The organism is Diaphorobacter sp. LI3 (assembly GCF_022807955.1).
Classification (GTDB): domain Bacteria; phylum Pseudomonadota; class Gammaproteobacteria; order Burkholderiales; family Burkholderiaceae_C; genus Diaphorobacter; species Diaphorobacter nitroreducens.
Window position 1 is genome coordinate 1 of the sequence record NZ_CP094347.1, and the last position, 54,055, is coordinate 54,055.

The 54,055-nt window shown below is 62.6% G+C and carries 64 protein-coding genes and 1 pseudogene (1 of these 65 cut by a window edge); 60 read left to right on the forward strand and 5 right to left on the reverse strand.

What is annotated here, in order from left to right:
- The first annotated feature begins 194 nt into the window (after window positions 1-194).
- The 7 genes from trbC to MRB47_RS19520 are packed head-to-tail and all read left to right on the forward strand — an operon-like array spanning window position 195 to window position 8,760.
- The gene (gene trbC, locus MRB47_RS20045; protein WP_411275762.1) at window positions 195-572 is read left to right on the forward strand and encodes a type-F conjugative transfer system pilin assembly protein TrbC; all 378 of its coding nucleotides are present in this window, start codon (window positions 195-197) and stop codon (window positions 570-572) included.
- The gene (locus tag MRB47_RS19495) at window positions 569-1,867 is read left to right on the forward strand and encodes a hypothetical protein (protein WP_105779247.1); all 1,299 of its coding nucleotides are present in this window, start codon (window positions 569-571) and stop codon (window positions 1,865-1,867) included. The genes trbC and MRB47_RS19495 overlap by 4 nt, the downstream gene beginning before the upstream one ends.
- On the forward strand, window positions 1,864-3,108 hold the full coding sequence (locus MRB47_RS19500; RefSeq protein ID WP_105779246.1) for a conjugal transfer protein TraN: 1,245 nt from the start codon (window positions 1,864-1,866) through the stop codon (window positions 3,106-3,108). Before MRB47_RS19495 ends, MRB47_RS19500 begins: the two co-directional genes overlap by 4 nt.
- Window positions 3,105-3,467, forward strand: a complete 363-nt coding sequence (locus MRB47_RS19505; protein WP_105779245.1) for a hypothetical protein — start codon at window positions 3,105-3,107, stop codon at window positions 3,465-3,467. The genes MRB47_RS19500 and MRB47_RS19505 overlap by 4 nt, the downstream gene beginning before the upstream one ends.
- A 4-nt stretch (window positions 3,468-3,471) precedes the next feature.
- Window positions 3,472-4,284 (forward strand): conjugal transfer protein TraF, encoded by an 813-nt coding sequence (locus MRB47_RS19510; protein WP_017510490.1) that lies wholly within the window; start codon window positions 3,472-3,474, stop codon window positions 4,282-4,284.
- A 10-nt stretch (window positions 4,285-4,294) separates the two neighbouring features.
- Window positions 4,295-5,701 carry a conjugal transfer protein TraH gene (locus MRB47_RS19515; protein WP_017510489.1) on the forward strand — a complete coding sequence of 469 codons (1,407 nt, stop codon included), beginning with the start codon at window positions 4,295-4,297 and terminating at the stop codon, window positions 5,699-5,701.
- An 11-nt stretch (window positions 5,702-5,712) separates the two neighbouring features.
- A complete protein-coding gene (locus MRB47_RS19520; protein WP_252102674.1) occupies window positions 5,713-8,760 on the forward strand; it encodes a conjugal transfer protein TraG N-terminal domain-containing protein in 3,048 nt (1,015 codons plus the stop codon).
- 24 nt (window positions 8,761-8,784) lie between these two features.
- Here the strand turns inward: MRB47_RS19520 and MRB47_RS19525 are convergent, their stop codons facing one another.
- The gene (locus tag MRB47_RS19525) at window positions 8,785-9,096 is read right to left on the reverse strand and encodes a hypothetical protein (protein WP_229726455.1); all 312 of its coding nucleotides are present in this window, start codon (window positions 9,094-9,096) and stop codon (window positions 8,785-8,787) included.
- Window positions 9,096-9,350, reverse strand: coding sequence for a hypothetical protein (locus MRB47_RS19530; protein ID WP_252102675.1), 255 nt, complete (start codon window positions 9,348-9,350; stop codon window positions 9,096-9,098). Before MRB47_RS19530 ends, MRB47_RS19525 begins: the two co-directional genes overlap by 1 nt.
- Window positions 9,351-9,433: 83 nt before the next feature.
- Here MRB47_RS19530 and MRB47_RS19535 point away from each other — a divergent pair, with 83 nt between their 5' ends.
- The 27 genes from MRB47_RS19535 (at window position 9,434) to MRB47_RS19665 (ending at window position 27,868) form a co-directional block, all read left to right on the forward strand.
- A complete protein-coding gene (locus MRB47_RS19535) occupies window positions 9,434-9,763 on the forward strand; it encodes a TrfB-related DNA-binding protein (protein ID WP_082355033.1) in 330 nt (109 codons plus the stop codon).
- Window positions 9,764-9,838: 75 nt separating this feature from the next.
- A complete protein-coding gene (locus MRB47_RS19540) occupies window positions 9,839-10,564 on the forward strand; it encodes a M48 family metallopeptidase (protein ID WP_105779243.1) in 726 nt (241 codons plus the stop codon).
- Window positions 10,565-10,571: 7 nt separating this feature from the next.
- Complete coding sequence (locus tag MRB47_RS19545) at window positions 10,572-10,832, forward strand: hypothetical protein (RefSeq protein ID WP_252102676.1); 261 nt, start codon at window positions 10,572-10,574, stop codon at window positions 10,830-10,832.
- Window positions 10,832-11,251 carry a CFI-box-CTERM domain-containing protein gene (locus tag MRB47_RS19550; RefSeq protein WP_252102677.1) on the forward strand — a complete coding sequence of 140 codons (420 nt, stop codon included), beginning with the start codon at window positions 10,832-10,834 and terminating at the stop codon, window positions 11,249-11,251. The genes MRB47_RS19545 and MRB47_RS19550 overlap by 1 nt, the downstream gene beginning before the upstream one ends.
- The gene (locus MRB47_RS19555) at window positions 11,248-11,772 is read left to right on the forward strand and encodes a Dna2/Cas4 domain-containing protein (RefSeq protein ID WP_252102678.1); all 525 of its coding nucleotides are present in this window, start codon (window positions 11,248-11,250) and stop codon (window positions 11,770-11,772) included. The genes MRB47_RS19550 and MRB47_RS19555 overlap by 4 nt, the downstream gene beginning before the upstream one ends.
- A gap of 23 nt (window positions 11,773-11,795) precedes the next feature.
- Window positions 11,796-12,164: a hypothetical protein gene (locus tag MRB47_RS19560; protein WP_009242134.1), complete on the forward strand. Its 369-nt coding sequence runs from the start codon at window positions 11,796-11,798 to the stop codon at window positions 12,162-12,164.
- A 140-nt stretch (window positions 12,165-12,304) separates the two neighbouring features.
- Entirely contained in the window at window positions 12,305-12,535 is a 231-nt protein-coding gene (locus MRB47_RS19565) for a hypothetical protein (protein ID WP_234710895.1), read from the forward strand.
- Between the two features lie 12 nt (window positions 12,536-12,547).
- The gene (locus MRB47_RS19570; protein ID WP_017510482.1) at window positions 12,548-12,775 is read left to right on the forward strand and encodes an antitoxin VbhA family protein; all 228 of its coding nucleotides are present in this window, start codon (window positions 12,548-12,550) and stop codon (window positions 12,773-12,775) included.
- Window positions 12,772-13,860: a Fic/DOC family protein gene (locus tag MRB47_RS19575; RefSeq protein ID WP_011798681.1), complete on the forward strand. Its 1,089-nt coding sequence runs from the start codon at window positions 12,772-12,774 to the stop codon at window positions 13,858-13,860. The genes MRB47_RS19570 and MRB47_RS19575 overlap by 4 nt, the downstream gene beginning before the upstream one ends.
- Window positions 13,861-13,892: 32 nt before the next feature.
- On the forward strand, window positions 13,893-14,354 hold the full coding sequence (locus tag MRB47_RS19580; RefSeq protein ID WP_017510481.1) for a hypothetical protein: 462 nt from the start codon (window positions 13,893-13,895) through the stop codon (window positions 14,352-14,354).
- Between the two features lie 13 nt (window positions 14,355-14,367).
- Complete coding sequence (locus tag MRB47_RS19585) at window positions 14,368-14,628, forward strand: hypothetical protein (protein WP_009242129.1); 261 nt, start codon at window positions 14,368-14,370, stop codon at window positions 14,626-14,628.
- Between the two features lie 17 nt (window positions 14,629-14,645).
- Complete coding sequence (locus MRB47_RS19590; RefSeq protein WP_252102679.1) at window positions 14,646-16,328, forward strand: zeta toxin family protein; 1,683 nt, start codon at window positions 14,646-14,648, stop codon at window positions 16,326-16,328.
- A 15-nt stretch (window positions 16,329-16,343) separates the two neighbouring features.
- A complete protein-coding gene (locus MRB47_RS19595; protein WP_252102680.1) occupies window positions 16,344-17,552 on the forward strand; it encodes a DUF1173 domain-containing protein in 1,209 nt (402 codons plus the stop codon).
- A gap of 131 nt (window positions 17,553-17,683) precedes the next feature.
- The gene (locus tag MRB47_RS19600) at window positions 17,684-18,076 is read left to right on the forward strand and encodes an HAD domain-containing protein (protein WP_245615359.1); all 393 of its coding nucleotides are present in this window, start codon (window positions 17,684-17,686) and stop codon (window positions 18,074-18,076) included.
- A gap of 158 nt (window positions 18,077-18,234) precedes the next feature.
- Window positions 18,235-18,510: an HU family DNA-binding protein gene (locus tag MRB47_RS19605; RefSeq protein WP_009242125.1), complete on the forward strand. Its 276-nt coding sequence runs from the start codon at window positions 18,235-18,237 to the stop codon at window positions 18,508-18,510.
- 3 nt (window positions 18,511-18,513) lie between these two features.
- Complete coding sequence (locus tag MRB47_RS19610; protein ID WP_252102681.1) at window positions 18,514-19,569, forward strand: OmpA family protein; 1,056 nt, start codon at window positions 18,514-18,516, stop codon at window positions 19,567-19,569.
- Window positions 19,570-19,578: 9 nt separating this feature from the next.
- A complete protein-coding gene (locus tag MRB47_RS19615) occupies window positions 19,579-20,397 on the forward strand; it encodes a TIGR02281 family clan AA aspartic protease (protein WP_252102682.1) in 819 nt (272 codons plus the stop codon).
- Window positions 20,398-20,423: 26 nt separating this feature from the next.
- Complete coding sequence (locus MRB47_RS19620; protein ID WP_252102683.1) at window positions 20,424-21,164, forward strand: hypothetical protein; 741 nt, start codon at window positions 20,424-20,426, stop codon at window positions 21,162-21,164.
- The gene (locus tag MRB47_RS19625) at window positions 21,161-21,688 is read left to right on the forward strand and encodes a TIGR02281 family clan AA aspartic protease (RefSeq protein ID WP_252102684.1); all 528 of its coding nucleotides are present in this window, start codon (window positions 21,161-21,163) and stop codon (window positions 21,686-21,688) included. The genes MRB47_RS19620 and MRB47_RS19625 overlap by 4 nt, the downstream gene beginning before the upstream one ends.
- On the forward strand, window positions 21,685-22,332 hold the full coding sequence (locus tag MRB47_RS19630; RefSeq protein ID WP_252102685.1) for a phosphohydrolase: 648 nt from the start codon (window positions 21,685-21,687) through the stop codon (window positions 22,330-22,332). The genes MRB47_RS19625 and MRB47_RS19630 overlap by 4 nt, the downstream gene beginning before the upstream one ends.
- Window positions 22,333-23,046: 714 nt before the next feature.
- Window positions 23,047-23,319 (forward strand): hypothetical protein, encoded by a 273-nt coding sequence (locus MRB47_RS19635; protein ID WP_188382287.1) that lies wholly within the window; start codon window positions 23,047-23,049, stop codon window positions 23,317-23,319.
- A gap of 10 nt (window positions 23,320-23,329) precedes the next feature.
- Window positions 23,330-23,707, forward strand: a complete 378-nt coding sequence (locus MRB47_RS19640) for a hypothetical protein (RefSeq protein ID WP_252102686.1) — start codon at window positions 23,330-23,332, stop codon at window positions 23,705-23,707.
- Between the two features lie 3 nt (window positions 23,708-23,710).
- Complete coding sequence (locus MRB47_RS19645; RefSeq protein WP_188382289.1) at window positions 23,711-24,694, forward strand: DNA primase; 984 nt, start codon at window positions 23,711-23,713, stop codon at window positions 24,692-24,694.
- 155 nt (window positions 24,695-24,849) lie between these two features.
- Complete coding sequence (locus MRB47_RS19650; RefSeq protein ID WP_011798667.1) at window positions 24,850-25,269, forward strand: hypothetical protein; 420 nt, start codon at window positions 24,850-24,852, stop codon at window positions 25,267-25,269.
- Between the two features lie 28 nt (window positions 25,270-25,297).
- Window positions 25,298-26,080: a ParA family protein gene (locus MRB47_RS19655; protein ID WP_009242144.1), complete on the forward strand. Its 783-nt coding sequence runs from the start codon at window positions 25,298-25,300 to the stop codon at window positions 26,078-26,080.
- Window positions 26,081-26,092: 12 nt separating this feature from the next.
- Window positions 26,093-27,385 carry a ParB/RepB/Spo0J family partition protein gene (locus MRB47_RS19660; RefSeq protein WP_188382290.1) on the forward strand — a complete coding sequence of 431 codons (1,293 nt, stop codon included), beginning with the start codon at window positions 26,093-26,095 and terminating at the stop codon, window positions 27,383-27,385.
- 78 nt (window positions 27,386-27,463) lie between these two features.
- Complete coding sequence (locus MRB47_RS19665) at window positions 27,464-27,868, forward strand: TrfB-related DNA-binding protein (RefSeq protein ID WP_252102687.1); 405 nt, start codon at window positions 27,464-27,466, stop codon at window positions 27,866-27,868.
- Here MRB47_RS19665 and MRB47_RS19670 read toward each other — a convergent pair.
- Window positions 27,865-28,497, reverse strand: a pseudogene (locus MRB47_RS19670) (Tn3 family transposase); the annotation flags it as partial. The gene MRB47_RS19665 and the pseudogene MRB47_RS19670 overlap by 4 nt on opposite strands.
- A gap of 908 nt (window positions 28,498-29,405) precedes the next feature.
- Here MRB47_RS19670 and MRB47_RS19675 point away from each other — a divergent pair.
- The 22 genes from MRB47_RS19675 to MRB47_RS19780 all read left to right on the forward strand — a co-directional run bounded on the left by MRB47_RS19675 (window position 29,406) and on the right by MRB47_RS19780 (window position 46,814).
- A complete protein-coding gene (locus tag MRB47_RS19675) occupies window positions 29,406-29,729 on the forward strand; it encodes a type II toxin-antitoxin system RelE/ParE family toxin (protein ID WP_188382292.1) in 324 nt (107 codons plus the stop codon).
- On the forward strand, window positions 29,726-30,037 hold the full coding sequence (locus MRB47_RS19680) for an addiction module antidote protein (RefSeq protein ID WP_011811068.1): 312 nt from the start codon (window positions 29,726-29,728) through the stop codon (window positions 30,035-30,037). The genes MRB47_RS19675 and MRB47_RS19680 overlap by 4 nt, the downstream gene beginning before the upstream one ends.
- Before the next feature lie 205 nt (window positions 30,038-30,242).
- Window positions 30,243-31,112, forward strand: coding sequence for a replication initiator protein A (locus MRB47_RS19685; RefSeq protein WP_252102688.1), 870 nt, complete (start codon window positions 30,243-30,245; stop codon window positions 31,110-31,112).
- 1,505 nt (window positions 31,113-32,617) lie between these two features.
- Window positions 32,618-33,655, forward strand: a complete 1,038-nt coding sequence (locus tag MRB47_RS19690; protein ID WP_150990075.1) for a DNA-binding protein — start codon at window positions 32,618-32,620, stop codon at window positions 33,653-33,655.
- On the forward strand, window positions 33,652-34,152 hold the full coding sequence (locus MRB47_RS19695) for a hypothetical protein (RefSeq protein WP_105779265.1): 501 nt from the start codon (window positions 33,652-33,654) through the stop codon (window positions 34,150-34,152). Before MRB47_RS19690 ends, MRB47_RS19695 begins: the two co-directional genes overlap by 4 nt.
- A gap of 210 nt (window positions 34,153-34,362) precedes the next feature.
- Window positions 34,363-34,575 carry a hypothetical protein gene (locus MRB47_RS19700; RefSeq protein ID WP_017510841.1) on the forward strand — a complete coding sequence of 71 codons (213 nt, stop codon included), beginning with the start codon at window positions 34,363-34,365 and terminating at the stop codon, window positions 34,573-34,575.
- 3 nt (window positions 34,576-34,578) lie between these two features.
- Window positions 34,579-35,493 carry a DNA cytosine methyltransferase gene (locus MRB47_RS19705; RefSeq protein WP_011798656.1) on the forward strand — a complete coding sequence of 305 codons (915 nt, stop codon included), beginning with the start codon at window positions 34,579-34,581 and terminating at the stop codon, window positions 35,491-35,493.
- A 21-nt stretch (window positions 35,494-35,514) separates the two neighbouring features.
- Window positions 35,515-36,132, forward strand: coding sequence for a phospholipase D family protein (locus tag MRB47_RS19710; protein ID WP_017510840.1), 618 nt, complete (start codon window positions 35,515-35,517; stop codon window positions 36,130-36,132).
- 19 nt (window positions 36,133-36,151) lie between these two features.
- On the forward strand, window positions 36,152-36,883 hold the full coding sequence (locus MRB47_RS19715; RefSeq protein ID WP_252102662.1) for a hypothetical protein: 732 nt from the start codon (window positions 36,152-36,154) through the stop codon (window positions 36,881-36,883).
- Between the two features lie 768 nt (window positions 36,884-37,651).
- Window positions 37,652-38,092, forward strand: coding sequence for a single-stranded DNA-binding protein (locus tag MRB47_RS19720; protein ID WP_009242153.1), 441 nt, complete (start codon window positions 37,652-37,654; stop codon window positions 38,090-38,092).
- Window positions 38,093-38,178: 86 nt separating this feature from the next.
- Window positions 38,179-39,006, forward strand: coding sequence for a DUF932 domain-containing protein (locus tag MRB47_RS19725; protein WP_252102663.1), 828 nt, complete (start codon window positions 38,179-38,181; stop codon window positions 39,004-39,006).
- Window positions 39,007-39,075: 69 nt separating this feature from the next.
- Complete coding sequence (locus tag MRB47_RS19730) at window positions 39,076-39,384, forward strand: hypothetical protein (protein ID WP_009242150.1); 309 nt, start codon at window positions 39,076-39,078, stop codon at window positions 39,382-39,384.
- Window positions 39,385-39,492: 108 nt separating this feature from the next.
- Complete coding sequence (locus MRB47_RS19735) at window positions 39,493-39,723, forward strand: hypothetical protein (protein WP_252102664.1); 231 nt, start codon at window positions 39,493-39,495, stop codon at window positions 39,721-39,723.
- Window positions 39,724-40,824: 1,101 nt separating this feature from the next.
- On the forward strand, window positions 40,825-42,801 hold the full coding sequence (locus MRB47_RS19740) for a DUF3560 domain-containing protein (RefSeq protein ID WP_051443603.1): 1,977 nt from the start codon (window positions 40,825-40,827) through the stop codon (window positions 42,799-42,801).
- A gap of 53 nt (window positions 42,802-42,854) precedes the next feature.
- Window positions 42,855-43,322, forward strand: coding sequence for a stable inheritance protein KleA (gene kleA / locus MRB47_RS19745; protein WP_027477989.1), 468 nt, complete (start codon window positions 42,855-42,857; stop codon window positions 43,320-43,322).
- A gap of 13 nt (window positions 43,323-43,335) precedes the next feature.
- Window positions 43,336-43,785 (forward strand): hypothetical protein, encoded by a 450-nt coding sequence (locus MRB47_RS19750; protein ID WP_017510524.1) that lies wholly within the window; start codon window positions 43,336-43,338, stop codon window positions 43,783-43,785.
- Window positions 43,786-43,891: 106 nt separating this feature from the next.
- Window positions 43,892-44,047 carry a hypothetical protein gene (locus MRB47_RS19755; RefSeq protein WP_252102665.1) on the forward strand — a complete coding sequence of 52 codons (156 nt, stop codon included), beginning with the start codon at window positions 43,892-43,894 and terminating at the stop codon, window positions 44,045-44,047.
- A gap of 555 nt (window positions 44,048-44,602) precedes the next feature.
- The gene (gene radC, locus MRB47_RS19760) at window positions 44,603-45,097 is read left to right on the forward strand and encodes a RadC family protein (protein ID WP_011798644.1); all 495 of its coding nucleotides are present in this window, start codon (window positions 44,603-44,605) and stop codon (window positions 45,095-45,097) included.
- Between the two features lie 172 nt (window positions 45,098-45,269).
- A complete protein-coding gene (locus tag MRB47_RS19765; RefSeq protein ID WP_017510519.1) occupies window positions 45,270-45,599 on the forward strand; it encodes a hypothetical protein in 330 nt (109 codons plus the stop codon).
- 14 nt (window positions 45,600-45,613) lie between these two features.
- Window positions 45,614-45,940 (forward strand): hypothetical protein, encoded by a 327-nt coding sequence (locus MRB47_RS19770; RefSeq protein ID WP_017510518.1) that lies wholly within the window; start codon window positions 45,614-45,616, stop codon window positions 45,938-45,940.
- 12 nt (window positions 45,941-45,952) lie between these two features.
- Window positions 45,953-46,189 (forward strand): hypothetical protein, encoded by a 237-nt coding sequence (locus MRB47_RS19775; RefSeq protein ID WP_017510517.1) that lies wholly within the window; start codon window positions 45,953-45,955, stop codon window positions 46,187-46,189.
- 7 nt (window positions 46,190-46,196) lie between these two features.
- Window positions 46,197-46,814 carry a recombinase family protein gene (locus MRB47_RS19780; protein WP_038314819.1) on the forward strand — a complete coding sequence of 206 codons (618 nt, stop codon included), beginning with the start codon at window positions 46,197-46,199 and terminating at the stop codon, window positions 46,812-46,814.
- Window positions 46,815-47,451: 637 nt separating this feature from the next.
- Here MRB47_RS19780 and MRB47_RS19785 read toward each other — a convergent pair.
- Together MRB47_RS19785 and MRB47_RS19790 are read right to left on the reverse strand one after the other, a co-directional pair.
- Window positions 47,452-47,673: a hypothetical protein gene (locus MRB47_RS19785; RefSeq protein ID WP_038314825.1), complete on the reverse strand. Its 222-nt coding sequence runs from the start codon at window positions 47,671-47,673 to the stop codon at window positions 47,452-47,454.
- Window positions 47,674-48,265: 592 nt separating this feature from the next.
- Window positions 48,266-48,586, reverse strand: a complete 321-nt coding sequence (locus MRB47_RS19790; RefSeq protein WP_252102666.1) for an oxysterol-binding protein — start codon at window positions 48,584-48,586, stop codon at window positions 48,266-48,268.
- Window positions 48,587-48,898: 312 nt separating this feature from the next.
- Here MRB47_RS19790 and MRB47_RS19795 point away from each other — a divergent pair, with 312 nt between their 5' ends.
- The 4 genes in view from MRB47_RS19795 to mobF are tightly spaced (at most 11 nt apart) and all read left to right on the forward strand, a layout consistent with a single transcriptional unit that may run on beyond the window.
- Window positions 48,899-49,276: a plasmid mobilization protein gene (locus tag MRB47_RS19795; RefSeq protein ID WP_009242070.1), complete on the forward strand. Its 378-nt coding sequence runs from the start codon at window positions 48,899-48,901 to the stop codon at window positions 49,274-49,276.
- Window position 49,277: 1 nt separating this feature from the next.
- On the forward strand, window positions 49,278-51,275 hold the full coding sequence (locus MRB47_RS19800) for a type IV secretion system DNA-binding domain-containing protein (protein WP_252102667.1): 1,998 nt from the start codon (window positions 49,278-49,280) through the stop codon (window positions 51,273-51,275).
- A gap of 11 nt (window positions 51,276-51,286) precedes the next feature.
- Window positions 51,287-51,742 carry a protein-disulfide reductase DsbD N-terminal domain-containing protein gene (locus tag MRB47_RS19805; RefSeq protein WP_252102668.1) on the forward strand — a complete coding sequence of 152 codons (456 nt, stop codon included), beginning with the start codon at window positions 51,287-51,289 and terminating at the stop codon, window positions 51,740-51,742.
- On the forward strand, window positions 51,739-54,055 hold the 5' portion of the coding sequence (gene mobF, locus MRB47_RS19810) for a MobF family relaxase (RefSeq protein ID WP_411275761.1). The gene runs 569 nt beyond the window's last position; 2,317 of the gene's 2,886 nt are visible here — the first part of the coding sequence; the start codon lies at window positions 51,739-51,741; its stop codon lies beyond the right edge, outside the window. Before MRB47_RS19805 ends, mobF begins: the two co-directional genes overlap by 4 nt.

The window sequence follows — 54,055 nt, forward strand, 5'->3', positions numbered from 1 at the left end:
TGCGCCGCGTGGATCGTGAGCGCAAGCAGATGTTTGATCCGAACAATCCCGCGACCAAGAACGCCGCCAACGTATTCCCCAACGTGCCGACGCCGGAGCGCGCCGGGATCGACATCGAGGCGCTGGCCAAGCAATACGAGCAAAAGGCCCAGGCCCGCAAGATGGATGACTTGATGATTTTCGCCAGCTTCACGATGCCGGCCGAATCGCTCAAGCGGATCGTCAGCCAAGCCAACCGGGTGGGGGCTTCCGTGGTGCTGCGCGGTTTTAAGAACAACTCGCTGAAGGATACGGCGCTGGCCATCAAGGAGCTGGGAGAGCAGGGCGGCAACGTCCTGGTGAACCCCAACGCCTTCACCAAGTACAAGGTCAAGGCCGTTCCCACGATGGTGCTGGCCAAGGCCGCAACCATCGACCAAGTGGACAACGAGGGCTGCGCCCTCCCTGACAACTTTGTGGCGGTGGCCGGTGACGTTTCGCTGGACTACGCGCTGGACGAGATTGTGCGCCGCGCTCCGCAATTTGAAGCCGTGGCGTCTCGCTACCTTCGCCAGATCAGGGGGAACCAATGAAGCGCGTCCTTTCCATCGCCGCGATGCTGGCCGCTGTGGGTGTAGCCAGCGCACAAACCATCACGACGCCGGCCGATGCCTTCAACGCCGGCAAGGACTTCGCCAACACGGGCAAGGGTGTGGCGGGGGGCAAGATCAATGGCGCAACTGGCTCCAACGTGCTGCCGTACTACAGCACCACGGCACCGGAGACGGCCAACTTCCAGGAAGGGCGCAACCTCATCGGCGGGGCAGGTACGAACAAGCAAATTCAGTGCGAGACGTACAAGGCCCCCAATGCCTTCCAGCAGCAGGAATGCGACGCGGTGAACTTCATGAGCAAGAACCCGACGCAGCGGCCGAAGTTCACCATCGACAAGCAGACCGACCCGATCCTGACCGGTTCCAAGGGCGTCATCAACAACCCCGGCAGCATCCCCGGCGCTTCGACGCAGCAATGCCGAGTGGAGCGCGTGAAGAACCCGGCGACCTACATCACCGAGACTTGCACGGAAACGCAGACGCTCGAAAACCTGTCCTGCAAGCGCGTGCTCAAGGTGGCGTGCGATCCCGAGCGCGACGGCTGCGACCAAGGCGGCATCGTCCCGAATAGCTGGGCCGGCGACATGGCCACCAGCTTCACCCCGGACGGGGCCGGCAACTACATCCTCCAGTTCGGCACCATCGCGGACAACTATTGGGGCGGCTGGGGCGCGGTGTACGACCGCAACCTTACTTTCGACATCCGCGACGTAGGCTTGATTACCCGCTTCGCCCTGACCCGTGCCGCTTTTGACGACTGGCTGATGGTTAAGGTGAACGGAAACCTCGTCTATGTCGGCCCGCGTGGCGGCGACCGTCTCGAAATCTATTCACCGCCTCCGGTCTTCGAGTCCTCTAACACGCGCTCATGCACGCAGACTTGGGACGATTGGGGCAGTGGCTGGCAGTGCTCCGATACGGGCGGCGGCGGCTGGTGGGGCGGCGGCGGTGGCGGCAATGCCGTCTCCTACCAATCCTGCACGGCAGTGGGCGGCGGCTGGAATTGCACGGCCAGCGACTACCGCACCGGCATGGTTCAGTACTGCGCCACCTGCTTCAGCGGCCCGGAGCTTTCGACGAGCTGGAACTTCGGCTTGAACATCGACGTGAAGCCCTACCTCAAGAACGGCTCCAACACGATCTTCATGCGGACGATTGTTGCAGGTGGCGGTGAAGGGGCGATCCAGCTCACGACGCGCCAACTGTGCCCGCGAAACTGCTATGACCAATGGGACAACAGCCAGTGCGCTCCCCTGGAACAGAGGGCTCAATGATGATGAAGAAGATTCTTGCCGCATTGGCCTTTGTCGCCAGCTTCAGCGCCTTCGCAGCGCCTGACTGCCAGAAGACAGGCACGGTCTGCACCGCGCCCAACCAGACGCGCAACGTGTCTGGCCTGTCTGTCTTCCGTGAATGCTGGGAGTACCAGGACACCTATCAATGTCGCAGCCAGAACATGGTCAACGACTGCCAGCCGCTGCGAGACAAGGGGTGCTCGCAGATCGGATCGTCATGCGTGGAGCGCGACGATTCCGGCACCTGCGTGATGTACGAGCAGAAATACAACTGCCCGGACAAGCCTGAAACCTACACCGAGAAAACGGTGTGCGATCAAAGCGCCTTCTGCCAGAACGGCGGGGCAGGGTGCTTTGATACCAGCGCACCACCCGACAAGGACTTTGGCCAAGCGGCCGTGATGATGGAGGCCGCCCGCGAGGCCGGCGTGTACGGCATCGACCCGAACAAGGTGGAAATCTTCAAGGGCTACATGGAGGAATGCAGCATCAAGGTCTTGGGTGGCACCACGCTCAAGAGCTGCTGCAAGTCAGCCGGTGGCGGCCAGAACTTCACAAATTACAAGTTGCTGGGTGCTGGCATGACGGTGGCCGGCGAGGCTGGGCGCGAATCCATCGTTATGGGTTCCAAGTACGTCTATGACTCGCTCTACGGTCAGCTCGATAGCTCGCTGATCGACAAGGGCCTTGGAGCGATGAATAGCTGGGCGTCCGGCTTGGGGGATGGAGTGTTCAACCCGCAATTCGGGTTCTATGGCTTTACCTTCGAGTTCAGCATGGCCAATGGGTTTCAGTTCGTCAGCTTCGATCCTTATAGCTTCGCCCTTCAAATCGCAATCATGCTGATCCAGGAATGGTTGAGCTGCGATTCGGCCGAGCAGGTCATGGCCATGAAGCGCGGCCAAAACCTGTGCGTCCACATCGAGACGTATTGCAGCAAGAAGGTGCTCAAGGTCTGCGTGGAGAAGAAGGAGCGCCACTGCTGCTTTAACTCCAAGCTGGCCAAGATCATCAATCGCCAAGGCCGCGCGCAACTCGGGATGCCGATGAATAGCTGTGGCGGCTTCAACCAGGCGCAGCTTCAAGCCCTCGATTTCTCCCGGATTGATCTGTCCGAGTTCATCGCGGACATCGTGCCCAAGGATGTGCCGGCATCGACCATGAGCAATCGGGTGCAGCAGACCGTCAACCAAAAAGTTCAGAGCTACTACGACCAATGAAAACTCTCTCTATCGCCCTCGTTCTGCTGGCCTGCTCGACTTTCGCGCGCGAAAGCCTCGCTGGGCCAACCGTCTATACCCGGCAACACGACGTGCTGGCCGCCGCGATCCGCAACGGCAGCTCCAGCGGCGTCATGGAAGGGGAGGTGGCCGAGCACTTCACGCGCCAATTCCGCTCGTCCGGGCCGCTGCTGGTGACTGCGAAGGTCATCAAGTCTTTCAGTCGCGCCGACTGCAAGCGCCTTGAAATGGTGTTCACCAAGAAGGATGTGGATACCCCGCAAGGGCGCACCGACGCGATCCTGAAGACTCAGCTCAACTACTGCCTCGACGGCACCCCGCCAATTTCCGTGGAGTAAGCCAATGATGAAGCGAAGCCTTCTCCTGCTGGCCCTGCTGTCTGGGTACGCCAATGCGCAATCGCTGGATTACCCCTCTGTTTGGCAGTGCGATGCGAACAAGCCCAACTGGTACTGCGACATGGAAGACGCCAAGCCGCAACCTGTGCAGCCGACGCCGGCACCGGCCCGGCCTCAGACTGGCCGCAAGGCTGACCAGCCAAAGCGCATCGAGCTGAAGGACATCAAGACCGCCGAGCAACTGCGACAAGAACTGAAGCGCCGGGAAGACGTGGCGGTGATGAACCCCACCGACCAGAACATGAAGGACTACCTGGAGCTTTGGCAGATGACGCAGGACAAGGGGGCTGTCTTCGCTGACAACTGGCGGCGCGTGGTTTGGCAAAACCCGAGCCTCGACTACGCGCAAAAGCGGCCGGTCAATAACTCCGCGATCAAGATTTACGACGAGGGCCGCATTCAGAACGAGGAACAGCAACTGAAGATGCTGGCCAAGGAACACGGGCTGATCTTCTTCTTCCGTAGCGACTGCCCGTACTGCCATGCAATGGCCCCGACGCTGAAGATGCTTTCCGACAAGTACGGCATCGAGGTGCTGCCGGTATCCGTCGATGGCATGGGCCTGCCCGAGTTCCCGAACCCCCGCGACGGCCGCGCGCAAGCTGCGGCTTGGGGGATTGAGCGCGTGCCAGCACTGTTCATCGGCTCGAAGCAGACCGGCGACCGCGCACCCGTGGGCTTCGGAATGATGGCCCTGACCGAAATCGTCAATCGAATTTTTGTCCTCACCGGCACCAAGCCCGGCGATAACTTCTAAGGAGCTGCCCATGCTACTGAAAAAAGTAACGGCGCTGGTGACGGCATTTGCTTTCACCACCTCTACCTACGCCATGAACATGCAGGAGCTTTTCGACTCCGTGAATGCTCAAGGCAACGTCAGCAACCCGGCCGTGCTGCAAGGCCAGACGATGAACCTCTACACCGGGGGCAGTCTGTTCATGCGGATGCCCAAGCGCACCTACCAACTGGCCACGGTGACGCCGCCGAGCTGGAACGCTGGGTGCGGAGGCATTGACCTGTTCGCAGGCGGCTTCTCGTTCATCAACAAAGAGCAGTTCGTGGCCATGCTGCGCAACATCGGCTCGAATGCCCTGGGCTACGGCTTCAAGCTGGCCATCCAGAACCTGTGCCCGACCTGCGACAACGTGATGCAGGCACTGCAAGCCACGGCCCAAGCGGCTAACCGTCTGAACATGGATTCGTGCGAGGCGGCCAAGGGGATCGTCAATGCGGCCGTGCCCGACACCTGGACACGCGGCAAGCAGAACGCGGCCAAGAACTTCGGTGTGGACACCAATATTTTCGAGAACATCACCGACGCTTGGACGAACGTGATGAACAGCGAAAGCCGGGCCAACCAAACGGTGAACTCGGTGGCCAACGCGAGGCCCGAGGCGAAAGACCAGCTCCCGACCGGCAACGTGGTGTGGAAGGCGCTCAAGAAGCTCGATGGCATCACCGACGAGCAACGCATGATCCTGATGTCGATGATCGGCAGCATGATCTTCCCGACCGGCGACACCCCACAACTGCCAATCCCGCTGCTGCGCAAGGAAATCACGGTGGAGGCTCTGGTGGGTGCGCGTACTACCTCCGACACCATCACGGTGCCGATCTGGCGTTGCGACACGACCAGCGCGGACGGTTGCTTGAGTCCGACCGAGGACGAAGTGACCACCAAGAGCTTCAAGACGATGGTGCGGGAGAAGATGGAAAAAATCTCCGACAAGATCGCCAACCGTTCGGCACATGACGACATGGCGGCCACCATCGGCTTCCTGAACGCCACCGATCTGCCCATCTACAAGATGCTGGCCGTGACGACGACCCTCAACAACACCTCGATGGCCGATGCGCTGATTGGCCGCTACCAAGAGCTGATCGCCGCCAAATACGCCGAGGTTTACATCCAGCGTGCCGTCACCGACCTGCGCGGCGCAATGGCGAAGTTCTCCGCCGCAGCCGACGCTACCCAGGCCGCCGAGCTGGGCAAGATGAAGCCCGAGCTGGAGGAAATTTCGCGCGCAGCAAAGCAGGTGCTGGCCACTGCCTACTCGCAGACCATCAGCACCTACAACATCGCCCAGGAGGTGCAGTACATGGAGCGTGCGCTCAATGCCAACCTGTCGCAGACGCTGCGTAACTCGCTCGCCTTCGGCAAGAGCCTGCGCTAAGGGAGGATGCCGTGGACATCGAAATTCAAACCTACTGGAACGTAGAAACGCTCTACTACGTCTTCAACGCCGTGGCCTCGATGATGGCCGGCGCTGGCTTCGCTGGCTTGCTGAAGCTGGTTTTCCTGTTCGCCATTGCAATCGGCATGTTCGGCTACATGAACAAGCAGCTCGAAATGGCGAAGTGGTTTATCCACGCCCTGGCTTTCGTGACGGTGCTGAATCTGCCGATCGCGCGCGTTGCCTTGACCGACAAGACCGGGCTGGAGCCGCCTCGCGTGGTCGATAACGTCCCCTTTGCCCTGGCCGTCACTGCGCAAACGACAAATCTGGTGTTCGGCGCACTGACCAACACCTATGAAACGGTCTTCGGTGTGCCTGAAGACTTGGGCTTGCAAAAAGGGGATGTGGGCTTCGGGCACCGCATCCTGAAGCAAGTGAATAACGCGACGATCCGCGACCCCAGCTTGCGCTCCGACCTGATGCAGTTCATCAAGGAATGCACGCTGTACGACGTGAAAGACGGTGAAATCACCCCGCAGCAGATTGTGGGTGGCACCGATACCTGGAACGTGATTTTCAACAACACGAGTCCGGCCCGCTTCGTCACCTACAACACCCTGACGAATGCGCCGACCACCGATACCTGCACCAATGTTGCGGCCATCCTGAAGGAGAAGGTCAACGACGCCGTAACGGCTGGCCAAGCCTTCTACGGCAAGCAGGCTTTCACTCGGGCAAGCAGTGATGCCATCGCTACCAGCATGTTCGTTTCGACGGTGGGCACGTCCTACGACTGGATTCTGAATAACTCCAGCAACGCCTCCGACGCGATGAAGCAGGCGATGTTCAACAACATCTGGAAGGAGGCCGGCACCGAGCTGCCGGCGCTGCTGAACGATCCTGCGCGGGTGGCCGAGGTTAATGCCCTGGCCGGCGCTGCCCAGGCGGCACGGCAAGCTGACGGCTCCAACAGCACGTTGAGCCTGCTGGCCCAAGAGACGCTGCCCCACATGCGCAACTGGATCGAGGCAATCATCTACGGCCTATTCCCGGTTGTTGTGGTTCTGATGGTTGTCAGCTCGACCGAGGGTGCAAAGAAGATCATCGCGGGCTACATGATGTCGCTGGCCTGGATCGGCCTGTGGCCAATCTTATTCGCCGTCATCAACCACCTGTCGCTCATGCACTTGCGCTACAAGGCGCGCGCGCTGGAGCTGGCGGCCGGTGTGCCGTTCCAGCTCACCGATGCTTTCGACGCCACGCTGACCAACGAGCAGGCGGCCATCGGCTACATGGTTGTCCTGGTGCCATTCATCGCCGGGGCCATCATCAAGCTGGGGCAGGGCGGTTTCATGGGTGTTGCCGACCGGATGATGACCGGCTTTGCCTCTGCCGGCGCAGCGGTGGGCGCAAGCAATGCCAGCGGCAATGTCAGCATGGGCCAAGCTGGACTTGATACCGCATCGGTCAACACGACCTCGATGAACAAGTACGACAGCAACATCGGCCTGCAAGGCGGCGGGGCAACCATCGGCCGAGGCAATGGCTCGACGGCCACAATGGCCGCGAACGGCGCGGTTGCCTTGCAGCAGCTCCAAAACCGGATGCTGACGCAGATGAACATGGATCACCGACTGGAAGCCGGCCGAAACCAGGAAGCGCATCGTACCGACATCACTTCGACCGGGGATCAACTGGCGCGCCGGCACGGCGACAGCTCAAGCCTCACGGACGTGAAGGGGCACGATACAACCCGTGGCCAATACCAGAACACGGGCGTGGTGGCGGCTCGCGGGAGCGAGGGCGGGTATGGCGGCCAGCACTCCACTGGCCAGAACTTGGATCGCAACTTCCGGGAGGGTTCGCACTTCCGTACTGCGGCCGGTGCCAATGACCAACTCCACATGAATTTGGGTGTTGGCCGTGGGAACCCCAACGGCGGCGGTGCTCCTGGTGCGGGTGGCGCGGGTGGCGCGCCTGATCCGCGCGAGGAAAAGCGTATTGCTGACGCCATGAAGCAGGGCGGCGCGAACCAGCAACAGATCGACCAGGCGCTGAAGAACTACCGTGGCGGCAAGGGCGGTGCCCAGCCTTCGGGCAGCCTCATCAACGCGGGCCTGGGCTACAACGGCGCGAAGACCTACACCGCCGAGCACGGCCGGGATCGGGGCGTGGATACGGTTCATGGCAACCAGGAGGCCGCGCGCACCGAGCGCACGTTTGCTGAACGCGGCTCCCGCACCGAGCAGGCCGGGACGGGCAATCAATCGGCCCAAAACGACCGCCACGGCCGCGATGCCGCCCTTACGAACGTGGATGAGGTTTCCCGCGTGCGTGATGTCTCTGATCGTCGTGAATTCGGTACTGGCGACCGCGCCAACCGTAGCGACAGCAACAGCTTCACGACTCACAAGGATCTGATGGCTGATCCGTATCTGTTCGAGAAGGTGGCAGCGCGCAATGGCATGACCGCCATGCGTTTCGCCAACCAATCCGAAGACCGGATCATGGACATGGTGCAGGACTACGTGAGCGAGAAGGGCATGGTTCAACAAGCTACCACCATGCCGCAGCAGACTTTCGCAGGCGAAAAACTGCCGACCACGAAGGGCGAGCTGGAGAAGCAATCCGCCAAGGATCGCGCCGGCATCCCGCAGGACATCCAGGGCGTCCACAAGAAGAAGGTGGCACAGACCGGCTACGGCGGAACCGCTCCGCTCAAGGTCGATACCTCTGCGCCTCCGATCATTGCGGAATCCAGAGGGGACGTACAGGGCCAGCTCGACCCGAAGAACAAGGGCAGCATCCCCGCGCGTGCCGGGGCCTTGGACGAGAACGTGAATGCCTGGGCCAGCCCGGACAAGGCTGTTGGCGCTGGGCGGGCCAACCCCGCAGCCGTCAACGAGGACAACATGATCCGCGACGGCAAGGACACCGTTCAGAAGGCTTGGGACAAGCTGACTGGCGGCGACGGTACGGCAGACGGCGAAAAGCTGAACGACAACATGAAGCGGGAAACAGCCGCCTCGGTTCAGATCAACAACGGCAGCAAGTAAAGGGAAAGGGGGCTTTGCCCCCTTTCAAGAATTGCCGCCCGTGTAGTTATCGCCCCAGGGTAAATGATGAACAACACAAGACTTGCCGGTAAATGGATTAACGCCTGCTGCGCTATTTGGCGCGCCAGTGCCGGGCCATTTCGACATTCCCTTGAATCCATCGCTTAACCACCATGCAAGCCAGAATGGAATCCAGAAAATCAATCCGCCGCCGAGCATTGGAATGTAGTCGGCAAGGAAATTACCACCGGATGCCGAAAGTGCGGCAGCGGCCGGCAATGGAAGCCAGAGCATCCAGCGCCTTCGAGAGAACAGCATTTTTGTCAGTCGCATCATTATTGTTCCTCAATAACCAGCGTCACATAGGTGGCCGTGTTTTTGTCGTCTTGCATATGCACGACACGGAAGCCTTTTTCGTAAATCTGCTTGATCGTCACCTTGCCGATGTGTTCGCACTGCAACACCGAATCGCCACCACGGAAGGGGCCGATGCAGACACCGCCACGCTTCGAGGCGGCCGCTTGGGCGCTGGCGTTCGTCATGCCGGCAAGTGCTGCCACGATGAAAGCAGCGTAAAGCATTTTTTTCATTACAACTCTCCTTCCAATTTGGATAGAATTTGCGCATCTTGTCTATTGACAAAATACGCCCAAAACCCTTACGGTGCAAGGGGATGAGCCAGATATTCAAGACTGTTTCCGCAGCGTGTGGCCATGTGTCGCGTGCTGTCTTCGTGAAAGCAGCGCGGCGGCTGGGTCTTTCGTCCGAATCTTACCGCATCGCTGATGAAGTGTTCCTCAAAGGCTACCGGCAGGCAACCGTCGCGCGCCACGTCGGCGTCTCGCGTCAACGGGTGCATTCAGTGTGCCGGGAGCTGCTGGAAGAAATCAATAACCAACTTTCCCCTGAAAGGGCAACCGATGAAAAAACTTCTCCTGATTCTCATTACCACGGCCACCTTGGGCGGATGTGCTTCGCAACAGCCTCTCAGCATGAGAAATGACTGGCGCGCTGGCACCGATCAAACGCCGTATCGCTCGATCCCAACAGCTTTAATCTGTGACGACTGCAATTTGCAATGATCCCGTCTCACTGGTTCAGACGGATCATTCTGATCGTCTTCATCATGGAGGTTGCTGGCGGCATTTTGTGGGTAACTGGCAGGTTATCCACGAATCCGGCCGCCAAGCCAATGACTCAGGCTCTCGGTAGCCTGATATTCCTGTTCGGCTTTTATGCCAGCGCGCCATTATCGGCGCGCTTCCTTGCTCCGCGACCGTCGCGGGATGCTGCGCTTCAAGAGCGTTTGGCAAGGATAGTGGCAACCGTCCCTGATAGTCGCCCCGTCTTCCTGTATGACCATGCCGACAAGGAAGCCAACACTGTGGGGCTGCTGCCGAGTCATTCGCGCATCTACGTGACAACCGGCCTGCTGGCCAGCATGAGCGACGAGGGTATGCGGGGCGTGATCGCCCATGAAAACGCCCATGTTCATGAGCGCCACATCTTCGCCACGTTCACCTATGCCTGCTGCTTTGCTGTGAGCAGCCACCTCCTGGACAACAACAACTTTTTCTTTGCCGCCTTCCTCCTGTTCCTGGGGATTCGCCGGTATTGCGAGTACCGGGCGGATGCCGGCGCTGCGCAGTCCGTAGGGCGCGGAACGATGTTGACGGCGCTGCGCGAGCTGGCCGTGTTGTACCCCTCGAAATCCTGGGTTCGCTGGTTCTCGTTCGCCAATGCCTACCCGACCTTGGCCATGCGGATGCGGGCCGTGGAAACCGGGCGCAAGGCCCTTCTGTGAGATGAGCATGGATGCCTTCTACCTGCAATGGATCGGCTGCGCGTTTGGGGTGCTGGGGGCCTTGATGCTGGCCCTCAATAACCGCTTGTCCGGCTGGGGCTTCGTGTCTTTCCTGGCCTCGAATGTCTGCTGGATCGGCTTCGGCGTCATGACCGACGCGCCGGGCCTGATCTTCATGCAAGTGGCTTTCACTGCCACCAGCCTGCTAGGCATTTATCGCTGGATGCTGGCCAAGCCCGACTTTCGCGCGCGAAAGAAGGAGGGGTGATGAGGCGGGCCAAAAAGTACCACACGATCACCGACATCGTAGGCACGGTTTACTGCGAGCAAAAGGTGGTTTTCGACCGTGAGCGTGGGGATGCCCGGCCGCTGGAGGTTCGGGCGAAGGCCGCTGCCGGCACCTTCGAGCACCTACGGTTTCAGGTCGAAGGGCAGACGCGCGCAGCGATTGATCGGCGCTGTTTCATTGCCACCGCGATCTACGGGCCTGACGCGGCCGAGACGAATTTCCTGCGCGCTTGGCGTGATCGTGTGCTGATGCCGGCAATGGCAGGGCGCTTGTTCGTCCGAGCCTACTACGCCGTCTCACCTAGCTTGGTGCCCCTGCTGTGCAGGAGCCGGTGCGCGGCCACGGCTGTGCGCGCCGGGCTGAACGCCCTGCTTCGCTTGATGGGGATGCCGCGATGAGCAACTTGGCCAGCTACATCCTATTCGCCCTTGCCCTGGTGCTGGCCGGCTGGACATTCATGGTCTGGCGCGGGTTCACTCAGAACTGGCTCCCTCCCGAGCTTGCGGCCGGCAAGGTGGCTCAAGTGGAACGCAACCTGTTCATCAATGCGCCGTTCCCCATCGTGGGCCGGCCCGATCAGGTGTATCGGCTTCCTGATGGACTGCATGTTCCCCTCGAAAACAAGAACCGCGATGCCCACCGCGTCTATGAGACGGACATTGCGCAGCTCTCTTTGCAAGCGTGGCTGCTTCGCCTGAACGGACTCGAAACCGCGCCCTTTGGCTTCGTGGCCATCAACAACCGAAAAACCCGTGAGCGCCGCGCCATGCGCGTGGAGCTGCGCGACGACGCCTATTGCGAGCAGTTGGTGGCCCGGTACATCGACATCACCGAGCGCAGGGCCAAAGCGCGCAAAAGCCGGGGCCGCAAATGCAACACATGCGGCCATCGTTCCGAATGCTTTTCTCTCAACCCTTAACCAACAACATGGAGATTCCACCAATGACTACCCCTGACCGCGAACTGCGCCTGATGGAAACTTTTGTCGGCCTTCTCAGCGACCATCAAAAGGACTTCGAGGGCTTCGTGCGCGACGTGGAGAACGTCCGCTACTGCCATACCCCCATCGACGGCCAGCAAATCAATCGTTGCGAGTACGCGCTGCGCAACATGGAGATTCGCCTGCTGACCATCCACAACTGCATCCAGGCGGGACGGTTCGACGCTGAAACGCTCGATGCGTTGGTTCAGACCAAACATACCTGGGCCAGCATGAAGAACCGGGTGGATAGCTACCTGGGCGAAATCCACCAGATCATCAGCCAGACATCCGCCGCGCTGCGGCCGGTGCGTGAGAGCTTGGTGGCGTGATCGCCCTCCCCTTCCTATTGACGTTATCGCGCTAAACGCCTAGTGCCAGTAGGATTTTTTTGATAAACTTGCTTTCATCGTGAAAGCAAATAAACGGCATCTGAATACTGGCACTGGACACCCGCATGGACAACTTACCGATGGATGCGCTGCTGACGCAGATATGGCAAATGGTTTCTCCCTACGTGGGCGGGGCATGGGCCGCACTGCAACGCATCTTCGCTGAAACCCCTACTCCGCTGTTGATCGGCATTGTCGTTGGCTTGTTGCTCGCGCGCGTGCTGCGCGGCGTGCTGATCGTGGCGGGGTTGGCGGCAGTGGTGTTTGTTGCCGTGCGGGTGTTCGGCATTGCTGTGCCCGGCTTGGGCTGACTGGAGGCGAACATGGAAGACAAGAACCCGTATGAACTCGATACCGGCCCCGTGGCTGCGCCCCATCCGGCCGACGTGCGCCGTGCGCAGTTTGCTCAAGCCAATGCTTCCCTGTCCCTGGAGGGAATGCCGGTGGACGCCGCCGACCTCGCCATTCAGGAGGCCGTCATCGCCGGCACCCTGACCCCTGACGAGGCGGTGGCCAAGTATCTGGAGCGCGCACGCGGGGCTGGGCAATGAGCGAGCAAGAGGACTACACCTACCCCGGCACACACGTTCTCAAGAACAAGGCCGACATCCGCGACCTCGCGGCGCTTCAACGCTTCGAGCGCGGCGCAACGGCCGTTCGCATTCAGGAGCTGCGCGAAAACCCGGTACGGGGCGAGTACGACTTGGCCCACCTTCAGGCGATCCACAAGCAGGTTTTTCGGGATGTGTACGAGTGGGCCGGCGAAGTGCGCAAAGTGGATATTGCAAAGGGGCCTGCCGGCGACCGAACCCTGTTCACCTTCAAGGAAGACATCCCGCAGAAGGCGCAGGAAATCCAATCCGCGATCAAGGAAGCCAACTATCTGCGCGGGATGGACAAGGAGCAGTTCAGCGGGAAGATGGCCGAGGTCTATGCCGGCGTGAACGAAATGCACCCCTTCCGCGAAGGGAACGGCCGCACGACGCGCGAATTCATCGGGCAGCTCGCCAAGGATGCGGGCTATCAGCTCGATTACTCCAAGGTCGATAAGCAGACGTGGAACGAGGCCGCCAAGGAGTCCGCGCGCGGCAACCTGGAGCCAGCGCGCGAAGTTTTCTACGAAATCACGACCGTGGAGCGGGCGGTGGCCTTCGACAAACTGGCCACGCGCGAAGCTCTGGCCAAGCATCCCGAGCTGGATGGTGCCTACAAGATGCTGCACGACGCCCACCGTGCCGGGCAGGACGCCGCTTACCTGCGGGCAGAAATTTCCAAGGAGCTGCACAGCGGCCGGCTAGTGGGCGATGGCGTGACGCTGGACGAGTCCAAGCGAGTCATCGACCACGCCGCAGCCTATCGCGGGCTGATGGTGCGGGACGCCGAACGGCTTGGCGGGCAGTTCAAGGGCGAAGTGGTGGCGGTTTCGTCGCACCACGCGATGCTCCAAGTGGGCGACATGATCGCCGTGCGCTACGAACGCGCCAATCTGGATCGTGACCTTGCCGTGGGCGAGCGCGTGACGATCCAGTACGACAAGGCGCGCAGCCAAGTCTATGAGCAGGGCAAGGAGCCGGCGCGGGATCGTGGCGGCAAGGACATGCAGATGGAGCGCGAGCGCGTGCCGACGCCGCGCTGACTTTCGCGCGCGAAAGACCGACGGAGAAGAACATGAATCGAGAAACGCTTGAGCTGCTGGTTTTTGTGGGGATGTGCTTTGCCGCGTCCTACCTGTTGATGCGCGAGTTTCGTGCCTACCTGGATGCCGTCTTCAGCCGTTCCCCCGGCGAGCCGTGGGCCGATGTCTGGAAACGCGCCCATGCCGAGCACGACCTGAACCGTAAGGCCCAGCTCGAAATGTTCGGCTCCAAGTGGGCGACCGTAGGGGGCCGCTTGCTTGTGGTGGGGCTTGTCATCGCTGGGGTGTGGTTTCTGGCTTTCGTCCCCGTTGCGGCCGTGCTGCTGGCCGTCTATCTGGCGTGGGGGTTGTACGCCACCCGCAGCCTTGGGTTGACGGCCAACGACGTGTATGCGCGCCTGCTGAAGCGCGACCGCATCACCTACCGCCTGCTGCACGCGGCCCTGTGGCCGCTCCATGCAACCCAAGCCAAAAACCAATCCGGTAATCAGTGAGGAATCCACGACCATGACCAACCAACTTTTCAGCCGTGCCGGCGTCCGCTACGAGGTGGCGCTGGATGTCCTGGGGGCCATCATCGCCCACCACTCCGAAGCCATTGCCGCCGAACGCGAAAAGGCTACCCCTGACGAGGCCGTGATTGCGGCCGCTCAGAAAGCGAAGGACGAGCTGCGCACGATCCGCGAAGACCTCGATCCGAATGCTGACGAGGCCATCGAGCGCGTCATCACTCAGTACGGCCAACAGGCCCGCGACCTTTACCAATAAGGCAGGAGGGCAGACAAATGGCTGGGGAGGTTTCCAAGTACGCAATGGAGAGCGCCTACAAGGATGTAGAGCGCGATGCACTGGCAAGAACGACGGCGCAAGAGAATCCGAAGGCGATCCTGTTGGGCGGCCAACCAGGATCGGGCAAATCGGCGCTGGCCGCCGAAGCGATCCGCGAGCTGCGCGCCAACGGCGGCGCTGTGGTGATCGACGCCGACCGGATGCGCGAGGAAAACCCGCGCTACAAGCAGCTTTCGCGCGAAGACCCCCAGCACGCCGCCGACCGAACGCAGAAGGAGGCCGGCGAATGGGCTACCCGCCTCACGCTGGCCGCCGTGGAGAACCGCCGCAATCTGGTGGTGGACGGCACGATGCGCAGCCCGGAGAACATCCGGGACTTGACCACTCGCTTGAAGGAACAGGGTTACGAGGTGGAGGCCCGCGTGTTGGCGGTCAACCCGGAAACCTCAGTGACCCGCGCACGGCTTCGCTTCGAGGAACAGGTGGCCGAGCGCGGCACCGGGCGGTTCGTCAACAAGGAACAGCACGACAACGCCTACAACGGCATGGTGGAGTCAGTACGCGCCTTGGAGCGCGACAAGCTCACCGACTCGGTGCGCGTCTATGACGCCAACCAACGGCAAATCTACGAGAACAGCCAAGAGCGCGGAGAGTGGAAGCGGCGTGCAGCAGCGGTTGAGGTGCTGGAGCAGGAGCGCGGACGCGCCTGGACGCACGCCGAACGGCGCGATTACGTGTCCGCCCTGGACGACATCAATACGCTGGCCAAGCAGCGGGAGGGTGTGCGCGACAACGTGACCTACACCGTGGGCACCGTGGCCAAGAACGATGCGAAGGACTACAGCAACGTCAATGAAGCCGCCAGGGCCTTCCGGGATGCCAAGGCTGAAGACCAGCCCTATGTGATCCGCACCGAGCGCCTTCCCAATGGCCGGGAGTCAGCCTCGACGCCGGGGCAGACCACGTACACCGAGAAAGAGGGTGTGCGGGAGTATGGCAAGTACATCGGGGGCAACGACGAGGCCCTGAAGCGGGCCTACGCTGATGCCTTGCGGCCTGAACAGGAGCGTACCGCGCGGCCAGTGCTGGCCGACCGTGACGAGCTGGCGGCCAAGCTCGAAGCGGCTCGAAACGACTTGGCCCGCTTCGAGCAGACACCGGCCTATCAGCGCGCCCAGGCATTCGACCAGCTCACCAAGCGCGAGGCGCTGGAGCGCCACCCGGAGCTGGACGGGGCCTACAAGCAGCTTCACGACATCAAGCAGAGCTGGACACCTCAGACCAGTCAAGGCCAGCGGGAAACCAGCTACTTCAATGCGCGTGCCGAGCTGTCCGAGCAGCTTCACCGGGGCCGCGTCCCGGAGGGCAGTGTCACCGTGGATGAGTCGCGGCGCGTGATCGACATGGCCGCCAGTCACCGGGGCTTGGTGGTGCGGGATGCGCAAGAACTCAAGCAGGACGTGAAGGGCGAAGTGGTGGCCACCTCATCGCATCACGCCCTGGTGAAGATGTCCGACATGGTGGCTGTGCGCTACGAGAAGGAAGGACTAGATCGGGATGTCCGTGTGGGCGAGAAAGTGACGATCCAGCACGGCAACGAAAAGAGTCAGGTGTACGAGCAGGGCAAGGAGCCGGCGCGGGAGAACGCGCGGGACGTGGGCCGGGACATGGGCCGGTAAGAAAGGGAAAAAAACATGGCGATCTACCAGATTGGCGGGCAATCCATTCATTCCGACGACCCAGGCTTGCCCGAGCTGCTGGCCCGCATCTACAGCTCGCGGGAGCGGCCGTTGTGCCTGTGTCGCACCCCCGGCATTGAAATGTACGTGGCCAAAGTTGATGAAAAGTACCTCATCAAACGGATGCCCAATTCTGGTAGCGGCCACGCCCCGGCCTGCGATTCCTACGAGCCGCCGCCCGAGCTGTCCGGGCTTGGCCAAGTCATTGGCTCCGCGATCCAGGAGAACCCCGACGAAGGCACCACGGCGCTGAAGTTCGACTTCGCGCTGTCCAAGGGCGCGAGCCGATCCGCGCCGGCACCGAGCGGCAAGGAGACGGATAGCGTCAAGACCGATGGCAACAAGCTGACCCTGCGCGGCACCCTGCATTACCTGTGGGAAGAAGCAGGTTTCAACCGCTGGGCACCGACGATGGCCGGCAAGCGCAGTTGGTACGTGATCCGCAAGTACCTGCTGCAAGCAGCCGAGGACAAGACGGCAAAAGGCGCGAGCTTGGCCGGAATGCTCTACATGCCCGAATCGTTCAACGCCGAGAAGAAGAACGAAATCACCCAGCGGCGACTCGCGCAGATGATGCGAATCGCCACACCCGAGAAGGGCACACGGCGCTTGATGCTTGTGGTGGGGGAAGTGAAGGAACTGGCTCAGTCACGCTACGGGCACAAGATCGTCCTCAAACACCTGCCCGATTGCCACTTCATGATGAACGACGACATCTACAAGCGGCTGCTCAAGAGGTTCGAGGTGGAGCTGGGCCTGTGGGATGCCTTGGAGGGCACCCACCTGATGATGATCGGCACGTTCAGCATCGGCGCTACCGGCGTAGCCTCGCTGGAGGAAGTCGCGTTGATGTGCGTGACCGAGAACTGGATTCCCTTTGAAAGCACCTTCGAGAAGATGGTGCTCGATGCGCTGACGCAGCAGAACCGGCGCTTCATGAAAGGGATGCGCTACAACCTGCCTTCCACGCGGCCGCTGGCCTGCGCGGTGGCTTCGGATACCGAGCCAGAGCCGACCGCCATGTACGTGGTTCCGCCTGGGGCCAGTGAAGACTATGCGGCCGCCGTCGATGAATTGATTGCGGAAAGCAAGCTCCCTTCTTGGAAATGGGTGGCTGGCGAGGCTCCTATGCCGGCGCTGCCCGAGCTGCCGGAGCACGGCTGATGATGGGCGCCCTACTCCGCTTCGTCGGCATTCGCCCGACCGTCGCCCCGACTTTCGCGCGCGAAAGTCTGCCGGTGAATCCCCGCGCGCCACGCTGGGCGCTTCAGCGTGCGCCCCGTGGCCCCGTCCTGATGCTGGACATCGACGGGGTTCTGCACCCTGGCCAGTCAGGCACGCTGATTTACCTGCCCCTGCTGGAAACGTGGCTGCGAGCGCATCCCGATGTTGATGTGGTGATTTCATCCAACTGGCGCGAGACACACACGCTGGATGAGCTGCGCAACTTCTTCTCCATAGAGCTGCGCGAGCGCGTTATCGGCTGCACGCCCGTTTTGCCTGATTGCACCAGGCTGGACGAGATCCTTTGCGTTGTCCGCGAGTACGGCGTCACCCAATGGGCCGCCCTCGATGACCGCGTGCAGGAATTTCCAGATACACGCCGGCTGGTGGCCACCGAGTACCTGGACGGACTTACCGGGGAGTCGTTGCTTCAGCTCACCCGCGTGATGTGGGCAGCTCCGTGAAGGTGTGGAACACCCTCCTTTGCCTGTTTGGCATCCATTCGCCGCTGTCCACGCCCATCTATTCGAGCTGGGACGGCACCCAAGTACATGAACGGCGCTGCGCCCGTTGCGGCAAGGTGCTGGGTCATATCCTCAACTGACGACACACGGAGATTTCCATGAACCGACAAGACCTGATCGACGCCATTGCTGAAGACACCGAAGCATCCAAGGCGGCCACCACGCGCTTTCTCGATAGCCTCATCACCATCGTGCAGAACGAGGTGGCCAAGGGTGGCGCGGTGAAGCTCACCGGCTTTGGCACTTTCGAGAAAGCAGCCGTCGCCGCGCGCACCGGGCGCAACCCGAAGACCGGCGCACCGATCAAGATTCCTTCGACCCATAAACCGAAATTCACGCCTGGGGCCACGTTCAAGGACTTGGTGAAGGACTGAACTATGAGCAAACATCCCGACTTGAACGGAACCGCGCTTGCGCTGCTGCGCGCGCTCGACCGTGGCGAAGTGCGGGGCATTCGGGTGCTTTCGGAACGCGCGGCGGGCCGTCCATTGGGCGGTGCTGCCGATCTGGACGTGATGCGCGAGTACCTGGGTGAAACCCGTCACCTTATCGACCGCGGCTATCTGTCGCGCAAACCTGCCAGCACATCCATCCGACTGTCTCTGACGCGCAAGGGCCGGCGCGCGCTTCATCCTGGCACGCCGTTCTGGCCAGCGCCTGTGACTCTGGCGCTGGGGGCCTCGTTGCTGGCCGCTGGCGTTACAGGATGCGCGCCGATGCCTCCCGAGCAACCCCGTGCGCTCCTGATGGGCGCGCCTGTGCTCACCGGGCTGGCCCAAGTGCGCGATCCGCAAACCGGCACCGACTACTTTGTGCCGTGCAATCCGTGTGCGGCACCAACGCCCAAGACTCCAATGCTGGGCAGCGCCGATGTTGCGCCCGAGGCGAATGGCAAGCCGGCCGCACGGCCGCAGCCTTCGATCTTGGCCAAGCTCGACGCCCACACTGTTGCTACGCTGGCCATGCCGGCCGAGGTGGATGCCATCCCGGCCGGCTCCGCCCAGCTCACCGACGACGTGCGCCCCGTGACGGTGGTTGCAGTCGGCCCGGCCACGGCCGCGCCAGTCGCTGTTACGGCGTCCCGTTCCTTGCGCTCGCTCCCGTTTTCCAGCTCCGTGGCAAATCTGAACGATGAGGCCAAGCGTGGCTTGTCCGAGCTGCTGCCGCTGGCCATGACGGCCGAGCGCGTCTTAATCCGTGGCCGCACCGATTCGACCGGCACCGTGGCCGGCAATCGCGCCTTGGCCATCGCACGGGCTGCGGCCGTGCGCGCCGCGTTTGCCAGCGGCGGCGTTGACCCGCGCAAGCTGAAAGTCTCCTACTGCGTGACCTGCTTTGTAGCCTCAAATGACACCGAGGCTGGGCGCAGCGCAAACCGGCGTGTAGAGGTTGAACTGGTGATGCCGGCGCCGGCCGTGGCCGTCAATAAATGAAAGCTGGCCATGAGTGCAGATGAACGGGATTGGTATCGAGAGCGGGCCGCGAAAACCATGCGGGATCATTACTATGACCCGAAGGTGTTTCGCGGTTCGCGGGAGGTTCGTTCAGAACAACCCCGTATCACCTTTTTGCAGTTCATCATCGCCAATTCGCTGCCCTACGCCCTTCTGATTGTCGCGGGAACGGTCTGGCAAATTGCACACGGGGCAACTCCACACGACGCCCTCTTGATGGCCACTCAATGGCTCAAGGGTTTCGTGTTGAGCCATCCGGCCTTGTGTCTCCTGATGGTGGCCGGTGCAGCCTTCTACATGACAAAGCCGCGCCTGGCCGGCATGGTTTATACCTGGCTCGGGATCGGGTTCCTGTGCTTTGTTGCCTTTGACTACTTCGGCAACAAGCGTGTCTCCACGGCTGCGCCGCGAGAAAGCGAACAGCCGCGCGTGGCCACCATGACTGTGCTGAAAAATCAGCGGGGGCACTATGAGACGCCGGGCAGTATCAACGGCCAGCCTGTCACTTTCATTGTGGATACCGGCGCGGACCTGACATCCGTTCCGGGTTCGCTGGCCAAGCCCTTGGGCATTACATCCTGCGAGCCTCGCCAGTTCAGTACAGCGGCCGGAGACGCATTCGGATGCGTTGCCACGGTTGCAGAAGTGGTTTTCGGTTCCTTCCGTGCCCATAACGTCCAAGTCGCCGTCATGCCCACCATGAACGGCCCTGCATTGCTGGGCATGAACATCCTGGGAATGGTGAAGATCGAGCAGCGCGGATCGGCGCTGCTGTTCTCCACCACCCATTTCCGTGAAGACGAATGAACGTCAAGAACAACAAGGAGGAAAACATGCGTCACCTTCCGCTTTACCTGCTTCTGGCCGCTGCGGCCGGTTGCGCACTGCCGGCGCTGGCCAGTTCTGACGCGGTGCCAGATGATGCACCGGCCGCTGTTGCGGCCGCTCCGGCCGCCGAGGTCAAGGTGGCCATCGCCGGCCACATCGACTTGGCTGCTGATCGAGGGCGCAAGGTCTTCATCGAATTCCTGGCCAGTCCGAGGCTGACGGCCGCCGCGCGGGCCTCGCTGGCCTCCAGCGGCTTCGAGCTGGTGGACACCCGCGAGCAGGCCGACGTGGTGTACGAGCTGGATGGTGCCTTCCAGGCGTTGCGCCCCGCGACCCGCCGTACCGCCGAGGTGCGCGTGGGTGACTATGCCGAGAACCCTGCGCCCTTGGCCACCAAGAGCGGCCGGGGCGGCTCTGTCATGCTGTCGCTGAACCCGCTGGCCATGCTGATCGGCACGATTGCGTCCAATGTCGGGAATGCGACCGGCGCGCAAGACTCGGTGAACGCGGCAGCGGCCGGCGACCCGGACGGCAAATGCCTGTCACGCTGCGAGACATGGCGCTACCGTCAGCGCAATGTGGTCAACCTGACGCGCAAGGAGGGCGGCACGGAACAGAAGTGCTCTGTCCTGGCCACGGCCGAGGACGCCGAGCTGCTGCCGGCGCGACTGATCCAGTCTTCGCTTGATGGCCTGCATGAAGCAGCCGGTTTAGTTGTTTCACTGAATTCGCCTCCTGCGCAATGAAGGCCCGCAGCTACCTTCTCGCACTGCTGGCCAGCCTTGTGGCTGGCACTGCGGCCGCGCAGCAGCGGGAATACATCATCTATGACGGGCAGAGCTACACCGGCGATCAGCTCGACGTTGCGGCCGCCTCTCCCGTGATGGTCAAGCCAGCGCAGCGCCTGGGCAATGGCGACTACTCCATTCCCCGCGCTGCGGATGGGCACTACTACATCGCCGGGGCCGTCAACGGTTTTCCCGTGGTCTTCATGGTGGACACCGGGGCGCGCTTCACGACGCTGCCGGTCAAGCTCGCCCGCAATGCCGGCATCCGCGCCGGCCGCGCAACATCCTTTGACACGGCCGCAGGCCGTGAACGTGGTGGCATCACTGCGGCCAACACGGTGATCGTCGGCCCCTTCGCCGTTGAGGGTGCGGCTGTCGCCGTCCTGGAGCGCCTTTCCGCTCCGCTGCTGGGGATGGACGTGCTCAACCGCTTCCAGATCGCCTATTCGGGCGGCTTCATGATCCTGCGGGGCGGCCGATGACGCCGGAAGCGGCGCGCGCGTGGGTTCGGCTTCCTTCTGGCCGCCGTCTCGACCTCATCAACCCCGACCCCAGCGCGTGGCTCGACAGTGACCTTGCTTTGCGTTTGGCGAGGACGTACCGCTGGGGTGGGGAATCGTCATGGCCCCTGCCCCTCTCTGTGGCCCAGCATTCGCTCCTGGTGCTCGCTTTGCGCCGGCAGTGGAGTGACACCCCTTTGACGCCTTCTGACGCCCTTCTGGAGCTTCTGCACGACGCCGAGGAAGGTTTCCTTGGGTTCGACTGCATTTCCCCTTTGAAGGACGTGCTGGGTCTTTCCTTTCGGGCCGTTTCGTCTCGCCTGATGGCTGCGGTTTCAGAGCGGTACGAGCTGCGCGCTTGGTCGTCGGCCGCGCACGCCGTCCACAAACGGGCCGACTCGGTGGCGGCCGCTTCCGAGGCTGTGCATTGCATTGGCTGGCCAGTTCATGAAGTCCGCGATGTCCTAAGCATCGTGCATCCTGTCCTCGATGTCGATCCGCTGGCTGACATCTACGGTTGCCGGCCGTGGGAGCCGTGGGCGGCTGACGTTGCGGCCGAGCGGTTCCTGGATGTGCTGGAGTCGTTGCGTGCCGCTGTGCATGGGCAGATCAAGGCGCAAGCGTGACCCCTGGGCGTCTCCCCTGCGGGGCCGGGCTTTCGTGCTGCGCATCGAGCCGCCTGCGGCGTCTCGCCCCTGCGGGCGTCAATCCCTGACGCCTCCGCGCCGTGCCGGCGCTGCGCGCTCCGCTTGCCGGGCCTGAAGGCCCAGCCGAGGAACTTTCGCGCGCGAAAGTTCGGGATGTGGATCTGATCCGTGGTGTGCCGGCGCTGGTGCGCTGAATCCGCTACGCGCGGGGCCGCACCCCACCACTACCTCGCGCCTTTATTCGTCGTCATGGTGCCCTCCGGCCGGGCTTCTCCGGTCAAGGGCCGGGCTGCGCCCTGAAATCCTCACCCGTTCGGTGCTCGCCTGCGGCTGCGCTCCGCGTGCGGCCTCCGGTTTCTCCCTTGACCGCGCCCGTCCTGCGTGCCCCTGGACGCCGAGGCGACGAGGTAGATGGTGGGATGCAAAAGCCGGCCCCCGCGCTCCGCTGGCCATGTGGGTGATCGACGGGGAGCAGGGGAGCTTGTGCCCCTGCGGGGCAAGAGCAACTGCAACACCTTGGGGGCCTGTTCCGGCCCCCAAACCCCGCCCCGAGGCTCCAAGGTAGCTTGCCTGAACCCCGAAGAAACACAAGCCCGGAACCCGCGAAAAATCAGGCTTTTTTCTCTATCAAACTATTGACGGTCAATAGTTTGGCGGGTAGAATATAGGCATTGGTTGAGTAGGAGTTTCAACATGGCAGATCAAGGCACTTTCGACTTTGGCCCGGATGTTCCCCGGAGCAGCGTGGCTCTGAAGCGGGACTTCCACGGGTTCGCTCAGTTCCGCGAAGACGAGCACAGCCCTTGGGTGTTCTATGTGTGCGGCTTCGACTCCACCGTGACCGGCGAGGCTGGCCAATGCACCGTGTTGCGTGCCGATGGCGGCCGCGAGTGCGTGCCCATCGACGCCGAAGACCGCATCACCATCGCCGGGCGCAAGTACGGCCGGCAGCACTGGAACCATTGAGGACTGCGCCATGCGTTTCCATCGGTATGGCAAGTACGAGTTCCGCGACACCGAGCGCAAGCGCGCCGCTTTCGCGCGCAAGCAGAAAGCCGAGCGCGAGGCCCTTCCTCTGTTCGCTGACCAAGTGGCGGCCGAGCAGATCGACGTGGACGAGGAAATGACGGCTCGCCGGCTGCAATGGGAGCGTCACCAAGCCATTGATCGCAAGCGCCGGGCAGACAAGTGGCGCGAGGCACGGCGGCGTCTCAACGACTACCAGGGGCCGGTGCGCAGGGCCTTGCTGGCCTACTGGCAGGGGTGCAAGTGGCCAGCCGATCCGAGCTACTTCCTCTCCATGCTGCACATGTACGACACCGGCCGCCTCTCTCTCGACATCCCGAAGGCTTGAACCATGCACATCCTGATCGACCACCTGACACAAGCCGCATCGTTTTACCGTGGCCAGCTCCGCGCCTCTCCGCGCGCGGTGGCTTACCTGAAGTCGCGCGGCCTGCGGGGCGACATCGCCGCCCGCTATGGCTTGGGGTATGCCCCGGCCGGTTTCCAGGCGCTGCGCGAGGCATTCCCGAGCTACAACGACCGTGCCTTGGAGAAGGCTGGGCTGGTGGCGGTCAACGACGGCGGCCGGCGCTATGACCGCTTCCGCGACCGCATCATGTTCCCCATCCTCGATGACGCAGGCAGCGTGATCGGGTTCGGGGGCCGCGTGCTCGAAGGCGACGGGCCGAAGTACCTCAATTCACCAGAAACCGAAGTCTTCCAGAAGGGGCGCGTGCTGTTCGGGCTGACCCAGGCGGCCGAGGCTATTGCCGCGACCGGCACCGCCTATGTGGTGGAGGGATACCTGGATGTCGTCAGTCTGGCCCAACATGGTGTGCAGAACGCCGTGGCAACGCTGGGCACGGCTACAACAGGCCAGCATGTGGAACGGCTGCTGGGCTTGGCCAAGCGTGTGATCTTCTGCTTTGACGGAGACGACGCCGGCAGACGGGCGGCTGCGCGCGCCCTGGACGTGTGCCTGCCTCATGTCACCGACGCGGCAGACGTGAGTTTCCTTTTCCTTCCGCGCGACCACGACCCGGACAGCTACGTGCGCGCTAAGGGTGGGGACGCCTTCAACGACTTGGCCTTGGAGGCTTCGAGCCTCGAAGGCTTCTTCCTGGCCAGCGCGATGCAGGGTTGCCAGTTGGAGTACGCCGAGGGCCGGGCGCGGCTGGTGGCCACGGCTGCGCCGCGTCTCCAGCAGATCAATGCACCGGCAATGCTGCGCCGGATTCTGACCGCCATTGCTGGGCCGTCCAAGTTTTCCGTGGGCGAGCTGATCGACTTATGCGGCTTGGAAAAAAACATGCTTTTAACTATTGACCGTCAATAGTTCTATGGTAGAATTCAACTCATCGGCAGCGGATGGACGGCCGATGAACCCCGGAAACAACTGTGAGCAGACAGTGGGGCACTGAACCGATCTTTCGCACGCGAAAGGGACGATCCACCGAAGACCATCATCAACATGACTTAGGAGCTTTGACCATGCGTACTACCGTTTATGCCCGCCTCTTTGACCGACTGGCCGACTTGATCCCCAGCCTGCAATCCGCCCGCGCTGGTGCGGTTTTCTGCGCCCCTCCGCGAATCCCTGACGACATGGCCGTGTATTGCCACATTGCGGCCGTCGAGGGTGACATGCGCCTGATCGAGCTGGCCGACGACAACCAGAAGAAGGGCACGGTAATGCCTGCGCCGTGGCTCAAGCTGCGTGTGGATATGGCCAACAAGCTGGCCGAGGTACTGGAGATGGAAGACACCTTCGGTTATCAGGTGATCTACACGGGCGGCAGTGCGGTGAATCCGCGCCGCGCCCAAATCAACATGTTCGCTATGAACTGGCTGCAAGTCATGGTGAATTTTGAGCTGTGCTTCCAGCCTGCCGACGTGTCGGTGGCGGCCTGATCGACAACCAGGGAAAGGACGAACGATCATGAAAACCATCGCTATCGCCAACCAGAAGGGTGGAGTCGGCAAGACCACTGTTGCCCGCAACCTGGCTTTCTTCGCCATCGAGCGCGGCTTGCGCGTCCTGTGCGTTGACCTCGATCCGCAAAAGAACTTCAGCAAGACCCTCCGGGCGCTGCGCGAGCGTACCGTGGGCGACCAGGGCGACGAGCTGCAATCGCTGACCGGCAGCGCCTTGTTCGACGGAGAGGCCATCGAACTGCAACCGCTTCCGTGCGGCGAGTCCGCTGCGCTGGTGGCTGCTGACCGCGAGCTGGTGGACGTGGCCAGCCGCCCGCTGGAAGACCTGCACGCCCCGCGCGCTGCGCTGGCCAAGCTGGCCAAAGACTTCGACGTGTGCATCATCGACACGGCCCCGACGCTGGGAAATCCGCTGTATGCCGCGCTGATCGCCGCTGACTTCGTGGTGTGCCCTTGCACGATGGATCAAGACGCCATCGACGGCCTGGGCGACCTGTTTGAAGACATCGCGCGCGTGCAGCAACTGGAATGGAACGCCGACCTTGTGACGCTGGGCCTGCTGGCCAACCGCGTCAATACCCGCCGCGCCTTCGACCGCAACGCCCTGGAGCAACTGCGCGACGAGCTGGGCGAGGTGGTGATGGAAGGGGTGCTTTACGACCGCGCAGCCACGCAGTACGCCAAAGATCGGCCGGTGTGGCGCGTGCAAAGCGGCGAAAGCCAAATCCTGGCCGCCCGCGAAATGAAAGCGGTGTGCAACCAGATTTTCGACAAAGCCGCGATCTAAAAGGACAAGGACATGACCGCAACCGCAACCAACAAAAAGCCCGGCCTCAACCTGGGCAAGCTGTCCGCCGTGGCTCAGATCGCCGTCAAGCCGGTACAGCCGGCCGACGCCGAAATCGAACTGGCGCGCATCTACAGCGTCAAGCAGGTTCGCAAGACGTTCCGCAACCTGGAGGAACTGGCCGAGAGCTTCAAGCTGAACGGCATCATCGAGCCGCTGGTGGTGCATGAAGAAGCTGACGGCCGCTACCGCATCATCGTCGGGGAGCGCCGCTACCGCGCCGCGCCGCTGGCTGGTCTGGTCAAGGTGCCCGTCATCATCAAGAAGGGCCTCACCGAGCTGCAAATCCGCCGCTTGCAAGTCACGGAGAACAACGACCGCGACGACCTGACCGCCTACGAGGAAGCAATGGGCGTGATCGAGGATGTGGAGCTGTACGGCACCAAGGAAGCCATGACGATCTGGAACCGTGGCGAGGCATGGGTTAGCAAGCGCATGGCTGTGCGCCGCTATGCAGACCCGGTGCGCGAGCTGCTGGAGAACGATCTGTGCGGTGACTTCGAGGTGCTGCACTGCCTCAACCAGATTTACGACATCGAGGAAACGCGCACCGAGTTCTACCGCCTGCGTCACCGCATGAACGAGGGCCTTCCCTTGTCGCGCGACGAGGCCCGCAACACGCTGGCCAGAATGAAGGCGTGGAAGCAGCAGCAAGACGAGCTGGCCCAGCGCCGTATCGAGCTGGAGAACACCAAGAAGGCCGGCGACAAGGCCCCGGAGAAGACCCCCGCATGGCTGGAAGAACAGCGCAAGCGGGATGCCGAACGGGCGGCCGGTGGATCGAATGCCGGCGACGGTGCCGACGCGGACGACCAGGACACCGCGACGGCTCCAGCCGCTACCTCGGGGCGTGGCCAGCAAGCCCTCCCAACGATGGAGCTGACCCCGGAGCAGAAGGCCGCCGCCGAGAAGGAGCGCGCCAACGAAAAGCTGCTGTCGCTGCGGGAAGAAACCTTCGAGTGGGGCGAAGCCAATCAGGCGCAGTTCTTCAGCATGAAAACCCACATGACCACGCTGGGCCACGACATGCACGAAACCGAGTGGGTGCTGTGGCAGGGGTTCTTGGCCATGACCTTGCCGATGCTGGAAGGCATCGGCCCGGAGCGGGCAGTCATGTACCTGAAGAAGCTCCAGGGCGAGCTGAAGGACAAGACCCCGGCGCAGTTGTGGGAGGAAATGCACCCCGACATCGAGGGCGCTGGCCGGAATGCCTCTCCCGACATGCCGGACGGCTGGCGTTTCTGACCCTCTCCTGAAGGCGGCCGCTGGCCGCCTCTTTTCAACTTTCGCGCGCGAAACCGCGCTGATGTACCGGACGGCCCCATGAGACTGAAACGCCTTACCCCGCAAGCCTTCGACCGAACCGCCGCCGACACCCGCTTGGGCGAACAAGCCCGTGAAATGGCGCGGGCCGTTCTGGTGGATGGCCGCGCCCAGGTGGACGTGGCCACCGAGCACGGGATGACCAAGCAGCGCGTGAGCTTGGCCGTTGCGGCCATCGAGCGGGCCTACAAGAAAGCCACCACGCCGGGCGTGAGTTCCATCCGTGTGGAGCTGGATCTTCCTGAAACTTTGGCGCTTGAGCTGGCGGCTTTGGCCGAGGCGATGAAGGGGTGCGACGACGTGGCCAAGTCCGCCGAGGCGCTGGAGAAGGCCACTACGGCCGTGCGAAAGGCCACCAAGCTCTTGAAGGGGAGGTTTGACGAAAGGGAAATTAAAGTACGTTAAGCCTTTGGAATTGGTAGTAACGGCCTGAATCCGCCTTTCTCGACCCTCCGATGCTGTTTCCAGGCGTAGTCGCCAGTCAGATTGATATGGTTCCAGTGAATCGGCGCAACATGCTTGAGCAACGCCTCATCAATGGGATATTCCTGGGCACGCATCGCGTTGACTGCCCGTTCCAAGTAGACCGTATTCCACAAGATAATCGCCGCCACAACCAGATTGAGGCCACTGGCTCGGTGACGTTGAAGCTCGTAGGTGCGATCCCGGATTTCGCCAAGCCGGTTGAAGCATACGGCGCGAGCCAATGTGTTTTTCGCCTCACCCTTGTTCAGGCCGGCAGTCACGCGCTGGCGCAAGCGCGGGTCGAGCAGCCAGTCCAGCGCAAAAATAGTGCGCTCGATGCGCCCAATTTCGCGCAGTGCAAGCGCCAGGCCGTTTTGTCGTGGATAGCTGGCAAGCTTGCGCAACATCAGCGATGCTGTCACGGTGCCTTGTTTGATTGACGTGACCAGGCGCAGATATTCCTGCCATTGCGTCAGAATAATTTTCTGATTGATTTTTTCACCAAGAAAGTTCGCCAGCGCCGGGTAATTCTTCGGGTCATCGGGTACGAACAGGTTCTTGTCCTTGAGAGGGTCGGCCGGGAATCGTGCGAAATCCTCAAAAAATCGATGTAACAACTTGATTCGTTGTACAAATATTGACAATTGAAAGGTGAAAACCATGTGTGACTACCATGCGCCATTTTTCGGGGCGGCCTATCCTGACGCGTGCTGTATTGACGGCTATCTGTGGGACTTAGATAGCTGTGACGAACCGGGCGGAGCGCTATCCGTGGGTGGCGACATTCCGTGCCCATCCTGCATTATCGCGTGTTAGAACGTGGCGTTTTGGCGGACATCGACGGGAGCCGATGGTATGTAATATCGTATTACGTAATACGGTACGAAATACACAACGCATTGAATTAGCTCCGGTTTTCCGTTGTTTGATAGTACGTTATTTGCGCTGACGACGGAGCCAGCCGCAAGGGTGGTCAAGTATCGACGCGAAATCAATGAGTTATCGCAATAATTCAAGTGTTTCGCACGATTCCCGGCCGACCCTCTTGAACACTTGGCTGCGCGAACGGCAGCTACGGGCACCCAGCTGCCGGACAGCCTGAAACCTTGAATGGCAGCAAACTGGCGTAAAGCTGGGATACGTGAACGAGGCTTTCGGCCGCCTAGCCGAGCGCCTCAAGCAGCTTGCCGGTTGATCGCCGGAATTTTCGGCGGTTCCGGCTTCTCGCGGCGCTTTGTACATAGGACTCCTGACCGTTCCCGGTCAGAAGTCCGCTGCACGCATGTGAATGTGACGCGCCCATTACGTCCGTTTCGGCTTACTTCCCCGTTACAGCCAATTCCAAAGGCTTAACGTACTTTAATTTCCCTTTCGTCAAACGTCCCCTTGAAGGCTGCGCCATGACCTGCACGATCAACCAAGACGAGGCGCAGGGTGCTCCCTTGCGCCTTTGTCGTTTATAAACGATAATCTAACCATGTTCACCGTTCGGCACTACATCACCGAGGACGAGCACGACCCGTTTCAAGAGTGGCTGAAGAAGCTACGCGACCCGATTGCAAAAGGCCAGGTGGTCAAGCGGGTGGGCCGCATCGAGGCGGGCAACTTTGGCGATCACAAGCCCTGCCGCGAAGGCGTGTGGGAGCTGCGAATCGACCAAGGCCCAGGCTACCGCGTCTATTACGCGATGGCGGGCGCGGTGGTGGTTCTACTGCTGTGCGGCGGTGACAAAGGCACCCAGGACGCGGACATCGAGCGCGCCATTGGGCATTGGAAAGACTGGCAACGGAGGTCAGCATGAAAGATCGAAGCCATGACGAAGCAATGGCCGAGCTGTTCAAGGAAGACCCGGCTTTTGCGGCCGAGTACCTGAACCAGCTTCTCCAGGATGGAGAACCGGCCGATCTACTGGTGGCGCTGCGCCAGATGGCGCAAGCGCGCGGTGGCGTGCGCGCTATCGCCAAGGAAACCGAGCTGAATGCCAACCAGCTCTACCGCACGCTGTCGCCCCAGGGCAACCCGGAGCTGCGCAGCCTGTCGGCCGTGCTCAAGGCGCTGGGCCTGCGCTTGGCGGTGCAGCCTGTCGGCCAGCACCATGCAACGGCATGAATCGGAACGCACAAAAGAAAATGCCCGGCGAGCAGGCCGGGCACTTCAAGACCATCATCAACCCCTAACGGATCAACCCGCTTGGCAGCAAGAGACACATAAGGAGCAATGAATGTCCAATCATACCACAGACAGCGAAACGGCAACACTTTTTCCACTCGGGCGATCAGATGAGCCGGCAGGTGGGAACATCCTGGCCAGCGCCGTGCAACCTGACCTGTTTGTGGTGCTTGAGGCGATCCATGATTGGCCCGTCAAAGATGATGTGTCCTCGATGGAATACCCCATCTTCTCCCTGTCGAAGAACCGCGACACCCGCATCCGCGTCTATTCGCGCGCGGGCCGGAGCATCCGCATCATCCCGTCTGCCGTGGGCGCGGCTACGGTGTTCGACAAGGACATCCTGATCTACTGCATCAGCCAGATCGTGCGAGGGCACGACGCCGGCATCAAGACCTCGCGCCGCGTCCGCGTGGACGTGTACCCGTTCCTGCTGGGCACGCGCCGCAGCACCGGAGGCGCCGCCTACGAGCGCGTGGTGGACATGTGCCGGCGCTTGAAGGGCACGACGATTGAAACGAACGTCAAGACGAACGAGAAAGAGCAACTTGAAGGCTTCGGCTTGATCGAGGACTACCGGGTGACGACCTGGACGAAGAACGGCAAAGGCGCGCTGGAACTGGAGCTGACGATTTCCGAATGGCTCTACCGGGCCGCAATGGACTTCGACATCCTCACGCTGCACCCCGACTATTTCAGCCTTGGCCAAGCCCTGGAGCGCCGGCTGTACGAGCTGGCCCGCAAGCACTGCGGTGACAAGGCGTGGTGGGAAATCGGCCTTCCGTTGCTGCTGGAGAAGACGGGCAGCTCGCAGACCCTGCGCCGCTTCAAGCAGGAGATCAAGGAAATCGTGGAGCGCGACCCATTGCCCGACTACCGGATGTTCCTGGACGAGTCCGTGAAGCCCAACAAGCTGGTCATCATGACCCGAGACAACGCCAAACTGGTATGCGAGGCCAACAAGGCTGGCAAGCTGTCTTGGGTGTCCTACTTCTTGCAAAAAAAGCTGTCCTGATCCCCATGCAGAGGCTCGCCGCGCTGCCCCAGCTTGGCCACGGGCAGAGCCTCAACCGCCCATCGTGGCCCCCTGGCCAGCGCCGGCCCGGACTCGTCTATCGGCGTACATTTCGCCTTCTTGCCAAACTGCGCGAATTCGTCTATCGCGGTACGGTTTACTCGTCTATCGCCGCACACCTCTGCGCGACAAAACTACCGAAAAACCCGCGTCAGCATTGGATTTTTAGCCCGGCAGCATCAAAAAACGGCTTTTTTGCTGCCACGCTGAAAGCATCCGGTACGCCTCGAAACACTCGTCTATCGGCGTACATTTGGGCACTTATCCACAGAAAACGCGGCCGTTTCGTCTATCGCCGTACAAACACTCGTCTATCGCGGTACGTTTTTTTCGTCTATCGCCGTACAGGGTTGTCGTCTATCGGCGTACATGCCACATGGAAAAATCCTTGCGCAACAAGGACTTACGGCAGCTTATCCACAGCGTAACACGCGCGCGCGATTTAACGCCTTTTTATTTAACGTTTTAACGCCGCCGAAGGGGGGTGCCCCCCCTTCTCGAACCCGCCCGGCCGGCTTCGCCGTCCTCCCATCCCCCCAGGGGCTGTGCCCCTCGGCCTGCGGCCTCACCCCAAATCGTGCGCGCCGTTGGCGCGAGTGCTCACAAAGCCCGGCTGCGCCGGGCCGGGGTGCTCCACCGCCCTGCAACCACGGTCTAAGCGGCTCAGGCCGTCCGCAAGCGGCCGTCCTGACCTGCCCCGCAAGCGGGGCACCCTACGGGCGCTAAGACACCGGATAAATCACGCCCGCCGCGTCCTACGGCCGCGCCGGCCGCTCAACCGGGCGCGCAGCGCGCCGTGGAACACCGTCCCTGCTACACAACCGTCAAAAAGTCTTCAAAAGGGAGGGGCGAAGCCTTCCGCGATGGGCATGAAGGCTTAGAAGGGCTGAAATGGCAGCGCAGGAGGCCCGTCACGGCGTTTTCTGACCCTTGGCCAGCCCTGACCCCTAGGACACCCGGAAAAATCGCTTGTAGCGCGTTCTGTGCGGTCGGTTTTCTGGCTGAACAGCTCATGCTAACGGCTGGCCAGCCGCTGCTCCACTGCGGCCGCCTCGATGCGGGCCGGATGCCCTGCCGGCGAAAGTGAACACGATAGACGAATCACTGCCCGCGAAGGCTCTGTTTCCGGGGCTTGGCGGCCGAATTCGAGTGCCAACACGCATGAAATCGGCCTGATCCTGGCCAACTTGCCCATTTTTCCCGGCCTGGAGCCATTCGAGGCTCGGGCCGACGCGCCCGATTCGTCTATCGGGGGCTTTTCTAGAAGGACGGCCGCCGAGGTGGCCACCGACCCGCTTCCACCACCAGCTCGACGCCCGGCCCGCCGAAGGCAAGCGCGACGGCGGCCGATCCCGGCCGGCACTTCGCCTGTTGCGTTTGTTGTTTTTTACTGTAAAATACAACATACAACAACAAACAACACAATCAACCGAAAGGAGCCTGTCATGGCAAGCGAAGCGATCATCACGGAAGAACTGATCTGTAAAGCCGCCGAACAACTGGCGGCCGAGGGGATGCGCCCGACAAACGAGACGGTGCGCGAACTGCTGGCGAAGTGGACGAGCACGAAGGGCGGCAGCTACGCCACCATCGGCCCGGTGCTGCGCGCCTGGAAGGCCCGCCGCAAGGCGGCCGAGTCGGCCGAGCCGGTACGCGAAGCCGCGCCCCAGGTTGTGCTCGACAAGGTGCAGGGCTGGGCTTCGGACATGTGGGGCGTGGCACTGGAGCTTGCCAATGGTCGCTTGGCCTCCGAGCGTGAATCTCTGGAGCGGGTGCGTCAGGAACTCGAAGCCGAGACTGCGGAGGCGCTGGCCCTGGCCGAGAAACGCGAGGACGAACGCGATGAGGCGCGCCGGCAAGCCGCCGAACTGACCGACCAACTGGCCAGCCTTCAGGCCGACGTGGCTGCACAAACCGAGCGAGCGGCGGCTGGGGAAGCGCGGGCGGCCGAGCTGGAGAAGCGGGCCAACGAGGTGCATGACGACCTGAAGGCTGAACGGGCGCGACGCGATGAAGCGGAGGCCGCACGCCGGACGGTGGAAGCCGAGCTTTCCACCCAGCGCGCGGACGTGGCCCGACTCTCCCAGCAAGCGGCAGACTTGGAGCGCGAGCTGGCCCAGGTTCGCGGTGAACTTGCGCGAGTGCAGGAGCAAGGAGCGGCCGAGTTGGCGGCGGCGCGGAAAGAGCACGCCGAAGGGGTGGCTGCTCAACGTGCCCAGCATGATGCCGAGGTGGGGCGACTGAAAGATGCTCACCAGCAGGCATTGCACGACCAGAAGCAGCGCAGCGTGGAGGTCATCGGCAAGCTGGAGACTTCCAAGCAGCGCATGGAAGCCGAGCTGGACGAGGCGCGCAAAGAGGCCCGTGATGCGGCCGCCCAACTTGGCCGGGTGACAGGGGAACTCGACGCGCTGCGCAGTCAAGTCGCCAGTCAAGAGGCGACCATCCGGGGCTTCACCGCAAAGAAGGCTGACAAGACGTGATCGGCTCCGCGTGGCTGCATCTGGCCAGCTTCGCGGTCATGCTGGTGGCGATCCGCGCCGTCCGGCGCTGGACGTGGCTGTACGCCCTGTCCGTGTTGCCCGGCACGCTGGCCCATGAGGCTATGCACTGGCTGGCCGGCTGGCTGTTTGGTGCGCGCCCGGTTTCCCTGTCGATCCTGCCGCGCAGGATGCCTGACGGGGAGCTGCTGCTGGGGCGCGTGCTGTTCATGCGCCTGCGCTGGTGGAATGCGGTTCCCGTGGCGCTCGCGCCCTTCCTTCTCATTCCGTTGAGCGCCGGCCTACTGTGGCATTCCGCTGGCTGGCTCGCTCTCGCATGGCCCAGCCTTGGCCTGAAACTCCTGGCCGTGCAATGCCTGCTGGCGACGTGGCCGAGCGGCCGCGATTGGCGGCACGCCTTGGCCGGCGCAGCCGTGGCCGGGGCGCTGACGCTCGCCGGCCTCTACCTCTACAACCGTTTGGGCTTCGCCCTGCGGTGACTTTCGCGCGCGAAAGCCTGCGCCGGCTGATGTTGTGCTTTCATAATGAAAGCAACTTTTTGCGCGTAACTATTGACGGTCAATAGTTTAATGGGTAGAATATAGGCATTGCTTCAGTGATGAGGCAATGCCTCGGTAGGGGTGACGGTGAGCAGACCAGACCCCAGCCGCTTAGACCATCTTCAACCCTTCCGCATAAGGAAAACGACCATGCAAACCGCCCTGGCCAACACCACCGCCCAAGCCACGGATTACCCGCAATGGGTGATCGTTGAGAACGCCGGCACCGATGCCGAAGACGTGTGGAGTGACCACCACACTTTCAAGGCGGCGCTGAAGGAGCTGGAGAGCTGCGGCGGCACGGATAACGGCTTCGACCTGATGAAGCGCCTTCCCGATGGCACCCTGACCACGGAATTCTGACCCATGCGCTGTATCGACCTCTTTGCAGGGGCCGGTGGCTTCACCGAAGGCGCGCGCCTGGCTGGCGCGCGCGTGGTGTGGGCCGCGAACCATTGGCCGCTGGCTGTTCAGTACCACCAGACCAACCACCCTGACACTTGGCACGAGTGCCAAGACCTCCAGCAAGCCGACTGGCGCGCGGTGCCCGCGCATGATGTCGTGCTGGCTTCGCCAGCCTGCCAAGGGCATTCGAGGGCAAGAGGCCGCGAGCGGCCGCATCATGACGCGCTGCGCAGCACGGCTTGGGCCGTGGTGGCTTGCGCGGAATACCACCGCAGCCCGGTGATCCTGGTCGAGAACGTCCCCGACTTCGAGAAGTGGGTGCTTTACCCAGCTTGGCGCGATGCGCTGCGCCGGCTGGGCTACGCCGTATCGCCGCATCTGGTTGATGCGGCGGATCATGGCGTGCCGCAGAACCGACAGCGCCTGTTCCTGGTCTGCACGCGCTCTCGGCGGCCGCTGCGCTTGAGCCTGCCGCGCCGCGAGCACCGGCCTATTGCCGATGTGATCCAGTGGGATGCACACCCGTGGAGTCCGATCGTTACGCCCAGGCGCAGCGACAAGACGCTGCGCCAGATCGCGGCGGGCCGTGCTGCGCACGGCGACCGCTTCCTGATCCCGTACTACTCCAGCGGCAGCGGCCTCACCGGCCGCAGCATCCACCGGCCTGTCGGCACCATCACGACCCGCGACCGCTGGGCCGTGATCGAGGGCGACAAGATGCGGATGCTTGCCGTGCCCGAGGCACGGGATGCAATGAGCTTTCCGCCGTCCTACGTCCTCCCCAACGTCCACCGCGATGCCATGCACCTGCTGGGTAATGCCGTCTGCCCCGTGGTGGCCGCCGACTTCCTCAACGAGCTGCGCCTTGCGGCTTGATCGTTTTCCTGGAGCTGCCCTATGAAACCTTCTCGCTTCCTTCCTGTGATCCTCGCCGGCCTCGCCTTGAGCTGGGCCGGCTCCGCTTTCGCCTTCAAGCCTAGCGCGCTGCGCGAGCTGGCCGATGCCATTGAAACGGCCGCGCCTGTTGCCGTGCCTGCGGCCGGCTCCATCGAGGTGGGCTTTTCGCCCAAGGGCGGGGCCGAGGCGCTGGTTCTTCGCGTGATCGACTCCGCGAAGACCGACATCAAGGCGCTGTCCTACAGCTTCACCAGTCCGCGCGTGGTGGCCGCGCTGCTGCGCGCGGCCAAGCGCGGCGTGGCTGTCTCCCTGGTGGCCGACTACAAGAACAACATCACCGACGACCGCAGCGGAAAGGGCCGGGCGGCCCTTTCCGCGCTGGCCGAGGCCGGTTGCGATGTCCGCGTGATTTCCGCTTACCCGATCCACCACGACAAGGTGCTGATCGTGGATCGCCAGACCGTCGAGCTGGGGAGCTTCAACTACTCCGACGCAGCCGCGCGCGTGAATTCGGAGAACGTCCTGGTGAACTGGAATAATTCGGCGCTGGCCAAGGCATATCTGGCCCACTTTGATCGCAACTGGCGGCAATCCGAGCCTTTCCGTGCCCGGTATTAACAGGAACTCGGAGAACACCATGACCGTCGATTTTTTCCTCATTGATGCCCCGCACACCGTCCCCCAGGAATTCCAGGCTTGGGAGGCTGCGAAAGCGCATCACCGCGCCGTTTTTCTGCGCTGCGTGGATGCCGAAGATGGCAGCGCCGAACAATCCCGCCTCGATACGGAGGGCCGGGCCGCGAAGGCCGAGGCTGACCGCTTGGAGCAAGCCGCGCGCACGGCTTGGTTGCGGGCGAAGCGGCAGTCCGTGGAAATCCACATCAACAATGACACGCGCGAAACCCGGCATTGCTTTACCGAGCAGCCGTTGCGAATCCACGCCGGTTTCACGCACCAAGATGCGGCCGCTGGCTGGCGTCAAGTCCTCGCCTTTTCGTCCAGTCCGACCCCTGATGCCGACACCTTGGCACGGATCGAGCGGGCGAAATCTGATGCCGTCTCGCAACTGAAATCCTATTGGGCCGAGCTGGCCGACGCCACCGATATTCAGCGCGTGATCTACCAAGGCGTGCATTACACCTGGGATGTGCTTGGCGAGGGAATCGGCTTCGGTGGGCAGGCGTTCCGTGTTGAGTGGCTAGACCCTGATCGAGAGCCGACCGAGTGCAATTTGTTCGCGCAGGGTCGCATCCCGGTTTGGATGCGTGAGAAGCTGCCCGACAACGCCCGTTCCATCGAAGACTTGGGCTATCGAATTGATCCGTTTCCGGCTGTGGATGACAGCTTGGATGACGACCCGCCGTATTAACCCCTGGGCGTCTCCCCTGCGGGGCCGGGCTTTCGTGCTGCGCATCGAGCCGCCTGCGGCGTCTCGCCCCTGCGGGCGTCAATCCCTGACGCCTCCGCGCCGTGCCGGCGCTGCGCGCTCCGCTTGCCGGGCCTGAAGGCCCAGCCGAGGAACTTTCGCGCGCGAAAGTTCGGGATGTGGATCTGATCCGTGGTGTGCCGGCGCTGGTGCGCTGAATCCGCTACGCGCGGGGCCGCACCCCACCACTACCTCGCGCCTTTATTCGTCGTCATGGTGCCCTCCGGCCGGGCTTCTCCGGTCAAGGGCCGGGCTGCGCCCTGAAATCCTCACCCGTTCGGTGCTCGCCTGCGGCTGCGCTCCGCGTGCGGCCTCCGGTTTCTCCCTTGACCGCGCCCGTCCTGCGTGCCCCTGGACGCCGAGGCGACGAGGTAGATGGTGGGATGCAAAAGCCGGCCCCCGCGCTCCGCTGGCCATGTGGGTGATCGACGGGGAGCAGGGGAGCTTGTGCCCCTGCGGGGCAAGAGCAACTGCAACACCTTGGGGGCCTGTTCCGGCCCCCAAACCCCGCCCCGAGGCTCCAAGGTAGCTTGCCTGAACCCCGAAGAAACACAAGCCCGGAACCCGCGAAAAATCAGGCTTTTTTCTCTCTAAAACTATTGACGGTCAATAGTTTTATGGTACAATATGACTCATGGTGTAGGAATAAAGAACGGTTCTACACCAGGCAGCAAAGACCACCATCAACCGAGCAAAAAAGGAGCTTCGATCATGGCCAGCATCAACACTTTCACCATCGTGGGCAACGTGACCAAGGACGTGGAATTGCGCTACACGCCCAGCGGCACGCCTTCCGTGACCTTCACTGTCGCCGTGGATAACGTCTATTTCGACCGCGACGGCAAGAAGCACGAAGAAACCGACTTCATCCCGGTGACGACCTACGGCAAGCAAGCCGAGAACGACGCCAAGTTTCTGAAGAAGGGTTCCACCGTGGCGGTGATGGGCCGGATTCGTAGCTGGTACAAGCAGGCCGAACGCAAGGGCGGTTTCAACTTCGAGGCCGAGCGCGTGCAGTACCTGGGCCGTCCCAGCGGCAACCGTGCAGGCGGTGACGCTGGCCAGCAGCAGCAAGGCCCCGGCAACGCCGAGCACGACGACTGGATGCGCGACTACGACAGCACCGAGCAAGCCGGTCAAGGCCGCCGCTGATCTTTCACCCTGGCGCACAAGGCGAGCAGGCCGAGCGCGCCAGTTTTCAACCCCTAGACCATCATCAACTCACTGGAGAAACCACCATGCAACTCGCAAGCCGCTTCCGCAATGCTTCCGGTATCCGTGCCGACATGCCCCTGTCGGATGACCAAATCCGCGCCGTGGCCCCCTCGATTTTTGCCGAGGCCGCCCACGAAAGCCGCTCCGCGCGTTACACCTATATCCCGACCATTGACGTTCTGAACGGCCTGCGCAAAGAGGGCTTTCAGCCCTTCATGGTTTGCCAGACCCGCGTGCGCAACGAGGAAAAGCGCGAGCACACCAAGCACATGATCCGCCTGCGCCACGCCGACCAGATCACCGGCCGCGAGGCGAACGAAATCATCCTGCTGAACAGCCACGACGGCACCAGCAGCTACCAGATGCTGGCCGGCATGTTCCGCTTTGTGTGCTCTAACGGCATGGTATGCGGCGAGACAACCAGCGACATCCGCGTGCGCCATAACGGCGACGTGGTGGGCGAGGTGATCGAAGGCGCTTTCAAGGTGCTGGACAGCTTCGAGGAAGCCACCGCCCAGCGCGAGGCCATGCAGGTGCTCACGCTCAACCAAGGTGAACAGGCCGCCTTTGCCCGCGCTGCACTGGCCCTGAAGTACGACGACCAGGACAGCGGGGCCGTGCCTGTCACTGAATCCCAAATCCTGGCCCCGCGCCGCTTCGAGGATCGCCGCGACGACATGTGGACGACCTTCAACCGCGTGCAGGAAAACATGATGAAGGGCGGACTGCGCGGCCGCAACCGCAGCGGCCGCACCACCACAACGCGCCCGGTCAACGGCATTGACCAGAGCGTTAAGCTGAACCGTGCCTTGTGGGTGCTGGCCGAGGAAATGCGCCGCCTGAAGGGCTAACCCGAGCCGCCCGGCCACGCTGGACGCGCGGCCGGGCATCCCTCCCGCCACTACACGAAGGACGACACCATGAGCAGCCACCACGAATGGGCCGAGGAAGTCACCGCCCAGCACGACGCGCAAAAGCCCTATGCACCCGAGAACGGCCAGCCCTTGCGATTCAAGGCCGGTGATCCGGTGATTTACACGAACCCGGCAGGCATTGAGTTTCCCTTGCGCGTCACCGGCTTCTATCAGCGCCCGGCTTCGCCGTGCGGCCAGTACGCGAACGGCGCGCGCTATCTGCTGGACTGGGATTGCCCGTGGTTCCCGGTTCCTGAATCCCGCTTGCGCCTGGATGAATCCCGCGCCGTGCCCGAGCTGGAGGCCGCCGCCTAAATCGGAGCGCCGTCCGCTGGCCGGCGCTGCAACCCGCTGACGCGCACCAGGGCGAGCAGGCCCGCGCGTGAGCTTCACCCTTAGACCATCCAACCCGAGGATATGACCATGAGCAAGACCGCCGCCGACACCGCCACCAACGAACTGATCCGCCACGCTATCGCGGCATGGGGCTACTTGGTGCGCTGGGGTTCCCGCCTGACCCTGGCCGAGTTTGCGGCCGTGATCCGCCGTCACTCGTCCCATGAACGCGCCAAGGCCCTGGCCGCCGCGCTCGAATCGGCCACGGGCTTTGTGGCCCGCGACTGGCGCGGCTTCCGCGCCAACTGGCAATGCTGATGACCACCGCCCGCCTGCGCGGGCGGGCGCTCTTGGGGCTGCGCCCCGCCGCGCGGCATCCTGCTGGGCTTGGCCGGCACGGCTTCGCCGTCCCGGCGTGGCCCTTTTTCGGGTGTGCGCCGTGGGCGTGAGAGCTGGCCAGGGCTTTGGTGCCCGCAAGCCGAAACGCGGGCTTTGCCCGGTATGTGCAAAGCGCGGCATGACGCAATGGCGGGCTACGCCTGCGGGGATGCTCCGCTGGTGCCAGTATTGCCAGCACAGCGAAGGGCAGGGCGTCTATGACCTGTTGCACCAGGATTCCCGCCGTCGTTAGGGCGTCTCCCCTACGGGGCCGGGCTTTCGTGCTGCGCATCGAGCCGCCTGCGGCGTCTCGCCCCTGCGGGCGTCAATCCCTGACGCCTCCGCGCCGTGCCGGCGCTGCGCGCTCCGCTTGCCGGGCCTGAAGGCCCAGCCGAGGAACTTTCGCGCGCGAAAGTTCGGGATGTGGATCTGATCCGTGGTGTGCCGGCGCTGGTGCGCTGAATCCGCTACGCGCGGGGCCGCACCCCACCACTACCTCGCGCCTTTATTCGTCGTCATGGTGCCCTCCGGCCGGGCTTCTCCGGTCAAGGGCCGGGCTGCGCCCTGAAATCCTCACCCGTTCGGTGCTCGCCTGCGGCTGCGCTCCGCGTGCGGCCTCCGGTTTCTCCCTTGACCGCGCCCGTCCTGCGTGCCCCTGGACGCCGAGGCGACGAGGTAGATGGTGGGATGCAAAAGCCGGCCCCCGCGCTCCGCTGGCCATGTGGGTGATCGACGGGGAGCAGGGGAGCTTGTGCCCCTGCGGGGCAAGAGCAACTGCAACACCTTGGGGGCCTGTTCCGGCCCCCAAACCCCGCCCCGAGGCTCCAAGGTAGCTTGCCTGAACCCCGAAGAAACACAAGCCCGGAACCCGCGAAAAATCAGGCTTTTTTCTCTATCAAACTATTGACGGTCAATAGTTTGACGGGTAGAATATAGGCATTGCTTCAGTGATGAGGCGATGCCCCGGCAGGGGTAACGGTGAGCAGACCAGACCCCAGCCGCTTAGACCATCTTCAACCCTTCCGCATAAGGAAAACGACCATGCAAACGCTGACCGCCACCTACTCCCCCGAAGACAACAAGCTGCGCCTTTATCCGTCCTCCCGACTGGATAGCGCGACTTATGAGCGCGTGAAGGCGGCCGGGTTCAAGTGGGCACCCCGTCAAGAGCTTTTCGTGGCCCCCATGTGGACGCCGGCCCGCGAAGACCTGCTGATGGAGCTGTGCGGCGAGATTGGCGACGAGGACACCGGCCTAGTCGAGCGCGCCGAGGAACGCGCCGACCGTTTCGAGGACTACAGCGACAAGCGCGCCCATGACGCCAGCGCCGCGCGCAACGCCGTGCAGGCCATCGGCCAGCGGTTCGAGTTCGGGCAACCCATCCTTGTGGGCCACCATAGCGAACGCAAGGCCCGCAAAGACGCCGAGCGCATGGAAAACGGGATGCGCCGCGCCGTGCAGATGTGGGAAACCTCCGAATACTGGAAGCAGCGCGCAGCCGGTGCCCTGCGTCATGCGAAATACAAGGAGCTGCCCGCCGTCCGTCATCGCCGCATCAAGGGGCTGGAGGCCGACAAGCGCAAGCAGGAGCGCAGCAAGCAAGAGGCCGAAATGTGGCTGAAGCTGTGGCTTGAATGCGAGGCCGAGCAAGACGCCGAGCTGCAAAAGGCCGTCGCCCTGCGCATCGCTGGCATGTGCTGGCTGCACCTGCCGCGCAAGGAAGGCGACCGCGAAGACTGGAGCCACACCCCGACCGCTTACGACGCCTTGAACGGCTCGCATCCGAACCTCTACGCGCCGCGCACCCTGGCCGAAGTGATCGAGGCGGCCAAGAAAACCTACCCGGCGACGATTGCCCATTGTGACCGCTGGATTGCCCACTTTGAAAACCGGATTGCCTACGAACGCGCCATGCTGGACGAGCAAGGCGGCCTGAAGGCTGAAGGCTTCGACATCCAGCCGGGCGGCCGCGTCCTGGTCGATGGTGAATGGCTGGTGGTGATGCGCGTCAACAAGAAGGGCGGCCAGATCAACAGCGTGACCACGAATGCCCGTTATGTGCGCGTGCGCGGCATCGAGGAAATCAAGGACTACCGCGCGCCGACCGAGGAAGACGCGGCCAAGGTCAAGAAGGCCGCCAAGCTGCCGCCGCTGGTGAATTTCCCCGGTGAAGGCTTCATCGAAATGACCGCCGAGGAATACAAGCGCAAGCCCACCGATTACAAGGGCACCCGCACCGCGCAAGCCACGGCCGAGCATGGCGCATACCGCTACCGCACCGCCTTTTTGGCCAATAGTGGCTATCGGATCGTGCAGGTTTACATCACCGACGCCAAGCGCGTGGACAAGCCCGCACCCGAGGCCGCCGAGCCGGTGAAATTCGAGCGCGAACCCGTGGCCCCGGCCCCGGTGGCGACCGAGCAGGCCCCAGCCAGCGCCGAGAGCACCGACAAGCGCGCGGCGATGGCCGAGGACTTCCAAGCCATGCGCGACCAGCTCAAGGCCGGCGTGCAGGTTGTGAGCGCCCCGCAGCTTTTCCCGACCCCGGCCGACTTGGCCGCCCGCATGGTGGAGCTGGCCGACATCGAGCCGGGAATGCGCGTGCTGGAGCCGAGCGCCGGCACCGGCCGCATTCTGGAGCAGTTGCCCGAGGGCTGCGAAGTGGTGGCCGTGGAGATTAACGCGGCCTTGGGTGGCCGCCTCGATGCAGACCGCCGCGCCGTGGTGATCGGTGACTTCCTGCAATGCACGCCCGAAACCTTGTGGGGATCGTTCGACCGGATTCTGATGAATCCGCCCTTTGCCAACGCAGACGACATCAAGCACATCCGCCACGCGCTGCGCTTCCTGAAGCCGGGCGGCAAGCTGGTGGCGATCTGCGCCAACGGCCCCCGCCAGAATGCCCAGCTTCGCCCGCTGGTGGAGCAGCACGGCGGCGAATGGGAGAACCTGCCGCCCGATACCTTCGCGGAATCCGGCACCGCCGTTAATACCGCCCTTTTCACCCTGACCGCCTAACCCACCAACGCACGCGCCCCGGCTTCGCCGGGGCCGCTCAAGGAGTACGAGCCATGCAACCGAAATTTATGCCTTGGGTTGACCTGCTGCCGGAAGTGGGCGACCCGATCCGCAACGAGCGCAACAAGCTGGCCGCCAAGCTGGCCAGCGCCGAGGAACTGGAAAAACAAGCGGCCGCGCTGCGCGCGGGAGTCCGTGAGGGCCGCGCGGCCCTGCTGGATCGAATCATGAAGCAATGGACGCTGCACGACATCGAGCAGGCCGCGACCGCTGCCGCCGACCGTGGCCAGCCGTTCCCGCCCGGCTTCGTGAAAGACGGCGAGCTGCGCGAGGCGCTGCGCGCCCTCGATGGTGCCCCGTCCCCGCTGGAGGTGTTGCAAGCCTTCCACGCTGGCCGCGTGATCCGGCAACACAACCTTTTCAGCACCGCGACCGAGGACGAACAGCGCGACACGCTGCACCGGGTTTTCGACTGGTGGAATTACGGCGCTGTCCCGCTGCTGACCCGCTTGGAAGGCTAGGGGAGGGCGGCCGATGTCTATACAGGAGCAGGCCGCCGCACTGGTGGCCGCCGTCGATCCGGCCGCTGTCGCGGCCGTGATCGCGGAATTCCCCGAGGCCGAGAAGGTGGGCATCCGCACCAACTGGCAAAGCCTCGATCCCCATCTAGGGCACCGCGTCCCGAAGGCCCCGGCCGACCGGGCCGAGTACCTGGCCCGGAAAATCGAGCAGTACGAGGCCGAGCTACAGCGCGACATCGCCACATATACGCGCTACCGCGAGCAGGGCCTAGCGGCCCTGTCCGCTTACGACGTGTGCATTTCCAGCGGTAACAACCCGCTGGGCGCGCTGCGCACGGCGCTGCGCCTGAAGGACGCCCACATTTCCTATGACCTGTCCATTCTGGTCAAGCTGACGCTTGAGCTGGAGGACGTGAAAACCGAGCTGGCCGAGGCGGAACCCCCGCAACTGGCCCTTTTCTGAAACGCGCGGCCGCCCGGTGGCGGCCGCAACTGGAGCACCTACTATGCCCCGCGCCCATGTCCCGACCATTGACGAAGTTTTAGCTGATCCCGCCGCCTCCCACTGGATGAAAGACGCGCTGCGCTCCGCGCTGGCCCGTGACCCGGTGGACGTGGCCAACGATGCCGCCTTCCTGTGCGCCCTGCTGGACAAGCGGGCCGATGCTGCTATGGAGGCGGGCAGGGCGGCCGTGGCCGCGACCGCTCCCCAGGTGGAGCGGTAGGCTGGCGACAAGCCCGGCTGCGCCGGGCTGGAAGGGCAGGGCTTCGCCCTGCTGGCTGGGCCGGCAAGCCTGCGCGCTGCGCGCGCCGTCCTGCCGGCGTCCTTCCTTGTGTCGCTGCTGCTGGCTGGCTGGATCTTCTCCTTCCCCCTGTTCCGCTCCCTCCGTGGCTTGCCCTGGCCCCTGAAAACCTGCTGGGCGAATCGTCCCGCTTCGCGGGCCGACCGGGCTGCTCCAGGTTCGCGCATTCGCGCTCATCCCCTTCGGGGACTGCTGCGCAGCCTTGCACATCCCTTTCGCTTGCGCCCTCCGGGCGCTGGCCTGACGGCCTGAAGTGAGCTTTCGCGCGCGAAAGCTGGACAACTGCACAAAGGCGTCCGTGGTGTGCAGAGGGTGGGGATTGCCTGTCACTTCCAAGGGTATCAGTTCGTTCTCGCCGTCAAGGGCTGCGCGCCCTGAAGGGCGCTTGCGGCCGCTGGCCGTTTCACCCTTGACCGCTGCGCTGCGAACCGATCCAGAGGAAGTAGGCAATCCCGCCCACTTCCTGGAGTCCATGACATGACCGCTTCGCACATCGACCTTTTCACTATTGACGACAACGGCCAGTTTCAACTGGCCAGCGCCGGCCAAGTCATCGAGGCCGCCTTGGCCATCCTTGACGAAAAGGTGATGCGCAACGGCCTGATTTCAGCGCCGGCTGACGCCAGCGCCTTCTTCTCGCTGCGCCTCGGGAATCTGGAGCATGAGGTGTTCGCGGCCATCTTCCTGGACGCACAGAACCGCGTCATCGAGTACATCGAGCTGTTCCGGGGCACGCTGACGCAGACCAGCGTGTACCCGCGCGAGGTGGTGAAGACCTCGCTGCGCCTGAACGCTGCCGCCGTCATTTTCGCGCACAACCACCCGTCCGGGGTGCCCGAGCCGTCGCGCGCCGATGAGAACCTGACCAGAGTGCTGAAGGACGCGCTCGCCCTGGTGGACGTGCGCGTGCTGGATCACGTCGTCGTCGCGGGTGGCGCGTCCGTGTCCTTCGCTCAACGCGGCTTGCTGTAGCCGCTGCTGGCCGGGTGAAAAACCCGGCAAACGCCCCTTCGGGGCGTTTTGCCCGGTAGTTTTAACGACCGTTTTTCCTATCGGAAAAAGCGGCATTAAAACGTACCTTTTAATTACCGTTGAATCCGGTAAAATTTGCCCTTTCTGGACAAATAACTACCGTGAGGCCCTTATGAGCGAGCATCGCCCGATCTACGGCGCGAATACAGCCGTTTTGAGCGACTTTCCCGAGCCGGTGAGGGCAACCCTTCACCTGATCGAAAAAAACCCGTCTAACGAGGCCGCGCTGATCCTGCTCCAGTGCGCCGCTTCCGCCGCGCACCCGGACTACCTTTTCAGTCTGGCCATGCTCAGTGCCCTCCCCATCGAGTACAAGGAGGCCGCCCTGGAGCTGATCGAACACAGCCTGACCAGCGGTTTCACCGTGGACGAGCAAAGCGCACTGCTGCGCTTTGTTGAGCCATTCATGGCCACCGCGCTGCGCGCTCCGCGCGGCCGCTGACGCGCCGGCCCATCATGGCGCTCGACATCTTCGCGCTGCTGACTTCGGACGGCGATCACGCCCAGGCCGACCACATGTTCACCGGCAAAGCCGGCGACATGCTGGCCGTGGCCGACGTGCTCGATGCCGTGCATTGCGCGAATCGCCGGCTGCGCGCCGTTCCGGCGCTGGCCAGCCGATTCCGCAATGGCGCTGCCTACCCCATCCCCTGCGTGCGACTGACCAAAGCCGAGTGTCGCGTCCTGGTGGACGCGATCACCGACTTTGGCCAATCCATGCCCAAGACCACCAAAGCCCGCAAACTCGCTGACCTGCTGGCCAGCTCCGTTTGCGTCTACTGACCGGAGCCGTTCATGGACGACAAAACCGCCGACCGAGTGATGTCCGCATCCCTCGACTATTTCAGCCGCAGCACCTTCTTTGCCCTCCTGGTGCTTGTCGCCGGCTGGGGCCTTGGCTGGTTGCTGGGCTTCGCTCTCGCTCGCAGCATCCAGTCCAAGACCGGCGCGGCATTCTGCCGCCGCCTGTGCCCGATTGTGGGCGTCCTGGCTGCTTTCCCTCTCGCCTACAAACTCATGTTCTCCGCGTGAATCTGCCGTGCCTCGTTACTTCGCTTACTTGCGAGTCTCACGCGACTCGCAAGACGTGGCGAACCAGCGGCTTGGCCTGCTGGATTTCGCCAACTCGCGCGGCTACGCCCCGCTCGTTGTCGTTGAAGAAACGGCAAGTCGCACCGTTCCCTGGCGGGAACGCGCTCTAGGCTCGCTCCTGCTGGAGCAGAGCCAGCGCGGCGACCTGATTCTGACCTCAGAATTCACCCGCCTGGGTGGATCGCCCGGCCAAGTCTTTTCGATCCTGGAGACTGCCGCCGAGCGCGGCGTCACCATCATCATCACGAAGAACGGCACCGTCATGGACGGTAGCCTGAATGCCCAAATTCAGGCCGCCGCTTTCGCTATGGCGTCCATGATCGAGGTGGAATTCACCCGCGCGCGCACCCGTGAAGGCTTGCAGCGTGCTCGCCTTGAGGGCCGCATCGGCGGCCGGCGCAAAGGCAGCACCGGCCGCCTCAAGCTCGACCCTCAACGCGACAAAGTAGGGGAGCTGCACGCCCTTGGTTTGACAACGCCGAAGCTCGCCAAATACTTCGGCGTCACCGAGAAAACCATGCGCAAGTTCCTTGCGCGGCACTTCCCCAAAAAAGCACCGGATTGACACCGCCGGCCCTTCGGCCCGGCCGTGCCAATCCGGTTTCCCCGGCTTCGCTTCTTCCCGGCCTCTCGTTCCCGCTTCGCAGGAACTCGGGCCGTAAATCGCTCCGCTTGCCTTGGCTCGATGGTGGCCAGCCTTCGGCCGACCACCATCCTTGCCCTATTGCCGCCATCGCCGGATTTTGCCGCTTCGCTGCAACCGGCGCCGGCCGCGAAATGCGCGGCCTGGCTTCCGGCTGCCGATAGCCTCTCCGCTACCGCTTCTAGGCTCTCCGCTGCTAGCCCCGTAGGCCGCCACCCTCGCAAACTTGCTTCGTGTCGCCGGGCCGTCGCGGTTCCCGCTGCCGCCATTCGGCGGCCGTCCCGGCCCGTCCGCTTTGCGGCCGGTAATGCGCAACTTTCGCACGCGAAAGTCGGGGAGGCGCTGGGCGGCTTCCCTTGCTTTGCTGCGGTTCGCCTTGCGCCTACTCCCCGCTTTCCGGCCTGCTGTTTCGTTCCGCGCTTGTGCCGCGTCACGCAGGGCCGGAAAGTGCGAAAGGCGAAGACGACTTCCTTCGTTCGCCGCCTTCGCCTTTCCTTGTCACGCAACCGCGCCCCTTCCGTGGCGTCTGTCGGTTGCCCTCAATTTCTGAATGGCTCCGCTACAGCGTACCCCATTCCCGTTCGTGATCGTCTGTTGAAATGCGCTCCAGGATGCGGCCGCATCCTTCCGCGTCGTTGTCGTAAAACCCCACGTCGATGCCGTAGGGGTTAGTTAGCCAGATTTCAGCACCGTCCGCATTGATCGCCCAGCCGTCGATTTCCGCGCGGCCGTGTGTTTTCAGGCGCTGGTGCAGCTCCTGGCTTCCGATGTTTGGCTGCATCTTCTTCACCGTCCTTTGCTGGGCGAATCGTCCCGCTTTGCGGGCCGACCGGGCTGCTCCAGGTTCGCGCATTCGCGCTCATCCCCACTTTGCGGGGACTGCTGCGCAGCCTTGCACATCCCTTTCGCTTGCGCCCTCCGGGCGCTAGGCCGTGCGCCTATCAACCGCCGCGTTTCCCACAAGCTCAACAGGCCCTCGCGCTGATCCGCTTTCCCACAAGAGGTTTCTTGTGGAAAAGCGGGCGCGACCGTTGCCTCTTGCGATATTGAGGTATCGCGGGCAACGGCTACGGAGCCTGTTGATTTGTGGAAAACGCTCATCCGCTGCCTGCACCGTCCTGCCCTCGGATGCGTCAAAAACCAACCCCACCCGTTTCGTCTCCCCGTGAGGGGAGCCGACCAAAGGCACGCCTCTGGACTCCGGGCCGTCTCTCCTACAAACGCCGCGTTTCCCACAAGCTCCACAGGCCCTCGCGCTTTTCCGGTTTCCCACAAGAAGTCTCTTGTGGAAAACCGGGCGCGACCCTCTCCCTTTGGGATATTTGGGTATCCCCGGTCGAGGGCACCGGGGCCTGTGGATTTGTGGAAAACGCTCACTGGCTGGCCTCGGCCGTCGCTGCACCATCCGGCGCAGTTTGAACAGGCTTCGCCGGCTCTACCGGCTTCGCTGCATCAACGACCAGAAGCGCCTTGATCTTTGGCATCGCTTCGCGCCAAAGATCAGATGGAACCGCATCAAGCCGTTCCGTCTTGATGAGTTCCATCACGGCCTTCTGATTCCGCTCGCGCTCCTTGCGCTGCTGCTCCCGCTGTCGTTCCTCCAGCTTCCGCAGCTTTTCGCGCTGGGCTGCGATTTCTTCATCCAGCGTCTTGGCCTTGCGGCCTGACTTCGGATTCGTCGTTTCACTACTCATGGCTCTTACCTCGCAATGTGGGTTCTAGTGGAAAACCTGCCTGATCTGGCGGGACGTGCTGCGTCCCTGATCGGCTGCATTTTACCAAATGCCCGGTTTTCTTCCACTAGGGCCTGGGAGAGAGAACGGCACCATTCTTCCAGTTCGCAGGGCAAGCCCCGCGCCCCGGAAGAATGGTCACACACCACGCAACATGGTTGCAGGTGCTAAAAGCCGCGCTATGGCGCGCCTTTTAGCGTGGCGACACCGAAAAGATAACGCGGCGACACCGAAAATGCTATAATGGTCTAAACCCTTATGGAGTAAAGGAAAATGCCGAGAGCTAAAGGAACAGGGAAAGGCCCAACCGAGCGGTTCAACATCCGGCTCGATGAGGACACGGCAGGGTTCTATCGGACCAAGGCCAACGAGCACGGAATCAGCATTTCCGAGTTTTTGCGCCAAACGCTTGTGCAGGGAGTGATCGCAGAAAACGTGCAAGACATCGAGCAACGGCTGCGCCGCCTTCTCGATGAAATCCGCGCTGGCGGGCAGGGTGGCGGAAAGGTCGAGATTCCCGATGAACTGTGGCTTTCGGTCTTCACTGCGGAGTACATGCTGGCGGCGATTGTTGAGGCGCGAGACGTGCAGCAGTTGTACGAGGCGCAGAACAAGGCGAAGGCAAAGCTCAAGCGAGTGAAAGGAGGCTGAAATGGCAAAGAGAGAGGAAAAGGGGAGCGCCGGTAACTTCTCCCGTGGGGCCGAGTTGTGGATGCACCAAGCCCGGCTGTTCGTGGTGGCCATCTGGACGGTGGTGTTGATTTCCATCCTGGGCGGGCTGGCCGTGACGACGGCCTATTTCTGGAATGCGACTACCGCAGACGAAAAGTACGCGCTGGAGCGGAACGTCCTGGCGCACACGCGGGATGCGCTCTACATGACGGCCGGAAAGATGGAGCTGAACGTCAACGGCGAACTGCGCAAGATGGAAGTGTCGGAGGTAGCCTTGCTGACCGACGACATGGCCGAGGATGCTTGGCGAAAGCTGCGCAACGGTGGCATGTTCGGCTTGCTGACTTCCATCGGTGTGGTGTTTCTGATCTCTTTGTATTGGTGGGGCTACGGCCGCGAACGTATGCAGGACAACCAACTACGCGGGGCCAAGCTAGTGGAAGGAAAAGAGCTTGCGCGCCTGATCCGGCACCGCGACGAGGCAAGCCCTTATGAGATTGCGGGCGTACCCATGCGCGTGAAGTCGGAGACGCTGCATACGCTGTTTGCAGGCGCGCAGGGTACGGGTAAGTCACAGCAGTTTTTCGCACTCATGAAACAAGTGCGCGCGCGTGGCAAGCGGATGATCGTGTATGACCCGACCGGCGAGTTCACCCAAGCGTTCTACCGTGAAGGCAAAGACATCCTGATGAACCCGCTGGACTCCAGAAGCCCGAACTGGAACATCTGGAACGAAATCGCCAAGGACTACCACTTCGACAACATGGCGAACGGCCTGATCCCCGATCCGGCCGAGTCCGATCCATTTTGGGCACTTGCTGGCCGGATGGTGCTCAAGGACGTGATCGCAGTATTGGGACGCGAGGGCCGCCGCACGAACCGCGACCTCTACAACGCTATCGCCAAGAGCAACCTGGACGCCATGCACGCATTGTTGCAGGGAACGGCAGGGGCGACCTATGTTGACCCAACGACCGAACGCACGGGGATGTCGCTCAAGATGACGGTTCAGAACCAGCTCGAAGCATTCCGGTTTTTGCCAGATGAAGGCGAATCGTTCTCCATCCGCAAGTGGGTACATGAAGAAGGCGATTCATGGATGTTCATCACAGCACGGGAAGCGATGCGCGAGGCATTGAAGCCCGTTTTGTCGTTGTGGATCGACACGGCAATCAAGGCCGTGCTCGACTTGGAGCCTATCCACCGAGAGCGGCTTTGGTTTTGCATTGACGAGCTGCCGACACTCCAGAAACTGGACATCCTGAAGCTAGCTCTGACGAATACCAGAAAGTACGGTTTGTGCATGGTGCTGGGCGTGCAGGACTTCAGCCAGCTCTACGAAATCTACGGGCACGATCTTGCCAAGACGATCATTTCCGGGTGCCAAACGAAGCTGCTGCTGCGTGTGACGGATGGTGCTGCGGCGAAGCTGTTGGCCGAATTGATGGGGCAGGCCGAGGTGGATGAAAAGGATGAAACCTTGAGCTACGGCCTCAGTTCGCAACGCGACGGCGTGAGCGTTATGGCGCGCCGACAGATGCGCGACCTTGTGCTGACATCGGAGATTTTGACGTTGCCCGACATGACCGGCTATCTGCTGGTTCCGGGTGACTATCCCATTGCCCGTGTCAAGTACGGCTACGTCCCGACCGAGAAACAGGCCAACGGTTTCATCGAGCGCGACGGCTTTGCGATCAGCTTCAAGCCGACCACGGCGGCCGCCGCGCCGGCACCCACTCAGGCGACCGCAGAAGTTCATCAGCAGCCCGCGCCGGAGCAAGGCGACATGCTGGATGATGATGATATGGACGCGCCGGCTACGGTGGAGGTAATGCGCAACGAAAACGGTGATGTGATCGACAAGGCGACCGGCGAAATCATCAAGCCAGCCGAGAAAGTTTCGCGCGCGAAAGACGATACAGATGCGAATTCAGCCAGCCAAGGCAAGAAGCCCAACCCACTGGCGGATGCGCTATAGGAGGATACCTAATGAAGACTCAGAGACGGGCATTTCTACATTCCGTCGCGGCCGCCTGCTTGGCGGCTTTTTGCGTTTCCGTGCAGGCTGAACCGGACTTGCTGCAACCTGATGAAGCCTTCCGTGTGTCGGCTCGCCGGGTGGATGCGCGGGTGGTGGAGCTGGAGTACATCATCGCGCCGGGCTATCACCTGTACCGCGACCGTTTCAGCTTCAAAACGGACAACCCGGCCGTGACGGTGGCAGGCGTTGAGCTGCCGCCACCGCTTGAAAAGTTCGACAAGGCGATGGGCCAGAACATGCGCTACTACACCGAGCGGGTGGCCGTGCGCGTGCGCTTGGCTGGGGCCAATCAGACCGTCAAGCTGGTGGCCACGGCACAGGGCTGTGCGGCCATTGTGGGGGTGTGTTATGCCCCGATCACCAAGGCTTTCAGCGTGCCAGCAATGGGAGGAAAACAGGGATGATTAGCATGAACAACGTAGGCAGCGCCGGGCAGGCACTGCACTACTTTTCCGCTGATAACTACTACACCCAGGACGAGGGCTTGGAGCATTCCGAGTGGTTCGGCAAGGGGGCCGAGCACCTTGGGCTTTCCGGCAAGATCGACCGTCAAGCCTTCTTCGAGGTGTTGAACGGGAAGGTGGAAGGCCAGGAGCTGGGCAAGTGGGTCAAGAACGAGGAAACCGGCGAGAAGGAACGCGAGCACCGGCCGGGCACCGACATGACGTTTTCCGCGCCCAAGAGCGTTTCGCTCATGGCCGAGGTGTACGGCAAGCGGGACGTGCGGGAGGCGCATGAGGCAGCAGTCAAAAAGGCACTCAGCCACATAGAAACCGAGCTGGCCAGGACGCGGCAAACCGTGGACGGGAAGACGGAGGCGGTGCAGACCGGCAACGTGACCGTGGCCATGTTCCGGCACAACACAAGCCGCGACCTCGACCCGCAGACGCATACGCACGCCGTCATCATGAACGCCACCAAGCGGGAGGATGGGCAGTGGCGCTCCCTGACCAATGAGGAAATCTACAACGCGCAGCGCGTCATCGGAGCCATCTACACGTCCGAGCTGGCCGACCGGCTCCAGGCGCTGGGCTACGACATTCGCCGCACCGACGAGAAGGGCAACTTCGAGATTGCCGGCATCACCCGCGAGCAGATCGAGCACTTCAGCCAGCGCCGGGCCGAAATCGAGGCGGCGCTGAAAGCCAAGGGCGTGGACATCGACGACGCCAGCGCGCAGCAGAAGGAGGACGCCACGCTGAAGACCAGGGCGCGCAAGGTGGACGTGGATCACGAAGCCCTGATCGGGAGCTGGAAGGAGCGGGCCAAAGAAATCGGGATCGACTTCGACGCCATCCAGGCGAAGGCCGACGCGCAGCGCGCGCAGGGAGGCGTGATCCGGGCCGACAAGCTCACCGGCCGGGAGGCGATGTCCTTTGCGGCTGCGCACCTGATCGAGCGCGAGGCCGTGGTATCAAAGAACGACCTCATGGCGGCGGCCATCGAGCACGGGGCAGGGCGCGTTTCAGCATCGGAAGTGAAGCGCGCCTTCGACAAGCTGGAGAAGGACGGCGATCTGGTGGCCTTGCCTGACGGCAACTACACGACCAAGAAGATGCTGGGCAGCGAAATGTGGGCGCTCGACCAAGTGCGCGCACAGAAGGGCCAGACGCCGAAGATGATGGAGCCGGAAGCGGTGGCGGCGCGGATCGCGCAGGCCGAGGGCAGGCAGGGCTTCAAATACAGCGAAGGCCAGAAAGAGGCCATCAGCAAGGTACTGACCACTGAAGATCGTTACGTGGCGGTGCAGGGCCTTGCCGGGACGGGTAAAACCACCATGCTCAAAGGCGTGCGCGAAATGGCGCAGGAGCAGGGCTACACGGTGCGCGGCATGGCTCCGACCGGCGCGGCCAGTAAGGTGCTGGCCAGGGAGACAGGTATTGCTACCGATACCGTCTCGATGTTCCAGATCAAGGAGCGGCAGTTACAGAAGGACATCGAGTTTGCCAAGCAGTACGCACCCGACTTCCAGCGCAAGGCGGAAGTCTGGATCGTGGATGAATCGTCCTTCCTGTCGCAGCGTCAGAAGGCCCAGCTCGACCACATGGCCGAAAAGGCCGGGGCCAAGGTGGTGTACCTGGGCGACACGCTCCAGTTGCAGGGCGTGGAGGCCGGCAAGCCCTTCGAGCTGGCCCAGCGGGACGGCATGGAAACCGCCTACATGACCGAAATCAACCGCCAGAAGACCGCCGACCTGAAGCAAGCCGTGGACATCATCACCGGCCGCGACAACCTGGGGGAAGGTCAGCGACTCACCCAAGTGGAACTGGCCAACAACGCGCGGGCCTTCGAGTACATGGACAAGGCCGGCATGATCCGGGAAATCCCCGAGAAGTCCGAGGACGACAAGGGCCGCCTGGTGGCGGCCGTGGTGCAGGACATCTTGAAGCTCGACAAGGCCGAGCGGGAGCGCACCATCGTCATTACCGCCTATAACGAAGACAGGCGAGCCATCAATGCCGGCGTGCGCGAGGGGCTGAAGGAACAAGGAGAGCTGTCGCGCTCCGAGGATACACGGGAAATCTACACCTCGAAGGGCTGGACGCGGGCCATGCAGAAGGAGGCGCAATACTACAAGGCTGGCGACGTGGTGCGCTTCGGGCGGGACTACCAGCAGATCGACGCCAAGAAGGGCGAATACATGCGCGTTTCGGCCGTGGATGCACCCAACGGCACCGTGGTGCTCCAGAAGGAAGACGGCTCGGTGATCGCGTGGC

What these genes read in the sequence shown, in the direction of transcription:
- trbC (WP_411275762.1), top strand. Translation starts at nt 195, where the DNA reads ATGCCGGCCGAATCGCTCAAGCGGATCGTCAGCCAAGCCAACCGGGTG.
- MRB47_RS19495 (WP_105779247.1), top strand. Translation starts at nt 569, where the DNA reads ATGAAGCGCGTCCTTTCCATCGCCGCGATGCTGGCCGCTGTGGGTGTA.
- MRB47_RS19500 (WP_105779246.1), top strand. Translation starts at nt 1,864, where the DNA reads ATGATGATGAAGAAGATTCTTGCCGCATTGGCCTTTGTCGCCAGCTTC.
- MRB47_RS19505 (WP_105779245.1), top strand. Translation starts at nt 3,105, where the DNA reads ATGAAAACTCTCTCTATCGCCCTCGTTCTGCTGGCCTGCTCGACTTTC.
- MRB47_RS19510 (WP_017510490.1), top strand. Translation starts at nt 3,472, where the DNA reads ATGATGAAGCGAAGCCTTCTCCTGCTGGCCCTGCTGTCTGGGTACGCC.
- MRB47_RS19515 (WP_017510489.1), top strand. Translation starts at nt 4,295, where the DNA reads ATGCTACTGAAAAAAGTAACGGCGCTGGTGACGGCATTTGCTTTCACC.
- MRB47_RS19525 (WP_229726455.1), bottom strand. Translation starts at nt 9,096, where the DNA reads ATGATGCGACTGACAAAAATGCTGTTCTCTCGAAGGCGCTGGATGCTC.
- MRB47_RS19530 (WP_252102675.1), bottom strand. Translation starts at nt 9,350, where the DNA reads ATGAAAAAAATGCTTTACGCTGCTTTCATCGTGGCAGCACTTGCCGGC.
- MRB47_RS19535 (WP_082355033.1), top strand. Translation starts at nt 9,434, where the DNA reads ATGAGCCAGATATTCAAGACTGTTTCCGCAGCGTGTGGCCATGTGTCG.
- MRB47_RS19540 (WP_105779243.1), top strand. Translation starts at nt 9,839, where the DNA reads ATGATCCCGTCTCACTGGTTCAGACGGATCATTCTGATCGTCTTCATC.
- MRB47_RS19545 (WP_252102676.1), top strand. Translation starts at nt 10,572, where the DNA reads ATGGATGCCTTCTACCTGCAATGGATCGGCTGCGCGTTTGGGGTGCTG.
- MRB47_RS19550 (WP_252102677.1), top strand. Translation starts at nt 10,832, where the DNA reads ATGAGGCGGGCCAAAAAGTACCACACGATCACCGACATCGTAGGCACG.
- MRB47_RS19555 (WP_252102678.1), top strand. Translation starts at nt 11,248, where the DNA reads ATGAGCAACTTGGCCAGCTACATCCTATTCGCCCTTGCCCTGGTGCTG.
- MRB47_RS19560 (WP_009242134.1), top strand. Translation starts at nt 11,796, where the DNA reads ATGACTACCCCTGACCGCGAACTGCGCCTGATGGAAACTTTTGTCGGC.
- MRB47_RS19565 (WP_234710895.1), top strand. Translation starts at nt 12,305, where the DNA reads ATGGATGCGCTGCTGACGCAGATATGGCAAATGGTTTCTCCCTACGTG.
- MRB47_RS19570 (WP_017510482.1), top strand. Translation starts at nt 12,548, where the DNA reads ATGGAAGACAAGAACCCGTATGAACTCGATACCGGCCCCGTGGCTGCG.
- MRB47_RS19575 (WP_011798681.1), top strand. Translation starts at nt 12,772, where the DNA reads ATGAGCGAGCAAGAGGACTACACCTACCCCGGCACACACGTTCTCAAG.
- MRB47_RS19580 (WP_017510481.1), top strand. Translation starts at nt 13,893, where the DNA reads ATGAATCGAGAAACGCTTGAGCTGCTGGTTTTTGTGGGGATGTGCTTT.
- MRB47_RS19585 (WP_009242129.1), top strand. Translation starts at nt 14,368, where the DNA reads ATGACCAACCAACTTTTCAGCCGTGCCGGCGTCCGCTACGAGGTGGCG.
- MRB47_RS19590 (WP_252102679.1), top strand. Translation starts at nt 14,646, where the DNA reads ATGGCTGGGGAGGTTTCCAAGTACGCAATGGAGAGCGCCTACAAGGAT.
- MRB47_RS19595 (WP_252102680.1), top strand. Translation starts at nt 16,344, where the DNA reads ATGGCGATCTACCAGATTGGCGGGCAATCCATTCATTCCGACGACCCA.
- MRB47_RS19600 (WP_245615359.1), top strand. Translation starts at nt 17,684, where the DNA reads ATGCTGGACATCGACGGGGTTCTGCACCCTGGCCAGTCAGGCACGCTG.
- MRB47_RS19605 (WP_009242125.1), top strand. Translation starts at nt 18,235, where the DNA reads ATGAACCGACAAGACCTGATCGACGCCATTGCTGAAGACACCGAAGCA.
- MRB47_RS19610 (WP_252102681.1), top strand. Translation starts at nt 18,514, where the DNA reads ATGAGCAAACATCCCGACTTGAACGGAACCGCGCTTGCGCTGCTGCGC.
- MRB47_RS19615 (WP_252102682.1), top strand. Translation starts at nt 19,579, where the DNA reads ATGAGTGCAGATGAACGGGATTGGTATCGAGAGCGGGCCGCGAAAACC.
- MRB47_RS19620 (WP_252102683.1), top strand. Translation starts at nt 20,424, where the DNA reads ATGCGTCACCTTCCGCTTTACCTGCTTCTGGCCGCTGCGGCCGGTTGC.
- MRB47_RS19625 (WP_252102684.1), top strand. Translation starts at nt 21,161, where the DNA reads ATGAAGGCCCGCAGCTACCTTCTCGCACTGCTGGCCAGCCTTGTGGCT.
- MRB47_RS19630 (WP_252102685.1), top strand. Translation starts at nt 21,685, where the DNA reads ATGACGCCGGAAGCGGCGCGCGCGTGGGTTCGGCTTCCTTCTGGCCGC.
- MRB47_RS19635 (WP_188382287.1), top strand. Translation starts at nt 23,047, where the DNA reads ATGGCAGATCAAGGCACTTTCGACTTTGGCCCGGATGTTCCCCGGAGC.
- MRB47_RS19640 (WP_252102686.1), top strand. Translation starts at nt 23,330, where the DNA reads ATGCGTTTCCATCGGTATGGCAAGTACGAGTTCCGCGACACCGAGCGC.
- MRB47_RS19645 (WP_188382289.1), top strand. Translation starts at nt 23,711, where the DNA reads ATGCACATCCTGATCGACCACCTGACACAAGCCGCATCGTTTTACCGT.
- MRB47_RS19650 (WP_011798667.1), top strand. Translation starts at nt 24,850, where the DNA reads ATGCGTACTACCGTTTATGCCCGCCTCTTTGACCGACTGGCCGACTTG.
- MRB47_RS19655 (WP_009242144.1), top strand. Translation starts at nt 25,298, where the DNA reads ATGAAAACCATCGCTATCGCCAACCAGAAGGGTGGAGTCGGCAAGACC.
- MRB47_RS19660 (WP_188382290.1), top strand. Translation starts at nt 26,093, where the DNA reads ATGACCGCAACCGCAACCAACAAAAAGCCCGGCCTCAACCTGGGCAAG.
- MRB47_RS19665 (WP_252102687.1), top strand. Translation starts at nt 27,464, where the DNA reads ATGAGACTGAAACGCCTTACCCCGCAAGCCTTCGACCGAACCGCCGCC.
- MRB47_RS19675 (WP_188382292.1), top strand. Translation starts at nt 29,406, where the DNA reads ATGTTCACCGTTCGGCACTACATCACCGAGGACGAGCACGACCCGTTT.
- MRB47_RS19680 (WP_011811068.1), top strand. Translation starts at nt 29,726, where the DNA reads ATGAAAGATCGAAGCCATGACGAAGCAATGGCCGAGCTGTTCAAGGAA.
- MRB47_RS19690 (WP_150990075.1), top strand. Translation starts at nt 32,618, where the DNA reads ATGGCAAGCGAAGCGATCATCACGGAAGAACTGATCTGTAAAGCCGCC.
- MRB47_RS19700 (WP_017510841.1), top strand. Translation starts at nt 34,363, where the DNA reads ATGCAAACCGCCCTGGCCAACACCACCGCCCAAGCCACGGATTACCCG.
- MRB47_RS19705 (WP_011798656.1), top strand. Translation starts at nt 34,579, where the DNA reads ATGCGCTGTATCGACCTCTTTGCAGGGGCCGGTGGCTTCACCGAAGGC.
- MRB47_RS19710 (WP_017510840.1), top strand. Translation starts at nt 35,515, where the DNA reads ATGAAACCTTCTCGCTTCCTTCCTGTGATCCTCGCCGGCCTCGCCTTG.
- MRB47_RS19715 (WP_252102662.1), top strand. Translation starts at nt 36,152, where the DNA reads ATGACCGTCGATTTTTTCCTCATTGATGCCCCGCACACCGTCCCCCAG.
- MRB47_RS19720 (WP_009242153.1), top strand. Translation starts at nt 37,652, where the DNA reads ATGGCCAGCATCAACACTTTCACCATCGTGGGCAACGTGACCAAGGAC.
- MRB47_RS19725 (WP_252102663.1), top strand. Translation starts at nt 38,179, where the DNA reads ATGCAACTCGCAAGCCGCTTCCGCAATGCTTCCGGTATCCGTGCCGAC.
- MRB47_RS19730 (WP_009242150.1), top strand. Translation starts at nt 39,076, where the DNA reads ATGAGCAGCCACCACGAATGGGCCGAGGAAGTCACCGCCCAGCACGAC.
- MRB47_RS19735 (WP_252102664.1), top strand. Translation starts at nt 39,493, where the DNA reads ATGAGCAAGACCGCCGCCGACACCGCCACCAACGAACTGATCCGCCAC.
- MRB47_RS19740 (WP_051443603.1), top strand. Translation starts at nt 40,825, where the DNA reads ATGCAAACGCTGACCGCCACCTACTCCCCCGAAGACAACAAGCTGCGC.
- kleA (WP_027477989.1), top strand. Translation starts at nt 42,855, where the DNA reads ATGCAACCGAAATTTATGCCTTGGGTTGACCTGCTGCCGGAAGTGGGC.
- MRB47_RS19750 (WP_017510524.1), top strand. Translation starts at nt 43,336, where the DNA reads ATGTCTATACAGGAGCAGGCCGCCGCACTGGTGGCCGCCGTCGATCCG.
- MRB47_RS19755 (WP_252102665.1), top strand. Translation starts at nt 43,892, where the DNA reads ATGAAAGACGCGCTGCGCTCCGCGCTGGCCCGTGACCCGGTGGACGTG.
- radC (WP_011798644.1), top strand. Translation starts at nt 44,603, where the DNA reads ATGACCGCTTCGCACATCGACCTTTTCACTATTGACGACAACGGCCAG.
- MRB47_RS19765 (WP_017510519.1), top strand. Translation starts at nt 45,270, where the DNA reads ATGAGCGAGCATCGCCCGATCTACGGCGCGAATACAGCCGTTTTGAGC.
- MRB47_RS19770 (WP_017510518.1), top strand. Translation starts at nt 45,614, where the DNA reads ATGGCGCTCGACATCTTCGCGCTGCTGACTTCGGACGGCGATCACGCC.
- MRB47_RS19775 (WP_017510517.1), top strand. Translation starts at nt 45,953, where the DNA reads ATGGACGACAAAACCGCCGACCGAGTGATGTCCGCATCCCTCGACTAT.
- MRB47_RS19785 (WP_038314825.1), bottom strand. Translation starts at nt 47,673, where the DNA reads ATGCAGCCAAACATCGGAAGCCAGGAGCTGCACCAGCGCCTGAAAACA.
- MRB47_RS19790 (WP_252102666.1), bottom strand. Translation starts at nt 48,586, where the DNA reads ATGAGTAGTGAAACGACGAATCCGAAGTCAGGCCGCAAGGCCAAGACG.
- MRB47_RS19795 (WP_009242070.1), top strand. Translation starts at nt 48,899, where the DNA reads ATGCCGAGAGCTAAAGGAACAGGGAAAGGCCCAACCGAGCGGTTCAAC.
- MRB47_RS19800 (WP_252102667.1), top strand. Translation starts at nt 49,278, where the DNA reads ATGGCAAAGAGAGAGGAAAAGGGGAGCGCCGGTAACTTCTCCCGTGGG.
- MRB47_RS19805 (WP_252102668.1), top strand. Translation starts at nt 51,287, where the DNA reads ATGAAGACTCAGAGACGGGCATTTCTACATTCCGTCGCGGCCGCCTGC.